Raw genomic sequence first — 57,671 nt, forward strand, 5'->3', positions numbered from 1 at the left:
CTTGCGGCTTCAGGCCCAATCGGAAGAAAAAATCCCGGCGACGTCCTACTCTCCCACACGGCTTCCCGTGCAGTACCATCGGCTCCGAAGAGCTTAACTTCCGAGTTCGGGATGGATCGGGTGTGGCCTCTTCGAAATCATCACCGGAAACTTGTGGGTCCCATCGACGCTGCTCACGCAGCGGATTGTTCTCTGGCTTGCGCCGGACTCGTAACCCGAATCCTGTGCGTTAACTCAATGTTTGCCCTAGAGATATGGTAAAGCCGCACGACCTATTAGTACCGGTTAGCTCTTGGATTGCCCCAAATCCACACCCGGCCTATCAACCTCGTAGTCTACGAGGGGTCTTTAGAAGCTTGCGCTTGGGACACCTTGTCTTGAGGCCGGCTTCCCGCTTAGATGCTTTCAGCGGTTATCCGTTCCGTACATAGCTACCCAGCTGTGCCACTGGCGTGACAACTGGATCACTAGGGGTACGTCCAACCAGGTCCTCTCGTACTATGGTCAGCTCCTCTCAAGTATCCTTCGCCCACGGCAGATAGGGGACCAAACTGTCTCACGACGTTTTAAACCCAGCTCGCGTACCGCTTTAATCGGCGAACAGCCGAACCCTTGGGACCTGCTCCAGCCCCAGGATGCGATGGGCCGACATCGAGGTGCCAAACCGCGCCGCCGATGTGAACTCTCAGGCGCGATCAGCCTGTTATCCCCAGAGTACCTTTTATCCGATAAGCGATGGCCCTTCCATTCGGAACCACCGGATCACTAACGCCTGCTTTCGCACCTGCTCGACCTGTCGGTCTCGCAGTTAAGCTCCCTTGTGCGTTTGCACTCTACGCCTGGTTTCCAATCAGGCTGAGGGAACCTTCGCACGCCTCCGTTACGTTTTAGGAGGCGACCGCCCCAGTCAAACTGCCCACCAGGCAGTGTCCCTCGTCCGGATTACGGACGCAGGTTAGAATCCCAGAACATCCAGAGTGGTATTTCAACGTTGGCTCCATCGAACCCAGAAGCCCGACTTCAAAGCCTCCCACTTATCCTACGCAGAATGTCCCGAAACTCACTGCCAAGTTGCAGTAAAGGTTCATGGGGTCTTTCCGTCTTGCCGCAGGTAGAGGGTATCTTCACCCCCAATACAATTTCGCTGAGTCCCTGGTCGAGACAGCGGGGATGTTGTTATGCCATTCGTGCAGGTCGGAACTTACCCGACAAGGAATTTCGCTACCTTAGGACCGTTATAGTTACGGCCGCCGTTTACTGGGGCTTCGGTTCACTGCTTCGCTTGCGCTGACAATCCCCTTAACCTTCCAGCACCGGGCAGGCATCACACCCTATACGTCGTCTTTCGACTTAGCAGAGTGCTAGGTTTTTAGTAAACAGTCACAACCCCCGATTCTCTGCGACCTCCCGACGCTCTGCTGGGCGAACCAGCTCACGTCAAAAGGCACACCTTCTCCCGAAGTTACGGTGTCAGTTTGCCGAGTTCCTTAACCAGGGTTCTCTCACGCGCCTCGGAATATTCTTCCCGCCCACCTGAGTCGGTTTGTAGTACGGTTACGGAAGAAGCTCAGTACGCGGCTTTTCTTGGAAGTGTGGAATCGCCAAGTTGCTAGACCGAAGTCTAACCTCATCACCTCTCGGCCTTGAAGCTCCGTTTGTCTCTCTCGAGTCCTAGAGCTCCAGCCTACGGGCTTGAACACGGTATCCATGCACCGTGCTTGACCTATCCTACTCCGTCCCCGCTTACGTCAACGCTACCCTCCGTAGCACAGGAATATTAACCTGTTATCCATCACCTACGCCTTTCGGCCTCGGCTTAGGTACCGGCTAACCCATGGGAGGATTATCCTACCCCAGGAAACCTTGGGCTTACGGCGACCGAGTTTCTCACTCGGTTTATCGCTACTCATGCCTGCATAAGCTCTTCTCTGGCCCTGTACCGGTCCTTTCGGTCCGGCGTGTATCTGCCAGAGAATGCTCTCCTACCACTCTTTCAGAGTCCGTAGCTTCGGTGCTGACCTTTAGCCCCGTTACATTTTCGGCGCAGACTCGCTTGACCAGTGAGCTATTACGCTTTCTTTAAAGGATGGCTGCTTCTAAGCCAACCTCCTGGTTGTCAATGCGTTTCCACCTCCTTTACCACTTAGGTTAGACTTTGGGACCTTAGCTGACGGTCTGGGCTCTTTCCCTCTCGACAATGGAACTTATCTCCCACTGTCTGACTCCCGGATACTAGTTACGGGAATTCGGAGTTTGATTGGGTTTGGTAATCTGGTAGGACCCCTAGCCCATTCAGTGCTCTACCTCCGACGGTATTCGTCCGAGGCTATACCTCAATACATTTCGCGGAGAACCAGCTATCTCCCAGCTTGATTAGCCTTTCACTCCTATCCTCAGCTCATCCCCTTAATTTTCAACTTAAGTGAGTTCGGTCCTCCAGACGGTGTTACCCAATCCTTCAACCTGGCCAAGGATAGATCGCTAAGGTTTCGGGTCTACGCCATGCGACTGGACGCCCTGTTAGGACTCGCTTTCGCTCCGGCTACACCTCACGGCTTAACGCTTGCCACACAGCGCAACTCGCAGGCCCATTATGCAAAGGTACGCGGTCACACGTTCCGACCGAGGTCGGCATAGTGCTCCCACCGCTTGTAGGCGTACGGTTTCCAGGTACTATTCACTCCCCTAGCCGGGGTGCTTTTCACCTTTCCCTCGCGGTACTTGTTCACTATCGGTCAGTCAGTAGTATTTAGCCTTACGGGATGGTCCCCGTGGATTCTCGCCGGATTGCACGTGTCCTGCGATACTCGGGTATCTGCTACGGTCTGTCTCGCTTTCGATTACCGGGCTGTCACCGTCTATGGCCGACCTTTCCATGTCGTTCGTCTAGCAATGCTCGCCGATGTCGCAAACCCTTACAACCCCAAAGGACTTTCGTCCTTTGGTTTAGGCTCTTCCCCGTTCGCTCGCCGCTACTTGGAGAATCGATGTCTCTTTCTTTTCCTCCAGGTACTTAGATGTTTCAGTTCCCTGGGTTGGCTACGTACGGCTATGTATTCACCGCACGTTCGAACCATGACGGTCCGGGGTTTCCCATTCGGATATCTCCGGATCAAAGCCCGTTAGCGGCTCCCCGGAGCTTTTCGCAGCTGTCCACGTCCTTCTTCGCCTCTGACTGCCTAGGCATCCACCATACGCCCTTCGTAGCTTTGCCTTATCCCTAAGGCACGCATCGAGCTCACACACAGGATTCGATCCACGAGTTCCGTGAATTTCCTCCCGCCGCTGCTCCAAAGAACATTCAATAAACGACCTATTTCAGTTTCCGATCGGTGCCGTGCCGCGCTGCTATGAGGCGGTCGGTGACCGTTCTGAAGAACGAACCTAAAATCGACCTCGGCTTCGCGCTCGCGCGCTCGCTGAGGGTCGACCCTTGAGAGAGGTCTCGCTCTTCTATTCTGTTTTCAATGAACCGGGGACGGCCAAGCGGTGCGTCTTTAAATCTTGTGGAGCCGAACGGTTTCGAACCGATGACCTCCGGCTTGCAAAGCCAGCGCTCTCCCAGCTGAGCTACGGCCCCGTGAAAAGTCGTGGGCCAGGGCAGACTTGAACTGCCGACCTCACGCTTATCAGGCGTGCGCTCTAACCACCTGAGCTACTGGCCCCTTCCGTGTGATGGGCTGGGCCTCTCGCTTGGCGAGCTCGCGCTCGCCTGTAGAGGCTTGCTACCAGAGGGGCTCGCTCCTCCGGCTTGCGCCGGAGCCTCGCTCCCTGGAAACTGAATCGTACGCTTCTGTCTGACAGGCGCTCCGTTTTACCGGGTGCGCTCGTGGGCCATGACTCTAGTTGCTTCCCGCTTTGCCCGAAGGTTCAGCTGGGAGAGCTCCTTAGAAAGGAGGTGATCCAGCCGCAGGTTCCCCTACGGCTACCTTGTTACGACTTCACCCCAGTTACCGGTCACTCCTTGGGACCCTGCCTCTCTTGCGAGTTGGCTCAGGCACTTCTGGAGCAAACGACTCCCATGGTGTGACGGGCGGTGTGTACAAGGCCCGGGAACGTATTCACCGCTGCCTGCTGATCAGCGATTACTAGCGATTCCAACTTCAAAGAGTCGAGTTGCAGACTCTTATCTGTACTGAGGACGGTTTTTTCCGATTGGCTCCCTCTCGCGAGTTCGCGACGGTTTGTGCCGCCCATTGTAGCACGTGTGTAGCCCTGGACATAAGGGCCATGATGACTTGACGTCATCCCCACCTTCCTCCGATTTAAATATCGGCGGTCTCATTAGAGTTCCCGGCATGACCCGCTGGTAACTAATGATAGGGGTTGCGCTCGTTGCGGGACTTAACCCAACATCTCACGACACGAGCTGACGACAGCCATGCAGCACCTAACTACAGATTCTCCGAAGAGCACCCCGAGACTTCTCCCAGGTTCCTGCATTTTCTAGCCCAGGTAAGGTTCTTCGCGTTGCGTCGAATTAAACCACATGCTCCACCGCTTGTGCGGGCCCCCGTCAATTCCTTTGAGTTTTAGCCTTGCGGCCGTACTTCCCAGGCGGGGTGCTTAATGCGTTGGCTACGGCACCACGGGGAGTCAATGCCCGTGACACCTAGCACCCATCGTTTACGGCGTGGACTACCAGGGTATCTAATCCTGTTTGCTCCCACGCTTTCGTGTCTCAGCGTCAGTATTCGTCCAGTTGGCCGCCTTCGCCACTGGTGTTCCTCTCGATATCTACAGATTTCACCCTTACACCGAGAATTCCACCAACCTCTCCGATACTCAAGCCAAACAGTATTGAGTGCACTTCCGGGGTTGAGCCCCGGGCTTTCACACCCAACTTATCTGGCCGCCTACACACGCTTTACGCCCAGTAATTCCGAACAACGTTTGCACCCTCTGTCTTACCGCGGCTGCTGGCACAGAGTTAGCCGGTGCTTGCTAAGGAGATACCGTCATCGCCGTGGATGTTAGCCACGTCTTATTCGTCTCTCCCCACAGAGCTTTACGACCCGAAGGCCTTCATCACCCACGCGGCGTCGCTGCGTCAGGCTTTCGCCCATTGCGCAAGATTCCCCACTGCTGCCTCCCGTAGGAGTCTGGACCGTGTCTCAGTTCCAGTGTGGCTGATCATCCTCTAAGACCAGCTACCCGTCTTCGGCTTGGTAGGCCATTACCCTACCAACTACCATGATGGGCCGCGGGCTCATCCTCGAGTGTAAGCGTGAATTCAGAGGCCTACTTTACCTCACTCCCTTTCGAGAGCGTGGTCTTATGCGGTATTAGCGCTCCTTTCGGAACGTTATCCCCGCTCGAGGGTAGATTACCCACGTGTTACTCACCCGTGCGCCACTGTACCGGGGCCGAAGCCCTTTCTCGTTCGACTTGCATGTGTTAAGCGCGCCGCTAACGTTCGTTCTGAGCCAGGATCAAACTCTCCAGTTAAATTCTGGTAGAGCTGCTCGACGCCCTCGACTCTGCGACCTCGCGGTCACTTCGTCTCGAGTCGTCGACTCTGACTTGTGTTTGGAGAGTCACTTCGGCTCGACCTCGGACCGGGGTGATCCGAGCGGCCTCGCGCTCTCCGTTGAGCCCACTTCTGTCGAAGTGAGCGTACGATTCAGTTTTCAAGGACCGAGGCAGCTTTCCCGTTTCCAGGACCCGCTGCTTGCGGGGAGGGGCTTTTTACTTCCGCCTCGTTGCGCCGTCAAGAAGTTTTTTCTTCTTTTCTGGCTCCCCGAAGGCCGCTTTCGCTTCCTTCGTTTCGGGAGGGCGACTTCTATCTTCGCCGTCCCGACTCGTCAACGACTTTTTTGGGGTCGTTTTTCGAAGGCTGAGGTGCCCGGGGGCGCCATCAGCGGGAGCGGCAACTTAGGGCCACGGCGGCGCGGCGTCAAGAAATTCGTGGAGGTGCGTCGAGCGCGAGGGCCTTCCCCCCTTTTGTCGTGGCGGCTGGGCGTTCGAGGAGCGCGGGGGTGCTCCTGCTCCGGCGCCGGTGGGAGGATCCTCATGTTTGAGGCGCGCGTTCTCGCGCGGATCCCCGCAGTGACCCCGTCGCACCACCAGGCGAAGCGCCGCCCTTCATCGCGCGGAACGCCGCCGAGTTGGGGAGTGGGGCGTCGGCGGCAGAGGAGCGCGGGGGTGCTCCTTCTCCGGCGCCGGTGGGAGGATCCTCATGTTTGAGGCGCGCGTTCTCGCGCGGATCCCCGCAGTGACCCCGTCGCACCACCAGGCGAAGCGCCGCCCTTCATCGCGCGGAACGCCGCCGAGTTGGGGAGGGGCCCGCCGGCGCCGGAGAAGGAGCGCCCCCGCGCTCCGTTGGCTTTTCGCGCCTATCCGCGGCGGGTGACGAGCATCTTGGGCGCCGTGTACTCGAGGACGGCGTGCGCGACGCCCTCGCGCCCGAGGCCAGAGTCCTTCATGCCTCCGTACGGCATCGCGTCGCTGCGGAAGCTGGGCGTGTCGTTCACGACCAGGCCGCCCACGTCGAGCGCGTCGAACGCGAGATCGATCGCGCGGGCCGAGTCGGTGAAGAGGCCCGCTTGGAGGCCGTAGCGGGAGGCGTTCACCTCCTCGAGCGCCTCGGCGAGCTCGGCGTACCGGCGCACGACCAGCACGGGGCCGAAGGCCTCTTCCTCCACCACGCGGAGGCCGCGAGGTTCTCCTTGGCAGGTCAGCACCGCGGGGCCGAGCCTCGCGCCGTCGCGTCCTGCGCGGTGCGCGGCGCGCACTCCCGCCGAGCTCGAGGCGAGCGCCTCGTCGACCCACGCGTCCACCCGGGCGGCGCTGGCGGCGTCGATCATCGGGCCGAGCACGCCCACGGCGGCGGTGGGCTCCTCCGGGGCGAGCCTCGCGGCGCGCTCGGCGAGCCCGGCGAGCACCTCGTCGAATAGTGTATCATGCACGTAAATTCGCTGGGTCTTGATGCACACCTGACCGGCGTAAGCGAAGGCGCTCGTCGTGAGCGCGTCGAGCGCGCGGCCGAGCTCGGGGGCGTCGTGGTGAACGATCGCCGCGGCGTTTCCGCCGAGCTCGAGGAGGGCGCGCTTTTTCGCGCACCGGGCCTTCAGCGCGTAGCCCACGCGGTCGCTGCCGGTGAAGGTGAACACCGCGAACGCGGGGTCGGCCACGAGCTCGCCGGCGAGGGCGTCGGACGTGGGGAGGACGATCATCGCGTCGGGGTGGAGGCCGGCCTCCCTCACCAGCCGGCCGAGGGCGAGCGCCGACAGCGGCGTGCGCGGCGAAGGCTTCACGAGCACGCTCGCGCCGCAGGCGAGCGCCGGGGCGACCTTGTGCGCGACCAGGTTCAGGGGGAAGTTGAACGGGGAGAACGCGAGGACGGGGCCGAGCGGCACGCGCTCGTAGCGCCCCGCGTAGCGCGCATGCGACGCGACGCGGTCGAGCGAGAGGACCTCGCCCCGAGGCTGCGTGGCGCACTCGGCCGCGAGCTCGAACGTGGTCGCGGCCCGCTCGACCTCGGCCCGCGCGAGGGAGATGGGCTTGCCCGCTTCACGCGCGACGAGCTCGGCGAGCTCGGCGGCCTCGCGGCGCAGCCCCGCCGCGACGCGCGCGCAGGCGTCGCGGCGCGCGTGGCTCGGCGCCCGGCGTAGCTCGCGGAACGCGGCCTCGCTCGCGGCGACGGCGCGCCGACACAGACCCACGTCGGCCTGCGCCACCTCGGCGAACGGCTCGCCGGTCCACCGGTCGTGCACGGGCAGCCGACCACACGCCTCGACCCGCGCGCCGCCGAGCCACATGTCTGTAGTATGCATGTAAGGTTCTCAGACGCCCGCGCCACAAAACAGCCGCGGCGCCTCGGAGTAGACCGAAGCGCCGCCGCCGTGTCACGCGTTCTCAGGTGCGCGTCAGGTGCGCGTTCGCCCGCTCACTGGCCGGAGAGGGGCCCCTGAACGTAGAGCGCGATCTCGCGGACGGTGTCGAGGTTGCCGCCGAAGTAGCGCAGGCGCTTCTTCGCGCGGGTGCAGGTGTCCTCGTCGAGCCCCGGCTTGCAGACCGGCTCGTTCGCGACGCCAGCGCGCTGGTAGGTGTGCTGGCCGGTGACCCCGTCGGTGGCCGTCACGACGAACGTGCTGGCCGCGAAGTCGTTCGCGTACTGGAGCATGCGCGCGCCGGCCGTGCGCTGCACCTGTCGGCCGGTCATGGTCTCCTTGCCATACGAGCGCGCCGCGTACTGGATGCCCGTGAGCGGATCCTGGTAGCGGACCTGCTGGTTGAGGGGGACGCTGAGCGAGCCGTCGCTGTCCGGGTACCAGATGCGCATCTGGTTCGCCCAGTCCATCGTGAGGGTCGTGGACCCGTAGATGTAGTTGAAGATGATGGCGGGGAACTGCTGCTCCCACCCGACGAGCGGGTTGATGCGCACGGCGCCGGCGGGGTAGCCGAGCGACGTGGTGCCGGGGTCGGCCTGCGCGAAGCGGTCGAGCGGGAGCCACTGCACCGGATCGGCGCTCACGGCGAAGCCCGGCTGCTGCGGCATGACGTACGGGGCGTAGAACGTGTTGTCGTTCTGCAGGAGGCTCGCGTTGAGGCGGCGCATCTGCTCGGGGTAGATCGTCGCGTAGTTGATGTTGCGATCGCGGCCGTCGATGTAGTCGTCGCGGCTGTTCTGGAGGAAGTTGTTGTAGGCCTCGTTCAGGTAGAACTGGACGTACACCTTCTCGTAGTAGCTGCCGACCCAGCGCAGGTAGCTGCTCCACTCGTAGCCCTTCGAGTAGTCGTACTCGTTGTGCATGTAGCGCACGCCGCCCTGGCCCACCTTGAGGGTGAAGGCAGGGGGCGTGGTCTCGCTCTCCGACTTGCAGAGGTCGTCCGCGTAGTACTCGGACACCTCGGCGTAGCTCTTGGTGGCGCAGGTGTCGGTGAAATCGCGGCTCTTCGAGTAGCGGTACGCGCCCGGCTCTGGCCGTGTGAGCACCTTGATGAACTCCTCGAAGCCCATCGACGAGGCCAGCGCGTGGGTGAGCAGCAGGTCCTCGTGTTCGAGGTAGACGCCCGCGTCCGAGCCGAGGTCCGGGAGCAGGAGGCCCATGGCCTTCGTGGTCGCGGTCATCTTCTCGAAGTACCTGTAGAGCGTACGGTCGACCGCCCCCTCCACGTTGAACATCACCCGGTTGCGCCGGAAGTTGTCGAAAATGTAGCGATTTTCGTACGAGGCGATGAAGTACTGCGCCTGCTCGTAGAGGTCGGCGCCCGCGTCGTGGCGATACACGAGCACGTTGCCGCCGTCGGCGAACTCGTCGGAGCTGAACATGTACGGGTGTCGCGCGAAGCCGTCGGGCGACTTGTTGAACGTGCCGCCGTAGTCGATTTCGCCGAACTCCTTCGAGCGGGTCGTCCCCGACGCGTCCACCATGTCGTAGATCTTGCGGTAGTCGAGCAGCTGCCCCGTGCACTTGGCGCTGAGCGGATCGCTCGGCGAGCCGCCCTCACAGGTGCCGACCGTGTTGAAGAGATCGTGCAGCTTCCAGTACGAAGGGACGAGGAACGGACCGAGCACGCCGCCGGTGTTCGTCTCGGCGAGCAGCGGGTAGTAGTTCGCCTTGTTCCCCACGTCCGAGTCGACGTCGACGTCGACCAGGTCGGCGTACATGTTCCGCATCCAGGCCTTGTCGTATTTGCCGAGGCCGTTCATGTCCTGTGCGGTGTCGCCCGGGTAGTCCATGACCGTGGACTGGCCCCACTTCGTGAGGAGGCCGTTCTGCTCCTTCTCGGTGACGGGGTCGAACCAGCGGCCGCCCACGCAGTCTTCGCCGTTCGTGTGCGGCTTGTAGGACTTGACCGTGCCGACGCCCTCCTGCTGGCAGAGCTTCTCGGCGCCGTTGCGCGTGCGGAGCTGCCAGTACTGGGTGTGGAAGTTCAGGGCGTCGAAGTTGCCCGCGAAGTTGTGGCGCAGGCCCATCGAGTGGCCCATCTCGTGGAGGATGACCGAGATGTGGAACTGCTCACGGAGCCACTGGAAGAGGTCGCGATCGCGCTTGGCCTTCTTGGCGGCGTAGTCCGGGTCTTCTCGGTCGGGCAGCGGGTAGAGCTTCTGCGCCTGGCGGGCGAGGCCCATCTGCGCGGTCGGCTCGGGCGCCTGCACGCTGCACGACGCGTGCTCGTGCGCGCGCGAGTCCTTCTGCCGCTGGACCCAGCGCCGGAGCTCGGGGTTCATGCCGCGGAGCGGGGACACGCGCGCGAGCATCGCGTCGTTCGCGATGGGGCCCACGTTGCGAGCGTCGACGCCGGCCGCGACCTGCATCTCCTTGGTGGCGAGCAGCGACTCGAACTTCGAGCCGACGAACTGCTTGCGGCGGGCCTCGATCTCGTTGTTGCGGTCGAGAGGCACACCCGAGCGCTTGCGGGTCTCGGCGCGGGCCTTCAGCTTACCCCGCATTTCCTTGGCGCTGAGCTTCTCGTTCGCCCGGAGCTTGCGGCGCGGCAGGAAGTTGCCGTTGCCGTCCGCCGAGGCGATCGAGTCGAGGCGCGACTGCACCTCGGCCTGGCTCAGCACCTTGGGCTGGAACGCGTTCTGGCCAAAGTTCGACGCGCGGGCCCAGTCGAGCATGTACTCGCCCGAGGTGACCTGATCGTCGGTGATCTCGCCGTTCAGCCAGCGGAGGTAGTCGGCCGTGCCCTGCACCGCGAGATCGAGGATGTGGCCCCACTCGTTGACGCTGGTCTGGACCTTCTCGCCGGTGAGGGGATCGTCGCTGTCGACCATGATGCCCCAGGGGGACGGGTCTTGCGGCGTGTTGATGATGTTGACCGAGTTGTAGCGGAGGTCGCCGATGCGCGCCTCCGTGCCCACCTTGCCGCAGGCCTTGTCGTCCGACTCGATGACCGGGCTGTGGCAGAGCACGAAGATGTCTTCGATGTCCTTCGCGGCGCCCTCGCGCTTGGCGATCTGCTCTTCGCTCGTGACGAAGGCGGTCGCGTCCTTGTCGACGCGGAGCGCGTCGGCCCTCTTGCCGGCCTGGATGGCCTGCTTGGCCGAGACGTTCCACTGCTCGAGCGCCACGGCGGTGGAGGGGAACAGGTCGGCGGGGCCGTCCTTCCCGTAGTACCAGGGGATCTTCCTGGTCTTGCGCTCGTTCAGCGGGAGGGTGCAGCGGTGCGCCAGGGTGTCGCAGCGCGAGCCCGGGTGCGCGACCTTGCCGTCGACGAGGAACTCACACTCGTCGTCGGTCTTGTTGTTGTTGCCGTCGAGGATCTTCCAGCGGTTCGACTCGCGGGCCTGACCCTGCGCGATCGAGCTACCGGCGAAGGGCTTGCCGCTCGGATCGGGGATCGGCAGGCCCGTGGTGGCGTCCCGCGCGCCGTCGGCGCGGAACTTCATGACGTCGCCGTTCTCGTCGCGCCAAAAATCGGTGTTGCACTGCGCGAACAGCTCCCGCCCGCCCACGTTCTGGCTGATGTGGCTCCGCTCGAACATGTTGTACTTCGCGGCGAGCCGGTGCCACTTGGTGTCGAGGATGCCGTAGTTGCGCTCGTACCCGTAGCGGTCGGCGTAGAAGGCGCCGAAGGCCTCCATGCGGTTGCCGTCCCAGTCGCTCGGCTCGAAGTCGGTCTCGACGACCTTCCGGAACGAGAGGCGCAGGGTCAGCTCGGTCGGGTTGCAGTTGCCCGCCGGGTGGATGCCGTAGAAGTAGCAGGCGGGGAAGGCGCCCCACGGAGTGTCGATCATCTGCGGCGTGGCGAAGGCCTTCGTCGCGACGTCGAAGTAGCCCTCCTCCGCCGAGAACACGGGCGCGTCGGGGCTGTCCGGGTCTTCGACCTTGTACTCCATCGGCGAGAACTTCACCGCGCCGTACAGGCCGATCTGGGAGAGGGTGTCGACCTCGTAGCCGTCGGTGACCAGGTTCTTCGACCAGTCGACCCGCATGTACTCGCGCTGGTACCAGGGGCGGTCGGTGTTGTTCTCGACGATGACGTTCATCTCCTCGCCGGTGGAGGAGTTGTAGTCGCGCCGAACGTCGAAGTGGCTCTCGATGGTGAACATGCCGACGACCTGGCCGTCGTTCGTGCGCCGCGAGCCCTTGTGGTCGGAGTCCTGGATGCGCTCGAAGGTGGAGCGGGCGATGAGCGCGCGCTCCTGCACCTCCCACTTGATGCGGTTGGTGGGCTGCGCGTAGGTGGCGGTGAAGAGGCCGTCTTGCGCCGCGCCGTAGGGCACGTCGATGACGGTGTTGCGCATGTAGAACTCGGGGTCGTCGTTCGCATCGCCGAGCTTGCCCAGGAAGAAGCTCTTCGGCATGGCGTTCGGCTGAACCCGGTTGATGGGATCACGCTCGCCGGCGCACCCCACGGAGGTCCAGACCAGCCCCCCCACGAGGGCGCTCATCCCGAGTCGTCTCATCCACTTCGCGAACATCCCGGCCTCCTTGACCTGCACGCCCCTGAATCTCGTCAGGCGCACGCGCGGGCTACGCAACATCCGTTCCACAGAAACTACTTGAGCCATTTCAGGCAGATACCCAAGAACTGGGGTGCCCTCGGCGGCCCTCGTCAGGGCGCTAACCGTCGGGGCCGTGCGCCGATCGCCGAGGCCACGCCTGGCCCCGGCCCTCGCGGCGCGGTCACTTAGACCTCCGGCGGTCGGGGCGTCAAGCGGGAGCGCCGCGCGGCGCGCCCGCCTCGCAGCGCTTCTTGTCCGGCGCCGCGGGGGAAACTACGCTATGGCCTCGCCATGCGGCCCGGCTCAGCGCACCTCGCGGCGAAGGCACGCCGCGCCCCTGCGGCGCGCGCGCCAGGGCTGGCTGCGCCACGTGCGCCACGTGCGCCACGTGCGCTGGGCGCGCTCGTCGCGCTCACGGCGGTGGCAGCCCTTCACCACGCCGCCTGCGGCGGGCCGCGAGGCCCGGCAGGGACCGCCGCCACCCCCGAGGGCCGCTGCGACGCGCTCGACCGAGCCGACGTGCGCGTCGGCTGCCCGTGCCCCGCGGGCCTCGAGCCCCTCGGCGGCGGATGCGTCAGCCAAGCGGGGCGCGCCCCCGCGTGTGGGCCGCGGGTCGACCCGGCCGACGTCGCGTGCGCGGCGGTGCGTTGCCCTCGCGGCGCGGCGCTCGATCCCACGCGGGGTGCGTGCGTCACGCCGAGCGAGCTCGGGGCCCTGCCCGACGTGACCTGGCTCGGCCTCCACGAGGGCGAGCGGCTCGAGTGCCCCGACGGCGGGACGCTCGAGCTGGCGCAAGGCCACGTGGCGTGCCGCGTGCGCGGCGCGTGCAGATTCCACACGATCTGGAATGGGAAGGAGTGCGCGAGGCCCACGGCCTGCCCCGCGGGCTCGTTCCGCGAGCTCACCCGCGACGAGGCCCCACGTCCGGCCGCCGGCGACGCGGGCGACGCGGGCGACGCAGGCGACGCGGGCTCACGCCGGCCCGCCGACCTCGCGACAGCGACGACCCGCGAAGGCACGAAGTGCACGTCGCTGCTCGTTGGGCGCGCCGTCGACCTGGGCGCGTGGCTGCGGCACGTGGTGGAGCCGGAGCTCTGCGCGTTGCTCCCGCTCGGTCCGGTCGAGAGCTACCTCGTCGAGGCGAGCGCCGTAGGCAACGAGCTCTCGGCGCTCTCGATCGCGATCGACCCCGCGCGGCCCACGCTGGGGGGGGCGCCGACGGGCCCCGCGCCATCGACCCCAGGCGCCACGCAACAGCTGCTCCGCCGCGCCATCGAGGCCCTCGCGGAGGGCCTCCGCTCGCTTCGCTTGGAGACCAGCACGACCCGGGCGACGCGCACGATCACCTGCCCCGCGCGGCCCGCGCCGGCGCCGCGCATCGAGCCCAAGGAGCCGCCCGACGCCGGGTGGTGAGCGTAGGGGGCGCGCCGCTCGCGTTCGCAAGAATGGGACAGCGGGGCTCTGCGGGACTCAGGTCCAGTGGCCAGCGCGCAGCGCGGCGCCGTCGATGACCTTCACCTTGGGGGCCATCGCCTCGCGGAAGTTCTCTTCGTCTTCGTCGTCCATGATGGCCTCGCCAAAGCCGCTGGCGATCTCCATGCCCGTGGCGAGGATGCGGAGAAACTGCGCGAAGCTGGAGGCGGCCAGGGTGGGCACCCACTTCTCTTGGCCGCTCATCGCCGTGTACACGGGGCAGTCGCCCTCGGGATCGGGCTTGGAGACGTCCAGAAAATAGGGATCGCCAAGGAGGGCGCTCTCGCCCACGACCACCCACGAGCCGCGCCAGTCGGTCGCGGCCCCGCCTTCGCCGGACTTCGCCGCGGCCTGCGCCTGGGCGAGCTCTTCCGCCGGGATGAGCCGCACCTTCTCGACCGGGGTCGCGGTCTCGACGCGCACCGGGTTCGCCTCGAGCAAGAAATGGCGGTAACGCGTGGGAATTTTGAAGCTTTTCTTCAGTTCGTCGACCAGCGGGGCCGCGGCCTTGCCCAGGGTGTAGTCGAGCTTGCGGCGCTTGAAGCTGTCCTTCAGGGCGTCCACGGCTTCTGCAAGATCACTGTCCACGGCGGCCTCTTTGTTGGCTCGATTTCCGCTTGCTTCGAGCCGGCGAACGTAGCACCGATTCGGCGCCAACGGGCCGATTTCGGCCGCTAGCCGGCTAGCCGACGACCTGGCCATTCTCCCAGCGGTAGAACCCCTCGCCGCTCTTCTTGCCGAGCTTGCCCGCGCGGACCATCTGCCGGAGCAGCGGCGGCGGGCGAAACTGGTCGCCGACCTCGCGGTGGAGGTGCTCGAGGATCGCCAGGCGCACGTCGAGGCCGACGAGGTCAGTGAGCTTCAGCGGCCCCATCGGGTGGCGGTAGCCAAGCTCCATGCCGCGGTCGATGTCCGCGACGCTGGCCACGCCCTGCTCGACCATGCGCATCGCCTCGACGCCGAGGATGACGCCCAGGCGGCTCGTCGCGAACCCGGGCACGTCGTTCACCACGATGGGGGTCTTGCCGAGGGACTTGGCGAAGTCGAGCGCGCGCTCGACGGTCTCGGCGCTGGTCTTGAGGCCGCGCACGACCTCGACGAGCTCCATCACGGGCACCGGGTTGAAGAAGTGCAAGCCGACCGTGCGCTCCGCCGCGCCCAACCGACCGCCGAGCTCGGTGATCGAGAGCGACGACGTGTTGGTCGCCACGAGCGCGTTCGCCGAGAGGACGGGGAGCACACCGGAGAGCAGCTCGGCCTTCGCGGCCATGTTCTCGACGATCGCCTCGATGACCACGTCGGCGCCGTCGCACGCGGTGGCCGCGCTTGGCGCGAGCGACAGGTTCGACATCGTGGCGTGGCGCACGTCGCTCGTCAGTTTGCCCTTCTGCACGAGCTTCTCGAGCTGCGCGGCGATGTCGGCCAGCGCCGCGCGCGCGCGCGCCTCGTCGACGTCGGTGAGGCGGGTCGGGTTGCCCTTCGCCGCGGACACCTGCGCGATGCCCCGACCCATCGTCCCTGCCCCCAGCACGGCCACCGTCTTCATCGTCATCGTCGCTCCTCCGGCGCCGGGCGCGCCCGCGCGCGGCTCACCCGTCGTAGACGAGGCCGCGACTCCCGTCGATCGTGATCCACCGCAGACGCTCGAGAGGGGCGCCGTCCGCCACGTTCACGCGCTGCGCGGTGTAGCTGACCCCGAGGGTGCTGCACCCCGCGATGCACGGCTTCCCGAGGCTGCGCGCGATGATGGCGGCGTCGGAGGTGAGGCCGCCGCGTGTGGTGACGATCCCCGCGGCGGCGCGTATGCCCGGCATGTCCTCCGCGCTGGTCTCGATGCGGACGAGGATGACCGAGGCGCCCTCCGCGGCGAGCCGCACCGCCTCCGCGGCGTCGAAGACGATCTGGCCGCGGGCGATGCCCGGGCTCGCCCCCTGCCCGCGGGCCAGCACGGGCTTGCCTTCAGTCTCGCTCATGAGCGAATGAGACCGCAAAAACCGCCGCGGTGGAACCGAAACGATCTCGTGGGGAACGTCTGGGAGCTCACCGTGAGCACCTCCGGGGCCGCGAACCAGTTCATGGTCTGCGGAGGTGCGTGGGGCACCTGGGATTTTCCCGACACTCCGCGCGCGGAGCGCCCTTACTGGATGAACGAGAACGTCCGCAGCAACATCGTGGGCTTCCGCTGCGCGCGCGGCGCGCTCTGAGCTGACGGCGGGCTACGCCTCCGCGCGGACCTTGCCGTCGCTCTCGGGCTCGTCCTGGTCGTCGTCCTGGTCGTCGTCGTCCTCGTCGGGCGCCTCGGACGGCTCGGGGTCGGCCGCGGGCTTGCCGCCGCGCAGGGCCGCGAGGTCGGAGCCGCACGGGCACTTCGCGGGCACCTTGTCCTTGTGGTACACGCGCTCGCACGCGCCGCACACGCGGGCGTCGGGCTCGTAGGCGATGAGCTTCTTGCTCGCGGCGCAGCGGCGCCCGACGACCTGGAGGCCGTCCAGAAGGAGCGTGGTGCCCGCGTGCTCGGACGGCTCCGGGAGCCGCTCGATGATCGCGTCTTTGACATCGATTTTCTTGGGGATTCTGGCGAGCGCTTCGCGCACGATCCACGCGGCGGCCTGCGGCTGGCTGCGGGCCGACACGCGAAAGACGAAGTCGACGTCTTGTTCGTCCTTGCCCGAGAGCACGAGCGACTCGCTGCCGGCCTCGTACGAGATCGCCTTCATCTTCCACCAGGGGATGCGGCGGGGCTCGCCCTTCTCGTAGGCCACGCCCGGATCGCCGACGCGGATGGCCGCCTCGCTGGAGGTGCCGAACCAGATCGCGCCCGCGAGGAGCACCGCACCGCCCGCGAGGACGAAGAGCGGAATGTTGTACTGGTTGCCCGCGCCCTCGGCCGGCACGAAGTGCCCGTAGAGGTACCCCCAGACCCCCGCGCCCACGCCCGCCGAGCCGAGCGCGCCGGGGACGCGCACGAGCCACCGGTTCGACGAGCTCTGCGGGAGAAACCGCCGCTCGAGCCGCTGGCGCTTGTTGCTCTTCTTCGTGGAATTCTTCGACATGTTCGCTCGCTCGTGGGCGCTGATGGGGCGGACGCTACTTCGCGAGGAGGGCGAGCGCCTCCCGGAGGAGGGCGGGGAGCTCGGCTTCTTCGACCCGTGAGCCCAGCGCCGCCACCGCGCGCTCGGCCTCGCCCGCCTTGTAGCCCATTTTCGTGAGCGCGCCGAACAGGAGGTCGCCCTTCGATGCGGGGCTCGAGGCAGGCACGCCGAGCGGCTCCCCCCGCGGACGCGCCGGGCCGCCCGGACCGAGGGGCCCCTCGGGGAGCTTGTCCTTCAGCTCGAGCAGCAGGCGCTCGGCCGTCTTCTTGCCCACCCCCGGAATGGAGGTGAGCGTGTTGAGCTCCTTTCGCGCGATGGCCCGCGCGAGCTCAGGCGCAGGCAGCGCGCTCAAGATCGAGATGGCGGTGCGCGGGCCCACGCTCGCCACGCCGATGAGCACCCGAAAGGCGGCGCGATCGGCGTCGGTCGCGAACCCGAAGAGCTGGAGGGCGTCTTCGCGCACGTGCGTGTGCACGAGGAGCGTGCCGCGCCCGTCGGCGTCGAGCCGCGCTCGGCCGCGCGTGCCGAGCGGCGCGGTGATTTCGTAGCCGACGCCGCCCACGTCGACGAGCAACGAGCCGTCGAGCTCCTCCACGAGGAGACCTGTGAGGCGCGCGATCACCGGCGCCTCCGGCGGCGCGCCCTCTCTGGACGACGCGCGAGCCCCACGACCACCGCGCCCGCGACGGGAAGCGTGGACACCCTCAGCGCTTCGCGCCCTGGGCGATCCAGCGGCGCACGACGTTGCGCTTGTCCTCGGGGAGCGGCACGGCCTTGCCAGAGGCGCTGTTCGGCATCCCGACGCCGCAGCCCTGGCTGCCGCAGTCGAGCGAGCAGATGTCGCCGTCCATCTTCAGCATGAGGAAGCTCGCCTTCGGATCGCCTGGCACCACGAGCGTCTGCTTGGCGTACTTGAGCGATTTCTGGCCCACGAGGCCCTTGTAGACGTCGTCGGGCTTGTCTTTGCCGAGGAAGAGGGTGTTGTTCCCGCCGACCGGGTTGCCGTGGCAGGTGGCGTCGGAGCACGACGTCTCGTAGATGGGCTTCACGTCTTTCGTGAAGTCGACGGGCGGGTTCGTGAGGTCGAGCCCAGCGGTGACCGGCGCGGGCGCACACGCCGCGGCTTCGGGGTCGCTGGAGCAGCCGACGGCGGCGATCGCGACGGCCCCCGCGAAGGCGCCGACGATGGCGAAGGTTGGGCCGACGAGAGAGGCGCGGGAGGCGCGCGTGGCGCGGGAGAGGAGCGTTCGCATCTCGCCTACCCCTACCACAAACCTCGCCTCCTCGCCTCCTCAGCCACTCCTCCTCGACTTTGGCGAACCTCAGGCGGAGCGGCGACGGCGGAGGCGCCCCACCACGAGCCCGAGCGCACCGAGCCCTGCGAGCAGCGCGCCACCGGAGCTGGCGTTGCCGCTCGCGCCCGAGGTGGAGCAGTTGCTGCGGAGTGACCCGTCCGACCCGGAGCCGCCGGCCATCGCCGCCGCCTCGCTGCGCGGCGCCTGGCCGACGACGTCGCAGCCGTCGTACACCGGGCACAGAGGCTCGTTCAGCTCGCGCGTGACCTGGCGCGTGGTGCCGAGCAGGCCCTGGTCCGGCGAGGCGGCGAGGACGAGGTCCTCCGTCAGCGCGGCGTGTGCGAGGTCGGAGCGCATGCGCGTGGTGCGGATCTGCGCGCCCGAGACGACGCGGCCGAGGAGCACTCCGAGGTCCTCGTCGCGCACCTCCGCGGCGGTCTTGCCGGGCTTGCCGTCCACCGGAGGGATCGCGGAGTAGTCGTCGTCGGCGTTGCGCGGCGGACCGCCGGGACCCCCAAAGCCGCCGGGGCTCGGCACGAAGCCGTTGCGGATCGCGCTGTCGAGCTGCTGGGTGCTGACGCCGATGCTAGACTCGAGCTCCCAGCCGCGGCCGGGGGTGGCGGCGGCCTTGGCAGCGCGCACTTCCTTGAAGTTGCTCGCGTTTTTTGTCCAGTCCCACGCGATATCTTCAGCCTTCACGGTGAACATCGGGAAGTTCGTCGACTCGTAGCGGCCCTGGCCGAGGACCCACAGGGAGATGCCGACGACTGCGCCCGTGCCCGCGGCGACCATGCGGAGCGGGAGCGTGACCGTGGACCCCGAGGTGGTGACGCGCACGGGCCGCATCGACTGCACTGTGGCGCCTGGCCGGAGCTTCATCGCGAGGAAGTTGAAGTGCTCGGTCACGTACGCCGCGACGACGGGCTTCACGTCCGCGGGGATGGAGAAGCCGTTGGTGGCGAGCCAGTCGTTCAGGGCCTGGGGGTTCGTGGCCTGGAGCTGCACGGTCTCGTAAGGACCGACGACCTCCTGCTTCGTCACCGTGACGCCGCCTGGCGCCGCGGAGCCGGCGTCGGAGAACCCCGCGGACTGCGGCGCTTCGTTGCGGCGGTCACAAACGGGCGGGGGCGGGCAGTTCCGCGGGGGCGCGACGACGCCGACCTGGGTCATGCCGTCGAGCACCGAGAACACGAGATCGGCGGAGAGCCCCACCTGCGCCTCGCCGGCGATCGGGAGCACCCAGGCGAACGAGGCGGGCGAGCCTTGGTAGCGGATCTGGTCGTAGAGAGTGGACTGCCCTTGGCCTACCGAGAGGATCATCCGGTGGTCGGTCACCACGGTGTTGTTCTCGGGAGGCACGAAGCAGCCGCCGCAGGCCTCCGCCGAGCTCTCGGTGAGCAGGGCAGTGCCGAGGACGAGAGAGGCGAGGCAGGCGAGGTGAAGGCGGGTCATGGCCTTGGCTGTAGCACGGTGCGTACCAAGCGCAAAATACCGAGAAATCTCGGAAGAGGGCCCCTGTGGCCCGCCCAGCGCGGCACAGGCTGACTCGAGTTGACACATTCTTGGCGGCCGCCTTGCTACGGCCCCGCAGCCGCCACCGGCGCCTCCGCCCAGAGCGCGCCGCGCAGATCGCCGACCTTGTATCCCGTGGCGCGATCGTCCGGATACGCCGCCCGCAGGGCCTCCCGGACCTCGGGCGCGAGGGAAGCGGGCTCGCCGTGGCAGGTGAGGCACACGCCCTCGACCGCGATGGGGCGTAGCACGTGGGCGACGCCCCCTTGGACCTCCCTCACGCCCTTCACGTCGCCCGCGCTGCGCTCCCCCTGCGCCTTGAGCCAACCGTCGACCCAGGGCGGGGGCGCGTTCGCGGCGCTCCGAAGGCGGAGCGAGCCGCGGCCCACACGCGTCGTCGACTGGGCTCCGGCGCGCACCGCCAGGGCCTTCGCGTCGGACCGGCACACCTCGACGGCGAGCTTCGGGCCACCTTGCTTCATGGCCTGTTGGAGTCGCTCCCGCAGCGCCGTCGCGTAGAGAGAGGCCGCGGCGTCCGCGCGGGTGAGGGCGGCCTCGTCGCGACGGGAGTCGCGACCGCAGCCGAGCGAGCCGAGCGAGCCGAGCGAGCCGAGCGAGAGCAAGCAGGAGGCGAGGACCCAGCGCTTCATGCTCGTGTGAGCCACCTCGCGGCCCGCGAGGTTCAGGGCGACCCCTCGCCTCCTCCGCTCGCCCTGCGGGGCTCACTTTCAGGTTCGCGCCCGCGGCCTGCTAAGGTCGAGGCGTGATCGACGTCCGCGCCCCCACCCTCGAAGAGCTCCCGGCGGTCGCCGCGCTGGCCGCGAAGCTCGTGCGGCTCCACGAGCGCTTCGATCCGCAGCGGTTCGTTCACCTCGACGATCCCGAGGCGGGCTACGCGAGGTTCCTGCCGCGGGTGCTCGGCGACGCGAAGACGGTGCTGCTCGTGGCGGTCTCCGCGGGGCGGGTGGTCGGCTACGCGTACGCCACGCTCGAGGGGCTCGACTACTTCGCCCTGCTCGGACCGTGCGGAAAGCTGCACGATCTCTACGTCGACGACGACGCGCGCGGGCTCGGCGCCGGGGAGGCGCTCGTGCGGGAGGTGAAGGCGGAGCTGCGCCGTCGCGGCGCCCCGCGGGTGGTGCTGCTCACCGCCACCCAGAACGCGCCGGCCCAGCGGCTGTTCGCGCGCGCGGGGTTCCGCACGACCATGCTCGAGCTCACCGCCGAGATCGAGGAGCCCTGACGCTGCCGGCCGCGGAGGTTCGCGCTCCAGGCAAAACGTCACGCAGGGATGAGTGACTTTTCAGTGGCCGACGGTGAGGGGCATGCTAATCCGGTCTCTCGTGGCGCGCCCCCTCCCTCGATCCCTCTCCGCCCGCGAACTTGTCGCCGTCGCGCCGCTCGCCGCGACGCTGCTCTTCGCGCCGCCGGCCCTCGCGGAAGACGCGCCCGTTCAAGGAGCTAGCGCGCCCGCCTCGCCGGCGGGCGAGGGGCCCACGCTGCGCGGGTCGGCGCCGATCGTCGCGCCACCCGCGAAGGCCGAAGCCCCCGCGAAGCCGACCGCGGCCGTGGCGGGCGGCGACGCGAAGACCTCGTACGGCGCCCCCGCGCCCGCGCCTTCGTCGACCCACGAGGGTCGCTTCGAGTTCGGCTCGTACGGGCGCGTGTGGGCCGCGAGCGATCTGCGCGGGCGCATGGGCCGCGGGTCGAACGTCGTCGCGTTCGGTCCGCGCCTCGTCGACGAGGGCAACTACGCCGAGCTCGAGCTCCGGCGCGAAGACAAGTGGAGCGACAAGGTCCGCGGCCGCGTGGTCTCCACGCTCGCGCTGTTCCCCCCGTTCTTTCACTTCTCGGGCAACCCCGCGAACTCCATCGGAGTGCGCAACCTCTACGCGCAGGGCACCTACGACAAGGTCACGATGTGGGCGGGCTCGCGGATGTACCGCGGCGACGACATCTATCTGCTCAACTGGTGGCCCCTCGACAACCAGAACACCGTGGGCGGCGGCGCGTTCGGCTCGTTCGACTCGAAGATGGGCACGACGTTCCTCGCCGCCCACCTCGGACAGCAGCGCCTGGACAACCCGTACCAGGCGCAGCAAATCCCGGTGGTCGCGCCCTACGGCTTCGGCACGGTGAACATCACGCGGCTCGACCGCCCGCGCACCGTCGCCACGCTGAAGCTCACGCAGTTTCTCCGCAACGGCCCGGAGGCGCACTTCTTCGACGACGACAAGGCGGGCTTCAAGGTCTCGTTCTACGGCGAGGGCCACCAAATCGCCTCCGGCGTGCTCCAGGACCCGCTCACCAAGAAAGACCGCGATCTCCCGTCGGACGGCGGCTTCCTCGTGGGCAGTCAGCTCACGTACTACACGGGCCAGCGCGACACGCACGCGCACCTCTTTTTGCGGCACGCGCGCGGCATCGCGGCGTACGACCCGCTCGAGGCCCCCACCACCTTCGCGCTCGACCGAAGCACGCAGGGCGCGAGCGACACGCGCATCGCCCTCTCCGGCAACGTGGAGAGCGGCGCCTTCGCGCTCGCCTGGGGCGCCTACGTGCGCTTCTTCCGCGACGCCTCTACCGAGCCCACGACCACGCAGAAGTACGACGAGGGCGCCGTCGTCGCGCGCCCCTCGGTGTTCCTCGGCGAGCACTTCGGGCTGTCGGTGGAGGGCAGCTATCAGCAGCGGCGACTCCAGATCGTGAGGCCCGGCGAGGACGCGCCCCTCACCGCCGGCGTCGCCCGCTTCGGCGTGATGCCCTATTTCTCCCCCTCGGGGCGCGGCACGTTCAAGCGCCCTCAGATTCGTCTGCTCTATTCCGTGACCGCGCGCGACGCCGGGGCGAGGGCGCTCTACGCCACCGAGGACGTCGTCGGCCAGCGCAGCACAGACCACTTCCTCGGGCTCGGCGCCGAGTGGTGGTTCAACTCGAGCTCGTACCCATGAGCGCCGCGCTCCGCACACTCTGCCCGCGCCGGCCGCTCCGCTCACTCCGGTCTACGCGCCCACGCCTCCGTGACTCCGCACTGCCCCCGGGACCGAGATGAAGAAAGCCACATCGCTCCTCGCCCTCGCCGTCGTCGCCTGCGCGTTCACGAACCAAGCCGCCTGCGTGGCTATCCCCGAGGAGGGCAAGCCGCCCGTCTTGGGCACGCGCGTGCAGGACTGGCGCGACGAGGTCATCTACCAGGTGCTCGTCGACCGCTTCGCCGACGGCAGCGTGAACAACAACTTCCAGGTGCGCCCCGGCGCGCTCGCGCGCTACCAGGGCGGCGACTGGCAGGGGATGATCGAGCACCTCGACTACATCGAGAAGCTTGGCGTCACCACCTTGTGGATCTCGCCGGTCGTGAAGAACGTCGAGACCGACGCCGACGTGGACGGCTACCACGGCTATTGGGCGCAAGACCTCACGCAGACGAACCCGCACTTTGGCGACATCGCCGATCTGCGCGCGCTCGTGGCCGAGGCCCACAAGCGCAAGCTCAAGGTGGTGCTCGACATCGTCACCAACCACATGGGGCAGGCGTTCTATTACGACATGAACCTGAACGGGAACCCCGACATCTACATCGGGGGCACCGGCAGCACCTCGCCCGTCACCCGCATCTCCGAGTTCGACCCGGACTGGGACCCGCGCGGTGTGCAGGCGTTCACGTCGCTGGGCAACGCCGGGCGCGCGCCCATCATCTTCATCCAAGATCCGAACATCAACCGCGTGCCGCCGGCGCCGGGCGTGCTCGGGCGCCTCGAGGGGTATCACGGGTTCGGTCGAATTCTGAACTACGACGACGACGCGCAGCGCCTCCTCGGCGACTTCCCCGGCGGCCTGAAGGACGTGAACACCGAGAACCCCGAGGTGCGTAAGACGATGATCGACGTCTACGCCAAGTGGGTCGAGGAGACCGACCTCGACGGCTTCCGCATCGACACCGTGAAGCACGTCGAATACGAGTTCTGGGAGACCTTCGCGCCCGAGGTGCGGAAGCGCCTCGCCGCCAAAGGGAAGCAGAAGTTTCTCATGTTCGGCGAGGCGTTCGACGGCAACGACAAGCTCCTCGGGAGCTACACGCTGCCGAAGCGCCTCGACAGCGTGTTCTACTTCTCGCAGCACTTCCAGGTGTTCCGCGACGTGTTCCAATACGCGAACAGCCCCGAGCAGAAGGGCACGAAGCAGATCGCCGATCTGTGGGGCGAGCGGAGCAAGAACTACGGCGCCGAGCCCCAAGAGGGTGGAATTGGCATTCCGCCCACCAAGGCGCTGGTCAACTTTCTTGACAACCACGACGTCGCGCGGTTCCTCTTCTACGCGCGCGGACAAGACGCGGAGAAGAAGGCCTCGATGCGCAACGCGCTCACCCTGCTCATGACCGAAGATGGCATTCCGTGCTTGTACTACGGCACGGAGCAGGACTTCGCGGGCGGCAACGATCCGGCGAACCGCGAGGTGCTCTGGGACACGAAGTTCGCCACCTCGGGCGACACGTTCCTCCACTTTTCGAAGCTCGCGCGGCTCCGCAGGAGCTACGCGGCGCTCCGTCGCGGCGACCTCGCCGTGGTCTACTCGACCCCCCACACGGGCGACGAGGCCGACGCGGGCGTCTTCGCCTTCGAGCGCACCGGCGGCGACGCAGGCAACGCCTACGCGCTCGTGGTGCTGAACACGAATGGCAAGAAGGCGAGCACGACCGAAGACGCGGGCAAGGGCATGAAGACGACCCTCGCGCCGGGCATCACGCTCGTCGACGTGCTCGATCCGGAGCAGCCGCGGTTCACCGTGGAGGGCGACGGCTCGGTCAAGGTGAGCGTGCCGGCGCAGCGGGGTCGAGTCCTGGTGCCCGAGACCCAGGTGGTTCGGTAGGCTGCTAGCGCGGCGATCCGCGGGAGCGGCGCGCGCGAGCCAACCTCACGAGCCACGCGCGATGTCCCCGCTCCGACGCCGTCTGCACGCCGTAGCCGCGCTCCTCGCGGAGAGCCGCGATCTGCTCGAGGCGCGGGGGCGGGACGTCGCGCCGCCGTCGATCGAGGGACGCGGCTGGACCGGGTTCCTCGAGGGGCTCGACGACGTGGAGCTCGACGCGCTCGAGATCGGCGGCAGCGCTGCGCGCTGGCCAGAGCGCACGCCCCCGTCGCTCGTGGCGCTCGCCGCGGCCGCGCGCGAGGTGGAGACGCTCGACGTGCTCGCATCGCCCGGCGCGCGCGTCGAAGCCGACAGCCCGCTTCGGCGCGGAGAGACCCCGAGGAAGCGCGCGCAGGTCGACGCGTTCGTGCGCGCGGTCGCCCCGCTCGTCGAGGCCCGCGCGCGCGGTGGAGCTGGCGACGTCGTGGACGTGGGCGCGGGCCACGGGCACCTCACGCGGGCCCTGTCGGAGCGCCTCGGCGTCCCCGTGCTCGGGCTCGAGCGCGACGCCGCCCGCGTCGCGCGGGCCCGGGCGTTGCCGTCGCTCTCCGCTCCATCGTCGTTCGCGTCATTCGCGCTGAGCGACGTCGTGCGGGACGGCCTCCCGATCGGGAGAGGCGCGCTCGCGCTCGGGCTGCACGCGTGCGGCGAGCTTGGAGATCTCGTGGTCGAGGTGGCCGCGGCGCGCGGCGCCTCGGTCGCGCTCGTAGGCTGCTGCCTGCAGAAGCGGCGCGCGTCGACCAGGCGCACGCTCGAGGGCGCGCCCGACCTGCCTAGCTGCCCGAGCCCGCCGAGCCTGCCGAGCCTGCCGAGCGCCGTGCGCGAGCTGCCGAAGGGGCTGCTCGGCCTCAGCAACCTCAGCGCGCGCGATCAGGGCGTCGAGGCCACGCGGGAAGAGAACCTCGCGGGGCGGCGCAGGCGGCTCGAGCTCGGGTGGCTGCTCGAGCAACGTGGTTGCCCCGCAGGCGAGGAGCTCTTGGGGCTGAACCGTCGCGCGGCGCGCGGCGACCTCGCGACCCTCACGGGGAGGGCGTTCGCGGCGCGGGGGCTCCCTCCCGCCACCCGCGCCGAGCTCGACGCGGCCGAGGCCTTCGGCGCGGCGCGCCACGCGAGGATGCGACGCTGGGCGCTGCCGCGCGCGCTGCTGGCTCGACCGCTGGAGGTGTTCGTCGCGCTCGACCGCGCCTGCCATCTGGAGCGGCACGGCCACACCGTGACGGTCGGGACGCTCTTTCACGCCGACGTGAGCGCGCGCAACGTCATGGTGCTCGCGCAGGCGTGAGGGCTCGCGCCGCGGTCGCGAGGCACCTGCGCAAGCTCGTGCTTTTTCGAACAATTTCAACAAACTAGAGCCGCTCTCGCCTGAGCAAGAACAGGAACGCCGGCCCGCCCAACAGCGCCGTGACCGCGCCCACGGGCGGCACGGTGCCGAGGCCGCGGAAGGCGAGGCGGCTCGCGAGATCGCAGACCACGAGGAGGGCGGCGCCCGCGAAGAACGAGGCAGGCACCAGGGTGCGCGCGTCGGGCCCGAGGACGCGGCGGAGCGCGTGCGGCACCACGAGGCCCACGAAGCCGATGAGCCCCGTGACGCTCACCACCGCACCGACCACGAGCGACGACGCGAGGAGCGTGCGCCGGCTGAGGGCCGTCACGTCGACCCCGAGGCTCTCGGCGGTCTCGTCGCCCAGCGCGAGCAGGTTGAGGCGCGGCGCGTCGCGCAGGATGGCCCCCGCGCCGAGCAGCGTGTAGAGCCACACGAACGCGAGCGCGCCGGGGCGAGGCGCGTCGAGGAAGCCCACGAGCCAGTAGAGCAGCGCCTGCGCCTGCTGCGCCGAGACGAGGCTCTTGAGGAAGGTGATGAGCGCCGACGCGAAGGCGTTCACGACGACGCCCACGAGCAAGAGGGAGGCGGCGCCGCCTCGGCCCGAGCCACTTCGCGCGCCGCCCCGCGCGACGCCGTGCACGAGCGCCATCGCGGCGAGGCCACCGACCAGCGCGAAGAGCGGGAGCACCGACGCGCCGAGCGCCGTGGCGGCCGTGATTCCGAGCACGATCGCCAGCGTGGCGCCGAGCGCGGCCCCCCCGGAGACGCCGAGCACGTAGGGCTCGGCGAGGGGGTTTCGGAGCGCGGCCTGCAGCGCCACGCCCACCACCGAGAGGCCCGCGCCCGCGGCAGCGCCGAGCAGCACCCGCGGCAGGCGGAGGGCCACGGCGGCGCGGTCGAAGCTGTCGGGATCGGTCGCGGCCTTCACGAGGGAGACAGGCTCGGACCCGAACGCCACGCCGAGCCCCACGGCCACGAGGCACGCGCCGGCGCACACGAGCACGGCCCGCGCGGGGCGGCCCCTCCCCGGCGTCACGTCACGCCCGCCCTCACGTCGCGGCTTCGGTGGCGCGCTCACTGGAGCGCTCACTGGCGCGCTCGGTGTTGCGCTCGTACAGGAGCCGGAGCCCCACCAGCGTGAGCTCGTCGTCGACCTCCTCGATGCGGGACGACAGCGGGCCGATGACGCGCGCGAGGCCGCCGGTCGCCAGGGTGCGGCAGGGGTAGCCGAGCTCCTCGACGAGCCGGGCCACGAGGCCATCGACGAGGCCAACGTAGCCGAACACGATGCCCGACTGCATCGAGTGCACGGTGTTGCGGCCGACCACTCTGGGCGGCTTGGCGATCTCGACGCGAGGGAGCTTCGCCGCCCGGGCGAAGAGGGCGTCGGCGCTGATGTGGATGCCTGGCGCGATGACGCCGCCAAGGTACTCGCCCTTCGGCGAGATGCAGTCGAACGTGGTGGCGGTGCCGAAATCGACCACGATACACGCGCCCTTGATGCGCTCGAACGCCGCGACAGCGTTCACGATTCTGTCGGCGCCGACCTCCCTCGGGTTCTCGTAGAGGATGGGCATGCCCGAGCGCAGCTTGGGACCGACGACCAGCGCCTCCAGCCCGAAGGCGCGCTGCACGAGCGCCACCATGGGCTCGGTGAGCGGCGGCACGACGCTGGCGACGATGGCGCCCGTGACCAGCCCCGAGTCGACGCCCGCGAGGTCGAGGAGCTGCCGCAGCACGACCGCGTACTCGTCGGACGTCCGGCCGCGGCTGCTCTCGACCCGGAACTGGTGGGTGAGGCGCTCGCCGTCGAAGAGCCCGTAGACGATGTTGGTGTTGCCGACGTCGATGGTGAGCAGCATGCGGTCCGCCCGTTATACGCGCTCGGTCCTCGGCGCGTCGAGGTTCGGCGAGCGACACCAGCCGACGACGAGCGGCGCTGTCGGTGCCGTGATTCAGAAGGCGCCGGTCCACGCGAGACCGGAGAACGCAGGTCCGAGCGCGGGCGAGACGCGCATCGCGGCCGCCTTCGGCTGCGCGGGCGAGTCGAGGAGCCACCAGACGAGACCGCCGACGAGCAGCGCGCCGCCGCCGGCGACGATCCCGAGCCCGATGTTTCGCTGGTTGACCGCGCTCACCGCCGCGTCGGTCGACGCCGCGCCGGTGGGGTCCTCGGGGGTCTTCGCGCAGGTGCCGCCGCGCTCGCTCGTCGCGGTGTCGGTGCGGCAGTTGTCGGGGAACGCGCCCGCACCCGCGAAGAAGACCCCGAGCCCGACGCCGGTGGCCACCACGCCCGCGCCGAGCACCAGGAACGGCCCGATCGAGCGGCCCGGCGGCGACGACGCGGACGGCGCCGCCAGGGCGGACGGCGAGACCTCCGGCGTAGGCTCCGCGCCGAGCGGGACACGCACGGTGATCGCGCGGGCCTTCTCCCCTTCCTTCACGAGCACGTGCTCTTCGTAGAGCTTCCCGTTCACCTCCGCGCGCACCACGTGCGACCCCGGATCGAGGGGAAACGAGCGCCCCGCGTCGTGGTCGGGCGGCGGGCGGCCGTCGACGAGGACGCGCGCGTCGAGCAGATCGCGCCCGCGCGCGTCTTGCACACCCACGCTGATCGTGGGCATGGCCCGCTCGACCTCGTCGAGCCAGCCGGTGCAGGCGTTCCGCACGATCGGAGGGCACACGGGGCGCGCGCAGGTGACGAACTGCACGCGCGCCTCGATGAGGCGACCGGCCACGCGCGCGCGCTGCCCGTCTTCGGAGGCCTGGAGGCACAGCTCCTTGTCGCCCGCCCTCGCGCGCCCAGCGTGAGTGAGCGAGGCGACGAGCGCAACGAGGACGAGCGAGGCGCTCACGCGGCGAGGCATGCGTCACGAAGCATGGCCTCGAAGGCCGGCGCACTGGAAGCGCTATCCGCGATCGATGCCACACGAAGATCGCAGAACCATGACATTGCAGGTTATTTTCGCACAACAGCCAGGCCCCTCTCGCGGGAGGCGGCGTCGCTGGGGTGCGCGGGTCTCCCAGCGTGGGCGAGCTCGAGGACCGTCGGCCAAGTTCGGCCGCGAGCCGAGGAGGCTCTACACGCAGCCGGGCTTGAAGTGCCGAATCCCCTCGGCGTCGGTGGTGTACGGCGGCGAGCAATCGAGCTTGGGTGGCGCCGCCGCGGGGGCGTGGTGGACCGGCTTCGCGACCGCGGGCGGCGCGGCCTTCGGGGCCGTGGCCACGCTGGGCGCAGGGAGCCCGGCGGACGCGGCGGACGAGGCCGACGCGAGCGGCGAGGCCGACGCGAGCGGCGCGGGCACGCCCGGGGGCGCGCCCGCTGGGGGAGGCGCGGTCGCGGCTCCCGCGCCCTTCTCGACGAGGGGCGCGGGGGTCCGGCCCTCCGTGGCGGCGGACCCGTGTGTGTGCACGCCGCGCCAGATGACGGCGAGCGCGACGAGAAAGAAGCCGACGCCCGCGCCGACCAGGGCGGCGAGCACCGGGTTGTCCCGCGTGATGGGCGCCGCGGGCGCGCTGCGTGTGACCACCGAGAGGCTCGAGGGGTGCGCGCGGAGATCGCTTCCGGTGGTGGGGACCCCCGAGAACAGACCGCTCGACGCGGGCGGCGGGGGCGCCGACGCCGACACGCTCATCGGGGAGACGCCGGAAGAGGGGGCGCGCTCCAGGGCCTCCACCGCTTGGGCGCGACGCGCCAGTGCGTCGTGCGCGAGCAGCTCGACCCACTGGGCGACCTCCGCCGAGTGGGCGGGAGGCACGGCCTGCTCCAGCGCGATGGCCATCTCGCGCGCGGTGGCGTGGCGCTGCCCGGGCACCGGCGCGAGGGCTCGCGCGACGAGCTGCTCGAGCTCGCCGAGGTTCGCGTGGGCGTCGTCGGGCCGGAGTTGGAGCCCGCTCTGCTGGAGCACGGCGAAGGGCGAAGCGATCTCGCCGCGGAGCACCTTCACCACGATGATGCCCTCGTTGTCGCCGTGGAAGAGGCGCTCGCCCGTGATGAGCTCCCACAGCACCACACCTACCGCGTAGATGTCGGCGGCGCGCGTGACCGGCTCACCGCGGAGCTGCTCGGGCGGCATGTAGCCGAGCTTGCCTTTGAGCTGCCCCTCGCGCGTGAACTGGGCCCGGCCCGCGGCCTTGGCCACGCCGAAGTCGAGCAGCTTCGCGACACCGTCGGTGCCGACGAGCACGTTCTGCGGCGACACGTCCCGGTGCACGATGTTGAGCGGCGCGCCGCGCTCGTCGCGCGCCTCGTGCGCCGCGTGGAGGCCGTGGAGGATGCCCACCAGGATCGACGACACGACCCGCAGCGGAAGGCGCGCGTGGCGCTCGCTGATGGCCCGCGCGAGCCGCCAGAGCGACTCGCCCGGCGCGTACTCCATGACGAGGAACACCTCCTCGCCCTCGGTCACGACGTCGAGCGTGGGGATGACGTTCGCGTGGCGAATGCGCGCCGCGAGCCTCGCTTCGTCGAGGAACATCGCCACGAACTCGGGGTCCTTCGCGTACTGCGCGTGCAGCCGCTTGATGGCTACGGTGCGCGAGAACCCCACGTCCCCGAGGAGCCGCCCGAGGTGCACGGTGGCCATGCCGCCGGACGCCAGCGGGGCGTGCATCGCGTAGCGCCCGACGGTGCGGGCGTCCTCGGAGCCTGGGGCCACTCATGGACCATAGCCGATCGGCGGTCGACGCGCGTCATCGCGGAGGCGAAAGGATCGAGGGCGGCCCCAATCCTCTCGCGTCAGGTCCGGCCGGCGGCGTCGTGCCTGCTCCAGAAGTGCTACGCGACTCCTGCGGAGCGGGCACGCCCACCCCACTGGCTCGCTCCGGGGCTGCTTCAGTCGGGCAAGGACGCCTGCTGCTGCGCGAGCATCTGCTTGATGGCCTGCGCGCGCTCGATCGCGAACTGCTTCACCTCGCGGTTGGGCGACGTGGCGAGCTTGTTCAGCAGCTGGGTGACCTTGCCGAGATCCTTCTGCTGGAAGAGGGCCTCGAAGTAGTTGTGCGCGAGGCGCACGTCTTGAACCATGGAGGCCTCGTGCGGCTGGAGCAGCTTGACCACCTCGTCGAGCTTGTTCGCCTGGCCGTAGAGGGCCGAGAGGCAGAGCAGCGCGATGGGGTCCTGCGGTGCGCGCGCGACGCCCTTCTTGGCGTAGCCGATGGCCTTGTCGCGCGTGGCGTCTTCGCCCGCGTAGAAGCCCTGGAGCGCCACGTACGGCGCGGCGGACTTTGCGTTGACGGGGGTGCCGGCGAGCTCCTCGACCGCGGCGAGCGCCTTGTCTTCGCTCTCGTTCTCGCGCACGCAGTTGAAGAGGTACGCCCAGGCGTCGACCGCCATGGGCTGGATCTGGATGGCGCGCTCGGCCGCCTCGCGCTCCGCGGCGGTGTCCTTCTTCGCCTTGAAGAGCTTCGCGAGGTGGAGCGACGGGTAGGGGTTGTCCTTCATGAGGTTCTGCGCGCCCTTCAGGGTGCGCTCGGCCTTGTCGAACTTCTCCTGCGCGAGCTGCGCGACGCCGAGGCCGAGCCAGTCGTCGCCGTTGTCCATGCTCTTCGCGACGATCTTCGCGAGCACGCCCTCGGCCTTCGCGTGGAAGGCGTATTTCATGAGCTCTTGCGCGTAGATACGACCGCGCATGAGGTCCTCGGCGTCCTCGGTCCAGTGCTTCTCGAGGCCGGCGAGGAGGTCGTCGCGGCCGATGGCGATGGGGCGGCCCTGCTCGTCTTGGACCTGCACCGCGGGGCCGTTGAAGCCGAGGAGCTTCCACACCTCGTCCATCGTGATGGCGACCGGGCCGTCGACGATCTTCTTCTCGACCGGCTGGCCGTTCGGGGCGAGCGGGATGAGCACGAGGGCGTTCGAGGGGACGCCGTTCGGGAACGCGGAGATGGGGGCGAGGATGGCGGCTCCGCCGGTGAGGGTGAGGGAGCCTTCGGGGGTCTGTTGCGTCATGGGGCGTCGGACGCTAGCGCGACATGCGGGTCACGGGAAGAACCTCCGAGGCCCGGCGCGCGAGGAGCCGGGCGGGCGGGACCGGGACTACTGCGCACGCGAATAGCCCTCTCGCGACCGGCCCCCGCGGTGAAGCGGGCGGAGAGCAAGAACGCGCGGCCCGGCAGCGGGTACTCGTAGAGATCGCCGATGGGCTCCTCCACCGGGCCGAGCACGCCGGCGTAGGACGCGGTGCGGAGATCGGCGAGGTTCGAGACGTCGAGCGCGAGGGTGAGCCCATCGAGGCCAGGGCGCCCCGTGGCGTCGCCCACGAGCAGCCGCGCGCCGACGCTCTGCAGCGCGCGCGGCGGCACGCGCACCGCGCCGGTGAGATCGGCGGCGAGGTCGGCCACCACGTCGAGCCCGTACCGCAGCCTCACAGCGCCCACGCGGAGGCCGACGTCGAGCACGAGATCGTGCCCGGGTCGCCCGGGCAGCGGCGGCGCGGCGCACCCCATCGCCGTGGAGGGCGCGGTGACGTCGCAGGCCGAGTCGTTCGCGGTGCGCAACCATGTGTAGGATGCACGCAAAAGGAGGCGGTCGTACTCGAGTCGCGCGTCGACCTCCCCGCCGAGCACCCGCGCCCGGCCGATGTTGGTGGCCTTGGCCCGCCCGTAGAAGCCTTGCGGCACGAACACGATGAGATCGGTCGCCCAGGTGGAGAACCCCACGACCTCGAGGCTTGTGGTGAGGTCCCGGAAGCGGCCCCCGAGCGACGCGCCAAGATCGAGTGTGGTGGCGGCCTCGGGGCGCAGCCCAGGCGAGCCCAAGAACGCGCCCCGGTTGCCGTAGCGCTCGACGAAGCCCGGGGCCCGCGCGAGGTGACCTCCGTGCGCCGCGAGGGTGAGCGCCCCGAGCTCGGCCTGCGCGCCGAGGTGGCCCGTGCCTCGCGCCGCGTCCTCGCCCGCGCCCTCGGCCGCCGCGTCGTGCCACAGATCCGCGCGGCCGCTCGCGGTGAGCGTGAGGCGCTCGGCGGGGCGCCCCTCGACGTCGGCCCCGAGGCCGGCGCTCGCCCGCGTCGCGCCGCCTGGCGCGAGCGCGCCCACCCAGGTGCCAGGGGAGAAGCGCTCGCCGGCGCCGTCGAGGCGCGCCTCCGCCGACACGCCGCGTGTGGGCCTGCCACGGAGGCCGGCCGAGCCGCCGAGGGCGACGATCGTGTCGGAGGTGGAGAGCGGGGTGCCGCTGAGCTGCGCCTCGTCGGGGCGGCTCCGGAGGGCGAGGTGGTTGTGGCGACCCCACCCGCGCGCGAACAGCGTGGAGCCCGCGGACGCGGGCGCCGCCAGCTCGACCGAGGCGAGCGCGCGGGTCGAGGTGAGCGCCTCGGTGGTGGTGGGCGCCTTGATGGTGCCTGCGAGGCCTTGGCGACGCGCCTGGAGCAGCGTGAGGACCGTGAGGCGCGCGGTCCTCGCCGCGGTGGGCGAGAGGCGAAAGGGCAGAGACCACTGCACGAGCCCGTTCGCGGCGGCCACGCCGGCGTTGGTGCGCGTGCGCTCCGCCCGCGTGGAGCTCGCGAGCGAGAGCGCGTCGACGTAGGTGAAGTCGCCGTCCGTGCGGTTCGCGGAGAGCGCGGCGGTCACGCGCGGGGCGTCGGGCCCGTCGCCGAGCGTGCGTGAGTCGCCCACGCGCAGGCGGAGCGCCCCGAACGAGCCCACCGCCGACCACACCTCGGTGCGCGGTGGGCCGCTGACGGGCGGCGCGCGCAGCTCGAGGGTCCCGCCCAGCGAGCCAGGCCCGAGCGCGGCGGGCGCAAAGCTGCGGTATACACGCATTTGGACGCCGGGCCAGAGCGGCAGGGACCCGAGATCGAGGGTGGGGTCGGAGCCGCCGCTGAGCGGCACGCCGCCGAGCACGATCGCCACCTGAGACGAGCTCGAGCCCCGAACGGACAGGGTCGCGAGCGAGTCGTCGCCGCCGAAGCGCCGGACGTGCACGCCGGGCAGCGGAGCGAGCAGGCTCGCGACGTCGGTGACTTCGCGGGGCGTGTCGCCCTCGGTCGCGCGGGACTCGAAGCCCCCAGGGCGCGCGCCGCGGACGCGCACCGACGCGGGCTCGGACGTCGCGTCGGCCGCGGGCTCGAGGGGCTCCGCGGCCACGGCGAGCCGCGCGGTCAGCGCGAGCGCCAACGCGGGCGCGACACGCGGGGCGCCGCCGAGGTGGCCACGGGCAGGCGCATGGACACGTCCGGGCGGCACCTTTCGCGCTTCGAGCGCCGATTGGGTAGACTGGCACCCATGAGGATCGGCTCGTACATCTTGACGATACTCGGGCTCGCCCTCCTGATGGTCGTGCACGAGGCCGGACATTACTTCGTCGCGCGGTACTTCGGCATGCGGGTCGAGAAGTTCTCGATCGGGTTCGGGCCCACGTTGTGGAAGCACAAGCCGAAGGGCAGCCCCACCACCTTTCAGATCGGCCTCATCCCATTCCTCGCCTACGTGAAGATCGCGGGCATGAACCCGTACGAGGAGATCGATCCCGACGACGCCACGAGCTACGCGAACGCGAAGCTCCGCGCCCGCTTCGCGACCATTTCCGCGGGCTCGATCGCCAACTACCTGTTCGCCTCGGTGTTTCTCTTTTGTGGGTACATGCTCGGAGGCCAGCGCGTGATCGACGAGTCGAGCATGCGCGTCAGCGTCCACGAGGACGGCCCCGCGGCGAAGGTGGGCATCCGCAACGGCGACAAGATCATCGCCGTGAACGGCGAGCTCATCAAAGACTGGAAGGACCTCACCCGTCACATCGGCCCGCACCCCGGCGAGGAGATCGACGTCGAGATCGAGCGCGCGGGCGCCCGCCTCCACATGCGCCCGACGCCCAACAAGGACGGCGAGAACCCGGGGAAGATCATGGTTGGCCCGGAGACACGCGTCGTGCCGGTCTCGGTCGGTGAGGCCGCGGTCCTCAGCGTGAAGGGCCCGCCGAAGGTGGTGGTCGGCTTCGTCCAGGGGATGGCGCGCATGCTCACCTTCAAGGAGAAGCCGCAGGTGAGCAGCGTGGTGGGCATCGTGAAGGACATGAGCGCCACGGTGCGCGAGAGCATCGACGAGGGCCTGCGGCAGTTCGGCGCGCTCTCCGCCTACATCGGCGCGTTCAACCTGCTGCCCTTCCCCGCGCTCGACGGGGGCCGGATGATCTTCCTCGCCTACGAGGGCATCTCGCGCCGCAAGGCCGACGCGAAGATGGAGGCCAAGGTCCACGTCGTGGGCCTCGTCATGTTCTTCATGCTGTTCTTGTTCGCGACCTACAGCGACATCTTCGTGAAGAAGTAGGCGGCGCTGGCCCTAGCTTGCTCCGCGCGCCCTACTCGCGGGGCGGCACGCCCATCTTGCGCGACATCTGCTCACCGAGCTGGGCGGCCCGCGCCGTGGCGGTCTCGACCGCGTCGATGAGGGTCTTGCGGAGGGCGCCGGACTCGAGCGTGTGGAGCCCGGCGATCGCCGTGCCGCCCGGGCTCGTGACCATGTCCTTCAGGCGGCCCGGGTGCTCGCCGGTCTCGAGCAGCAGCTTGGCCGAGCCGTACACGGTCTGCGCGGCGAGGAGCAGCGCGGTGTCGCGGTGGAGCCCCACCTTCACGCCGCCGTCGGCGAGGGCCTCGATGATGAGCATCACGTAGGCCGGGCCGCTGCCCGAGAGCCCCGTCACCGCGTCGAGCTGGGCCTCGTCGAGCACCACCACCCGGCCGACCGCCTCGAACAGCGCGCGGGCGGTGGCCACGTCGTCGTCCGTGGAGAGCGTGCCCGCGGCGACCGCGGTGGCGCCCGCGAGCGCCGTGGCGGGAGTGTTCGGCATGGTGCGCACGACGCGCGCGCCGGGGAGACGCGCCTCGATCGCGGCGATCGGCACGCCGGCCGCGACGGAGACGATGAGGGTCTCGGGCCCGACGTCGGGCGCGATCGCGGCGAGCACCTTGTCGACGACCTGAGGCTTCACGGACACCACGACGACGCCGCAGGCGCGCACGAGGGCGTGGTTGTCGACGGTGGTGTGCACCCCGTGATCGGCCTCGAGGTGCGCGAGCCGCTCGGGCTTCACGTCGCTCACCCAGATGTCGTCAGGCACCTTTACTTTCGAATGCAACAGCCCTCGCACGAGCGCCTCGGCCATGTTGCCGCCGCCGATGAAACCCACCTTATTTTCACGCATGCCTGGCTCCAGTCGCGCGGGGTTCGCGCTGAGTTCGCGCGCCGTCGCGCGGGGTCGCGCCGTCGCGCGGATCTTGCTGTGGCGTGGCGCGGGGCGGCGCGGGGGCTCGCGGCCCGCTCACCCCATCGGGAAGGCCGCGGGGGCCAGCGTGTCGGCGAGCCACGACTCGATGGCGCTCCGGGCGCGCGCGCCGTCGTCGCCGAGATCGTTCGCGATCTTGTCGTGGCGCGCGCGGAGGAGCGCCCGCCGCGACTGGCTCGGATCCTCCCACATGGCGGCCGCCCACAGCACGCCGAGCGCGGTCTGCTTCTCGTCGGACGAGAGGGCGGTGTAGCGGCGCCCCAGGGTGGCGGCCACCTTGTGGTGAACGGGCCCCGTGGCTTCGTCGCGGAAGCGGCGCGGGAGGAGCAGCTCGGCGGTGCGAAGGATGAGCTCCTTCCCGTGCGTCGCCACGCGATCGGAGAGCAGGTAGCGGAGGCCGTCGGTGGTCGCGAGGCCGAGCAGCCGGCGCGCGTCGATCTGCGCGATCGCTCGGTTTCGCAGCTCCTCCACGATCTCCACGCGGAGGGAGAGCTTCCCCGCCAGGGTGCGGACCACGGTCTCCTCGCGGGGGTCGAGCTCGTCCCACGCGGCGGCGAGCCACGCGCCGAGCACGAGCGACTCGCCAAAGTCTTTCTCGAGCTCGCCGTAGAGATCCAGCTGCGCGATGGGGATGGGGGCCTCGGTGTAGAGCGGGTTGGTCTCGCCCTCGGGGAGGCCGAGCGACCCGAGGAACGCGGCGACCGTGCGGACCTCCTCGGGGTCGAGCGGACCGTCGGCGACGAGCACTGCGCGGAGGGCGCGGACCGCGAGGGTGCCCAGGCGCTTCACGCGCTGCACGTCCTTGTCGCTCGGCTTCGACGAGAAGAGCGAGCGGAGCCCCCGAGCCCCGGACTCGAGGGTAAGCCCGTCACGCACGAGCGCCGCCATGGGCAGGTTGGCTGGCGGCGCGACCGGCGCCATCGCCCGCGTGAGGGTGAGGAGCCACACGTCGAACGAGTTGGTCATGGCGTGGATCGGGTGCCCCGCGAGCACGGTGGCGTACGCCTCGCCGCGGCGCTTGGCGAGCGCCTCGAGCGACGCCACACCGCCGCCGCCGGCGAGAGCGAAGAGCCCGTCCTCCGCGACCACGCTCACGAGCCGCGAGAGCGCGGCGGTCTTTTCGTCAAGCACCGGGGCGTAGGCGTCCGTCGTCATGACTGGCAGGCTAGCCGTGAAGGTCGGCGCGTGGAAGTTGGCCTTTTCACGGATCCTTCCGCTAGGGTTGGCGCATGCTCGCGCGCGCGCCTCGACCGCACACCTTCGCCTCGGCTGCGCCGTATTTTTTCATACTTTCAAGATGTTGCAGGCTCGCCGCGCTCGCCGCGCTCGCCGCGTGTCGGGAACACCTCTGTCGGCACGGGCAGCGGGTCGGGTGCGGCCGGCGACGGCGGCAGCGGCGCGGCGAGCGCCAGCGTCAAGGGGCTTGGGTGCGGCGTCGAGCGCGAGACCGGCGCCCTGTTGTGCGCGGGCGTCAGCGTGTGCCCGGGGCTGCTCGTGGATCAGGCCATTTACCCAGGCTGCGGCTTCCGCGCGAACGGCTCCACGTTCGACCTTCAGTGCGCCTGCCAGGACGTGCTGTGCCCCATCGGCACACCCAACACGTGCACCCAGGCGAAGGCGCTGCTCGAGAACCAGAACCGCATCATCGTGTGCGGGCAGGTGAACGAGGGACGGTGCATCTCGGGCACGAAGGCGCCGAAGCCGAGCGCTTCGTCGGGCACGAACACGCGCGGCTGCGACGCGCAGTGCATGGCCGACTGCGCCCGGGCGGGCGTGGGGAGCTGCGAGCTGCTCTGCGGTTGCTGAGCGACTCGGCGACGGGCCCCGGAGCCCGCGCGCGGCGCTGCGGCGGGTGGAGGGCGAGCTGTCAGGCCTGCTCGCGTAGCCCGCGCTCGAACGCGTCGAGGCCGCGGTTCGCCTGAGCCCGGACCTTGTTCGAGAGGATCGGCGTCCAACCCAAGAGGAGCCCCGCCGGGCCGAGCGCCATGCGTGACCACCGCCAGAAGTCGAAGACGTCGGCGTGGCGCGCGACGAGCCCGCCCTCGAAGGCGAAGGTCGCGTCGATCACGTTGTGGACCTTCCGGCCCGTCGCGGAGAACGTGTAGGTCGCCTCCCAGTGGGCGCGGCCCGCGCGCTCGTCGGCCTCGACGTCCCGGAACGTGACGACGAGATCGGCGGCGCGGCCCGTGAGCATCCGCCACATGTTCCCCGCACGCGCCCCACGCAGCTCGCCAAACGCGGGGTCGGTGAAGACCACCTCGGGGGCGTAGCACGCGGCCATCGCCTCGGCGTCGCGACGCTGGAAACCCTCGTAGAAGCGGTGGAGCAGCGCGGCGTTGGGGTGCATCGTCGCGACAGCTGACCCGCGTTCGAGGCGCGTGGCAAGACCCGAGTCGCGCGCGGGAGCGCCCGCGCTCCGCGACCGGCACCACCCGGTCAGGTGGTCAGGGTCAGAAGCGCCCCCCGAAGCTGAAGCCAGCCTCCCTGCCCACGGCGAGCGCGCCGGCCCCCTGCGGCGTCGTGAGTGAGGGGCTCTCCTTCCGCGCGATCGCGGCCGCGTCGATCACCATCGCGGCGAGCACCCCCACGCCGAACCCCACGAGCCCGCCGATGAGGGGGGTCCCCCAATTTCGTCTGTCGCCGAACCCCGCGCCCGCGGCGATCCCGAGGAGACCGAGCGAGACGGGCGCGAACACGCGGAGGCCCAGCGCGCCGACCGCCGGTCCCCCGCGCCCGTTCGCTGCGTGGATGACCGGGGAGGCGAGGACGTACGTGGCCGCCGAGGCGACGAAGAGCGGCTTCGAGACACCTGCGCTGTCCCCAAGGGCGGCCCCCACGAGGAGGGACGTCGCGACCCCGTCCGCGGCCATGGTCTGGTACCCGTACCACTCGTCGGCCCGCGCAGGCCGTGACGCAAGGAGCACGACCCCGAGCGAGACCGCCGACACACGCCGTGCGAGGTTCGAGCACATCCGCGGAGCCTACCGCGGCGGCGGCGTGCACACGAGAGCGCCGCGCGCCGCGGCGTGGGCTACTTCTTTTGTGTGGGCAGCGGGGCGGGCTGCGCCGGGAAGTTCAACGGCATTCCAGGGCTCCCGGGGATGGGCATGTCCTCGAGGCCCGTGAGCCCGGGCGGCAAGAGCCCCGGCATCGCCGCCGGGCCCCCGGGGGCGCCGACCTTGAGCATCTGCTGGACGTCGATCGAGGTGAACCCCGCGGGCACTTGGAAATCGGTGTCGGGGACCGCGCGCTGCAGGAGCTTAGTGACCTCGATGCGGCTCGCCTCTCGCGTGCCCTCGTAGGCAATCACGCGCAGCGGGAAGTGCTTGCCGTCGAGCAGCTCGGACGCGAACGCGATGTCGTCAGGGAGGGCCTTCGAGGGCAGCTTGAGCCACGACGCGCTCTCGTCGGCCACGCACACGAGCGCGCGCTCACCGTCGTGGTGCAGCTCCCAGTCCTCGCAGGGCACGCCCGCGACGGTGCTCTTCTGGCCCGTGCGCTTCACGTTCGACGCTCCCCGCGGGGTGCGGGGCAGCCCGGGGAGCCCCCCGCGGGCGGCCGGGACCGCCTTCTTGAGGTCGTCGCCCGCCGCCTCGAGGTCGAGCACGTACGCCTGCTTCGTCGCCGCGATCGCGACGAACCCTCTCTTCTCGCCCGCGCGGAACACCCCCCACGCCTTGCCGCCGCCGAGCGCGCCCGCGGTGAGCGAGCTCGGCAGCTCGACGCGCACGTTGTCCCTCTTCAGCGTGATGTCGAGGTCGAGCGGCGGCTCTCCGGACTTGGAGTCGAAGCGCACGCTGAGCGTCCCTTCGAACACCCCGCTGAGGGGAGACGGAGTATCGGTCTTCTTCTTGCACCCCGCCGCCTGCACGACGAGCGCGAGGCCGAGCAGCGCGGCGAAGCGCGCGAGGCGCGCGGCCCTCATTGGCCACCGCCCTTCGCGCCGGGCGCGGGACCGGCGACCTTCGCCCACGAGTCCTTCAGCCCAATCGTGCGATTGTACACGGGCGCTCCTGCTTTGGAGTCTGGGTCTTTGCAGAAATACCCGACGCGCTCGAACTGCACACGATCGCCGGCGTCCCGCTCGGCGAGCGAGGGCTCGAGCTTGGCATCGGCGACCACCTCGAGCGACGCTGGGTTCACGTGGTCGAGGAACGACTTGTCCTTGTCGCCGAGCGGGTTTTCCACCGAAAACAATCGATCGTAGAGGCGCACCTCGGCCGTGAGCGCGTGCGCGGCGCTCACCCAGTGGAGCGTGCTCTTCACCTTTCGGCCGTCGGCCGGAGTGCCGCCCTTCGACTCCGGATCCCACTCGCAGAGCACCTCGACGACCTCGCCGTTCGCGTCCTTCTTCACGCCTACACACTTGATGATGCACGCGTAGCGGAGGCGCACCTCGGTGCCGGGGGAGAGGCGAAAGAACTTCTTCGGCGGGGTCTCCATGAAGTCGTCGCGCTCGATGAAGAGCTCGCGCGTGAGCGGCAGCGGGCGGCGGGGGCCGTCGGGATCGTCCGGGTTGAACGGCGCGTCGAACGTGAGGGTCTCCCCTTCGGGGAAGTTCACGAGCGTGATCTTGAGCGGCCGCAGCACGGCCATCACCCTACGCGAGCGCGCGTTCAGGTCCTCGCGGAGCGCGTGCTCGAAGAGCGCCACGTCGACGAGCGAGTCGCTCTTGGCCACCCCCACGCGATCGCAGAGCGCGCGGAGCGCCTCGGGCGTGACCCCACGGCGGCGCATCCCCGCGAGCGTTGGCATGCGCGGATCGTCCCACCCCCTCACGACGTTCTTCGCGACGAGCTCCTGGAGCTTGCGCTTCGACAGCACCGTGTAAGTGAGGTTCAGGCGAGCGAACTCGAGCTGCTGCGGACGCTCGTCGCCGGCGCCCACTTGGTCGAGGAACCAGTGGTAGAGCGGCCGGTGGTTGATGAACTCGAGCGTGCACACCGAGTGCGTGATGCCCTCGAGGTAGTCCGACTGCCCGTGCGCCCAGTCGTACATGGGATAGATGCACCATACATCTTTCGTGCGGTGATGGTGAGCGCGGCGAATGCGGTACATCACCGGATCGCGCATCTTCACGTCGGGGGAGGCCATGTCGCCCTTGGCGCGCAGCACGTGGGCGCCGTCGGCGAACTCGCCCGCGCGCATGCGCGCGAAGAGGTCCTTGTTCTCGGCGACCGAGCGCGCCCGAAAGGGGCTATCGACGCCCACCTTGTGGAAGTCGCCCCGGGTCTCTCGGATCTCCTCGAGGGAGCGGCTGTCGACGTACGCCGTCCCGGCCTCGATCATCTTCACGGCGAAGCCGTAGAGCTGTTCGAAGTAGTCGGAGGCGTACTTGGGCTCGCCTTCCCACGAGAAGCCGAGCCACTTCACGTCGGCGAGGATCGACTCGACGTACTCCACGTCCTCGGCCTCGGGGTTCGTGTCGTCGAAGCGCATGTTGCACGTGCCGCGGAACGACTCCGCGAGCCCGAAGTTCAGGCAGATCGACTTCGCGTGGCCGACGTGGAGATAACCGTTCGGCTCGGGGGGGAAGCGCGTGAGGACGCGGCCCTGGTGCTTGCCCGCGGCGACGTCGGCCTGGACGAGCTCGTGGATGAAGTTTCCAGGGTTGTCGCTCGGGCGGTCAGCCTGCGCGCTCGCCGCGCTGGGCGGGCTGGGCAGGCTGGGCAGGCTGGGCAGGCTCGGCGTGGCCTCGGGGGGAAGGGGCTCGGACATGGCGCGGGAACATAGCGCGAAAGTGTGGGCACCGCCGCTCCGCACCGACCGTCGCCGTCGCCCTCGTGGCGGTTGCCCACCTCGCGGGCCGACGCTATGCCGATGCGATGCTCGCCCCCTCCGACGACCTCGTCGCCCTCCTCGTCCCGCGGGTGGCCACCCCGCGCCTGCTGCTACGAGGCTTTCGGAAAGGCGACCTCGACGTGCTCGCCGCGAGCTTCGGCGATCCCGAGTCGGCGCAGTTCGTCGGCGGCGTGGTCGATCGGCGCGGCGCGTGGCGCCTACTCGCGATCGGCGTGGGGCTCTGGACCCTGACGGGCACCGGCTGGTGGGCGGTCGAGGAGGTCGCGACGGGCGAGCTCGTGGGCACCGTCGGCGCGTTCGTCCGTGAGACGCCCTCCGAGTGGATAGAGCTCGGCTGGACGGTCGTGCGGAGCCGCTGGGGCCAAGGCATCGCCAGCGAGGCGGCGCGGGCCGCCGCTTCGTTCGCGTTCGAGCGGCACGCGATACCCCGGGTGGTTGCCCACATCGACGCACGCAACACCGCGTCGGTGCGGGTGAGCGAGCACCTCGGAATGCAATACGAGGGCGAGGTCGACCTCTACGACCAGCCGACGGGCCGGTACTCGCTCGCGCGCAGCGCGCACGGCGCCTGAGCCGACGGCCCGACGTTGCGGGCCGGCGCGGCGCTACACGAGCTGGTTTCGCGCCGAGCGGTTCGGGTCGTTGAGGGCCTCGAGGATGATGACCGCGGTCTCTTCGATGGCGCGCCCCGTGACGTCGACGACCGGCCACGAGGGGTGCTTCGCGAACACCTTCTGGGCGTACTCGAGCTCTTCTTTGACCTGCTCTTTCAGGCCATAGCTCGCGTCGACGCTCATCCCGAGCTGCCGCAGGCGGGCCTTGCGGATCTCGACGAGCGGCTCGAGCCCGATCGTGAGGCCGACGATGCGGTCCTGCTTGCTCTCGTCGAGCTCGGGCGGGGGTTCGACGCCGAGGACCAGCGGGAGGTTCGCGACCTTGAGGCCCTTCTGCGCCAGCAGCGTGGAGAGCGGCGTCTTCGAGGTGCGGCTCACGCCGACGAGCACGAGATCGGCCTTCTTGAAGTTGCGGGGCTCCTTGCCGTCGTCGCTCTTCACGGTGAACTCGACCGCCTCGATGCGGCGGAAGTACTCGTCGGAGAGCGGGAGCATTCCGCGCGGCGTGTTGATCGGCTGACGATCGAGGTAAACTTGGAGCTTGCCGATGAGCGAGCCGATGAGGTCGAGCGCCTCGACGCGCAGCTCGTAGCTCGCCGCGTGGATGAACTCGCGGAGCTCAGGGCTCACGACCGTGAAGACCACGAGCGCGCCCTCTTGGGCGGCCCGCTCCAGGATGGGTCGGGCCGCGTCGGGGGTGCGGATTCGCGTGTGGATGCGGATCTGCGCTCCGGAGTGGGGAAACTGGAGCATCGCGGCCCGGACGACCTTTTCGGCCGTCTCGCCCGTCGAGTCCGAGAGCACGTCGATGCGCTTCGCGTCCAAGATAGAACCTCGCGTTGCAGGGTACCGAGTCTTGCCCGTTACAGGAAGCCCGGGGTTGCTCGGAGCGGCAACGCGACGTGGGCGACCTCCGTCGGCGTGAATGACGCGGCGAGACGGCGCTTTTTACTTGAATGTGGACCGAGGGGCTCGAATGCTTGAAGCCGGCGCGACTCGCGCAGTCGCAGCTCCGCTCCTCCCCTTCCTCCGCTCGTGCCCGCGTCCTTTCTTCGACTTCCTTCAGCTGGCTCTACGGCGACGCGGCCTCACGCCGCCCGCCGCTCTCGGGGTGCCCGATCTGAACGGAGAACTCATGGACAAGAAGCCGCCCTCCTCCCGACGAAACCGCGCGCGCAACGCGGCGCTGTGGCCGAGCACGCTGACCGCGTCGTGCCCCTTCTGCGGCGAGACCACCGAGGTGTCGGTGGACGTCTCGGGGGGACAGCGACAGAGCTACGTGGAGGACTGCATCGTGTGCTGCCGGCCCTCGGTGGTGCACCTCGACACGAACGAGCGGGGCGACCCGTCCCTATGGCTCGAGCGAGCCGACGGGTGAGCCCCCGCCGCGCGCGGCGGTCGTTCTCCCTGCTCGGCGCCACCAGGCCGCGGGCGGGACGCGACGCGCGCGCCAGTCGCTCGCGTCGCTGCGCGCGCACATGGACCCCCTTGCGCCCACCCCATGGATCTCCGGAGTCCCAGCAGCGCCGGCCGCGAGCGGTATTTTGAAGAAGATCCCTGAGAGCCCCGCGCGCACGGTTCGTGCACGGCCTGAAGAGGACATGCTCCCTTCCGTCGCCCCCTCCGACGTGCCGCCGGCCCGGCGACCGGAGATACGTCTGCGCAAGGCGCCCACCCTGCCGCCGGTCGCTCCGCCGCCGCGGCGGAGCGATCCGCCGCCGGCGCGGCTCGCGATGTCGGCAGCCAACCTGCCCCTGCTGAACGCGACGCCGGATCCCGACTGGCTGGATGAGACGCAGGTCCGTGAGGAGCCCGCGCCGGCCCCGCGCCCGCCCGCCGAAGACGGCGACATCAGCGTGCCTGGCATCACCGAGGTGAAGTCGGTGCTCACGTTCAACCGGCGGCGTCGGACGGGCGCGCGGCTCGACGCGACCACGCAGCAGCTGGACCGGCGGCGGTTGCTGCGCGACGCCGGATTTCTCCCGAGCGTCACCGACGAGGACAGCCCCACCGCACCCGGCGGAGGCCCCCCCTCCTCCGGCCCCCTGCCCTCCTTCCCTTCGGCGCCTAGCATCACCCTCCAGATCCTCCCGACCGGGAGCACCCCCGTGCTCGGCGACGCGTTCGCGCAGCGCGCGCCCGTGCTGGAGCTGATCCCCGACTCGTTCGATCCGGCGGTCGCGCCCGAGCCCGAGACCGTCACGGACCTGGGCCAACACGCGCGCTTCCCTGCGCGAGCGGCCGTCGATGTGCGGCCCGGCCGCGTCGGCACCACGGAGACCTCGGACCCGGGGCTCCAGACCTTCGCGCGCAACGAGGACTGGGGGCGCGAGGCGTACCCCTCCGAGTCGCCCGCCGCGCGCCTGGTGGCGCTCGAGACCTCGGGCGCGCACCCCGCGGAGAGCTCCGACTCGGCCGACGGCCCGGTGTGGAACCTCACGGGGCGGGAGCTCGCCCCTGCCGCCGAGCCCCGGCTCCCGCCGCTCATTCGCTTCGCCGACTCGGCCGACGTCCAGGTCGTCCCTCGCGATTTCAGCGACATCAGCTTCTCCGACGACATCTCGCTCCACCCCGACATGAGCGGCTCGGCGCCCCACGCGCCGCCCGCGCAGGCGACCCCCGGCTTCGCACCCGTGAGCCCGGCCACGCGGCTCGTCGGCGCCGAGGGCGCCGCGCGGACCGCGCCCATCGGCGCGCAGCCCTATTTGGCCCCCGTACCGGCGCCCGCCCAGCCGCAGCAGGGCTTCCCGCCGCCAACGTTCCCACCTCCGGGCGCCTTCGTTCCGCGGGTCGAGTCCCCGCGCGCCTACCCGACCGTGGGCTCCTCCCTCCCGGTGCTTCCGAGCTCCTCGGCGAACACGTTCTCGCCCCGCTTCGGGTTCCCGGGCGCCCCCGGCTCCGAGTCCGGGCAGGTCTCGACCAGCTCCGACGTGTCGCGACACCGGGGCCGTGAGCGCACAGGCTGGACCGCTCCACTCTTGTTCTTGGCCGCGCTGGTCGCCGCGCTCGCCGGGGGATTCTTCTTCCTCCTGCGGGAGCCCGCGCCTGCCACGCCCGCCGCGCCCGCCGCGCCCGCCACGCCAGTCGCAACGGTCGCGATGGCGCCTGCCCCGACGGTCACGACGCCCACTCCTGTCGCGACCGCCGTTCCTGTCACGACCGCCGTTCCTGTCACGACCGCTGCTCCCATCGCGACCGCCGCTCCCGCCGCCGCCACCGCGGCTCCCGCCACGGCAGCGGCTACGCCGACCGCGGCGGCCGCGCGCGCCACACCGGCACCGGCCGCCGCGCCTCGTAAGGCCGCGCCCAGACCCGCGCCGCCCGCGCCGCGTGGGGCCACACCGGCCGCGGCGCCGGCGGCCCCGACGCCCGACGAGGGGCCGAAGGCCCTACCTGCGCCCCCTGCCCCCGCGGCGGCGGAGTCGCCGGCGGCGCCCGCCATGCAGGGCCTCGGCGATCTGCTGAACGGAGCGCTCTGAGCGCCAGCTAGCGGCGCGTCCGCTGATTCGTCGCGGAGCCTCGCGCCTCGCGGAGCCTCGCGCCCCGTATTGCACGGGACGTCGTCGTCGGCTCGCTCGCAGGCTCAGGCCCAGCCGAGCATGCGGTGCAGCACGGGCGCGCCCCACGCGAGCCCTACGACGACCGACACTCCGCTCGCGAGGGTGCCCAAGACGGCAAGCACGCGCGCGCCGGTGGCCTTCTGGCGGCGCAGCGGGAGGGTCGCCACGCCCGCGAGGGCGACCATGCCCACGGCCGCGCCGATGCCGTAGAGGCCCATCGTGAGGAGGCCGCGGGCGAGCGAGGGCTGTTCGGCCGCCACGACGGCCGTGAGCCCGCCGCTGCCGGCGAGCCCGTGGAGGGTGCCCACGAGGAACGGCAGCGCCGTGACCGACGCGGCGGGCGCAGGCGGCTCGATCGCCGGCTCATGCGAGAGGGGCTCGGCGCGCGCGCGGCGAATCCCCCGCACTCCGAGGACCACGAGCATGAAGGCGACGAGGAGCTCCAAGCCGTCGGCCACGCGGCTGGGCATCTCGGCGCGCAGCGCGAAGAGGAGCCCCCCCACGGCGAGCAAGACGGCGCCGTGCCCCGCCCCCCAAGCCGCCGCGAAGCGCAGCGCGGCCCGCCCAGGGCGCGCCCCCGTGACGAGCGTGGAGACCGCCGCGAGGTGATCCGGCTCGAACGCGTGCCGGACGCCGGCGGCGAGCCCCAAGGCGCAGGCGGTGAGTGTCATCCACATCCCGGGCGAGCGTAGCACGGAAGCACCAATGCGTGCTACCTCGCGGGCGCGTTGCTTCGCTGCGCGACTTGCACTACGTGTCGCGCCGGCTAAAAAAGCCAGTAAGGACGCGGGTCGTGTCGACCTCAGGTCCCCCACGAACCCACGCGGAGACGTGTCAGCCATGAAGTTCGGAACGCGCGGGCGAACGCGCCACCTCGCCGGTCTCTGCTGCGCGCTGTCGCTGGCCGGGCTCGGCCTCGCTGCGACCCCCGCCGAGGCCGCGCCACGGCTGCGCCGGCAGTTCAACCTGCACGGCGACTTCGTGATGATCGGCAACACCCTAGGCCAGGAGTGCCGCACGGGCGCGCAGGCCGCGCCCGCGCCGGTCGTGGGCACGGTGGGGGCGTGCGGGACGAACACCACCGACTCGGCGTACGACGTCTTCTGGCGCGCGGACGAGCCCGCCGCCGGGCAGGCGCTCGCGTCCACCGCGATCACTCTGGCGAACGCGCGAAGCACCGCCGTGCTCGGCACCGGCGCACGCGTGGGCGCGCAGCTCCCGGCGGGCGCGAACGTGGTGCACGCCCAGCTCTATTGGGCGGCGACGCTCGTGGCCGGCCCGCCGCGCCCCACCGTGACGCTGGAGCGGCCCGGCGCGTTCGTGGCGACGGTGACCGCACAGGACTCGCTGACGGTGGCGGCCGGCGGAAACGTGTATTATCAGAATACAGCGAACGTCACGTCCGTGGTGCGCCAGTTCGGCACCGGCGCGTACCGCGTGGCGGGGTTCGACTCGCAGCCCGTCGTCGACCAGACCATCAACGACGCCTTCGCGGCGTGGACGCTGGTCGTCGTCTACGACCGCCCCGCCGACCCCGTCCGCAACGTCACCCTGTTCGACGGCCTCGACTTCGTGGAGCTCGGGGGGTCGGCGCAGGTGAACATCTCGGGGTTCCTGGTGCCCACGATGGGCTTTGACGCGAAGCTCGGCGTCGTGGCTTACGAGGGAGACGACGGCGGGCTCGGCGACTCCCTCGCTTTCAAGGCGCGCAGCGCCCCGCTGCCCACCCTGCTCGGGAACGCCCTGAACCCGACGACGAACTTCTTCAACGGCACCCGCTCCGTGTTCGGCCTGCCCGTGAGCCTCGCGGGTGACCTGCCCCAGCAGACCGGCACCGCGCGCAGCATGAGCGGGTACGATCTCGACATCGTCGACATCACGTCGCTCGTACGCGCGGGCGACGACGCGGCCACGATCACCGCGACCTCGACGAACGACAAGTACGCCATCGGCGCGCTCGTCACGTCGGTCTCCACGCTCGCCCCGGACCTCACGACCTCGGTGAAGACCGCGCGGCCGATCTTGGCGAGGCCGGGCGGCGCGATCTTCGTGGGCGACACGATCGAGTTCACCCTCTCGGTGACCAACAGCGGAAACGACGACGCGGTCGGCGTCGTGCTCACCGACGTCGTGCCTGCCGGCTTTACCTACGTGCCAGGGTCCAGCGAGGTGGTGAGCGGCCCGAACCTGGGCGTGAAGACTGACCGAAAAGACCTCGATTCGATCGACTTCGACGACGCGACCCGCACTCTCACGGCCTACCTCGGCGTGGGCGCCGACGGCACGCGCGGCGGCACCCTCGCCGCGGGCGCCGAGACGCGGATCCGCTTTCGCGCCACGATCGGCGCCGGCGCGGGCGGCACCATCCTCGTGAACCAGGGGTCGGTCTCGGCCGCCGGCGGGCGCGGCTCGCCGCGCGACACGTGGGCGACCGACTCGGGCGACGGCGGCTTCCCCGAGCCCACCCCCGTGCCCGTCGACACGTGCGCCGTCGACGCCGACTGCCCCGGCACGCGCTGCGGCCGCGTTCATCCGTACGCGTGCGAGGTGTGCAACGGCGAGCTCGGCTCCGGCGCGTCGCAGGCCTGCATCGACGCGACGAGGCCCGCCTGCAACACCGCGGGCCCGGCGACGGGCAAGTGCACCGAGTGCACGCAGGTGAACGTGACCCGGTGCAACACGCCGGCCGCGCCGACCTGCAATACGGTGGCCGGGACCTGCGCTGGCTGCCTCGTCGACTACGGCGCCGGCGCGAGCCGCGCGTGCCCCACCCCCGCGCTCCCCGTGTGCCTCGTCGGCGGCGCCGACGCGGGGCGCTGCGTGGAATGTGCATCCTACACACAGTGCCCGGGCGCGAAGCCGGTGTGCGCCGGCAACGCCTGCGCGACCTGCACGGTCGACTTCGGGGCGGTCGGCGCGCGCCCCTGCCCGACGACGAACCAGCCCTATTGCACCGCGGCGGGTGCCTGCGCGAAGTGCACGAGCAACGCCGACTGCGTCGGGCGGCCGGGCGGGATCTGCAACCTCACCACCGGCGCGTGCGGCGCGGTCTGCACGACCGACGCCGACTGCACCTCGGCCGAGTGGTGCGCCGCGGGTACGTGCACGCCGAAGACCCCGAACGACCAGCCACTGCCGAACGTCGCGCCGATCTCGGGCGACTGCACGCCGCAGAACGGCCGGCGTGCGTGCGTCTCCGCTGCGTGCTTCGAACCCGACGATCGCTGCGGCCTCCCCAATGGAGAGCTCTGCGGTCCGCCCGCCGCCGACGCGGTGTGCCGGAGCGCAGTGTGCTTCCAGCCGGATCAGCGCTGCGGCCTGCCGAAGGGCGAGCCGTGCACGAAGGCTGTCGTGTGCCGGAGCGCCATCTGCGCGGCCGACGGGCGGTGCGGCGAGTGCAAGAGCGACGCCGACTGCGGCGCCGAGACGAGCGGCCGCGTCTGCGACGACGGCACCTCGCTCTGCCGAGCGGGGTGCCGCGGCCGCGGTGGGAACCGCTGCGCCGGGGCGCTGATCTGCACGTCCACGACGGAGGCCATCGGCTCGTGCGGGGAGGCCCCGCGCGACGCCGGCCCGCCGGACGCCGCCGACGCGGCCCCAGCCCCCGTCGACGCGGCCCCCCCGCCCGCGCCGTCCGCGCCGCCGCCTCGCGCCACCCCCGAGCCCGAGCCCGACGGTGTGGCGCTCGAGGGCGGCGGGTGCACCTGCGACACCTCGCACGCCAGCACCTCTTCGGCGGGCGCGCTCGCATCTCTCGCCCTCGGGGTGATGCTGCTCGCGTCGCGTCGCAAGCGAAGCTGACCGCGAGATGGACCAAGCCGACGAGCCCACGTCCGCGCAGCGCCCCTCGTCCGCGCCGCCCCCGCGGCCCGGTCACCGGCACGCGCTGCTCGTGATCCACAGCCCGACCGGCGAGACGCTCGGCCAGCGGCTGGAGGTGAACGGCTCGGTCGTGCTCGGGCGCCACGGGGGAGGCCCCACCGACGCGTGCGACGACCGCACGCTCTCGCGCGCGCACGCGCGGCTCGTGGCCGACGAAAGCGGTCTCGTGGCCCACGATCTGGGCAGCGCGAACGGCACCTTCGTGAACGGCGAGCGCATCGACCGGTCGATCTCAGCCGCGCTCTGCCCGGGAGACGTGCTCGAGCTCGGGGAGCTGGCGCTCCTCGTCGACCCCGCAGCGGCGCCGGCGGAGGCCACCCCACGGAAGGGCCTGATCGTGCGCTCCGCGGCGACGGCCGCGCACCTCGAGGCCCTGGATCGGGCTGCGGCCGGCCAGCAGCACGTCTTCGTGTACGGACCGGCCGGCGCCGGGAAGACCGCGGCCGCCCTGGAGCTCCACCGAGCGTCGCAGCGCCAGCGGCGCGGCGCGCCCGTGTTCGCCTACTGCGACCGGCCCGGTGAGCTCGCGGGCCTCCTCGCCGAGCTCGTCGCCGGCGAGGGGCGCTTCAACGAGGCGTCCACGCTGGTGCTCGAGTCGCTCGATTCGACCGCCCCGGACGAGCTGCAGAGGCTCCCCGCGGTGTGCGGCCTGTCTCGCGAGCGCGGAGTGCGCGTGGTGATGTGCTCGCGCACTTCTCCCATCGACCTCGTCACGGAGCACGAAGGCCTCTCGCGCGTGGTGGCGGGGGCGTTCGCGCTCGAGGTGCCCGGCCTGGAGGCGCGCCGCGAGGAGATCCCGTGGCTCGTGCGGCATTTCTTCGAGCCGTTCGGGGCGAGCGCGCCTGACCTGCCGCGGGCGTTCGTCTCCGAGCTCGTGCGCGGCGCGCCGGCGGCCGTCGACCCCGCGTCGTTCGAGCAGTCGCTACTTGCCCACGCCATGGGCCGCGCAGACTTCCCCGGCGAAATACGTGGACTCTACACGCAACTGGACGCCGGCGTCGGGCTGGTCGCCGTGGGCCAGGAGCTCCGCGACTCCCGACGCGCGGCCGCCGACGAGGCGGAGTCGATGCCGCCGCGTCGAGCGGTCCTCGTGGCGCGCGACGGCACCTTCGTCCAGGCGGGCCGCGAGCGCGCGCACCTGCGGGGTCGGCGGGCGCTGCGCAGCGCGCTCGAGCGCCTGGTCGCCAACGCCGAGACGACGCCGTGGGAGTCCGTGCCCGTGCAGGAGCTGTTCGACCTTGGCTGGTCGACCCCGAGCCCAGATCCGGTCGCCGCGGCTTCCCGCGTGTACCTCGCGCTCGCCACCTTGCGGCGCGTAGGCCTGGCGGGGCACGTCGAGCGCACCGCGGCGGGGTACCGCCTCATGCACTCGCGCGAGCTGCGCGTGGTCGACGGCGCCGCGAGCGAGCCCCCGGCGGCCGGATGAACGCGCCGTCCCCCCGAGCGCGTCACGGCCCCGACACGCGCGCGTCGATCACGACGTCGCCCTCCGCGACACCGTCCACCGCGCCCGCCGCGCGCCCAATCCTCGTGTACTCGCCGTCGAGGTGCGGCGTTCGCGACAGCGTGATGAAGAGCTGGCTCGAGCCCGTGTCTCGTCCCGCCAGCGCCATGCCGACGTCAAGCGCGGCGAACGGCGCTGGGGAGGTCTCGCAGCGCAGCGGCACACCGGCGCCGCCGTAGCCGTCTCCGTCGGGATCGCCGAACTGCAGGACGAAGCCTGGCACGACGCGGTGGGCCACGATGCCCTTGTAGAACCCGGCCCGCGCGAGGGCGGCGACATGCGCCACCGTCACCGGAGAGAGCTCCGGCTCGAGGCGCAGGACGATCTCGCCCGCTTCGAACACCAGGGTCACGGTGACCCCCTCGGCGGCTACGGCCACGTGCCCGCCAGCCTCACCGGCCTCACCGGCGGCGCCGGCGGCCGATCTCACGGCGCTCACGGTGGCGCCCGCGACGCCCGCATCACCGGCCGACGCGCCCGGCCGCCCGGGGCATGCCCGTGCTTGCCCGAGCGAGCGGAGCGCCTTCTCCGCACGCTCGCGCATGGTCACGTTCGGCGACGCGCACGCCTCGGTCGCGACCTTCGCCGCGAGAGGGTGGCCGACGGCCACGGCGGCCTCCATCAGTGAGAGGCGCGTCTCGAAGCGATCGGCAGGCCAAGCCCGCGCGAGTGCGCCCTCGATCGCCTTGGCGAGCGCGGGATCCAGCTCCTTCGCCGGAGTCGCGCTGGGAGGTGGGGCGCGGGGATCGAGCGCCGCGTGACGCTCGCGCGCGGCGAGGACCATGGTGCGCTCGGGGTGCGCGACCACGACGTCGGCGGCGGTGGCGACGAGACCGGCCTTGTCGCTGGCGAGCGCTTCGCCGAGCAGCTCACGCCCCGCGTCGCCGACCTCCGGGTGCGTGCCGAGGGCCTCGATGGCGGCCTCGCGCACACGGAGGTGCGGTGAGCGCGCCAGGGCCATGAACGCCACCTTGCGCCCGCCGTGGAGGGGGCGCCGCAGCACGGCCCTTTCAGGGTGGCCCGCTGCTGGACGAACGATCCCGGCTCGGCACACCTGACGAGGCCGGAGACGTCGTAGCCCGCGAGCGCGAGGGTGAGCGCGGAGGCGCAGCGCAGCTCGTCGATGCGCCTCGACAACAGCGGATCGCTCTTCGACCCCGCTGGGCGCTCGAGCCGCATCAGCGCGCTGAGCACCGGATGGGCCCGGGCGGGTGAGACCTCCCCGAGCGCGTCGATGAGCGCGAGCAGCACGCCTATCTGTGGCCCGCGCAGGCTGGCGATGAACGCCGCATCTTGATCGGGCACGAGGTTCAGCAGCGCGGCCGCCGCCGCGCCCTGTCCCGCGTCGTCGAGCCGCGCGAGGCCGCGAGCCGCCTCCGCGCGCTCCGCGGCGGTGTAGCGGGTGGTGGCCGAGGCCACCGCGCCGAGCTCGCTCGCGCCCGCCGGCCCGAGCTTCGCGAGCGTCTTCACGACGAGCACCCGCTCGTCGGACGGCCTCGCGAGCGCGGCGCGCGCAGCGGTCAGCACAGCCGGGGCCTCCTTCGGGCCGTGGGTCACGCGTGAGAGCGGATGAAACACGACGTCCATCCCGGGGAGGGGCGCCGCCGCAACCAGCGCCGCGACCGTCGCCGGGCGCAGAGACTTGCGCCGGACCGCGAGGTCTCCAAGGCCGAGCGCTGCAGGTGTACTATACACACTTCTGGCGCTGAGCCACGAGACCAGCGCGTCCTCGGCGAGGGGCGTCGCGCACCGCCCCACCGCGCGCGCGAGGGCGATCGGAGGCGCGAACACGCCCCGCGGCGAGAGCCCCGCCGAGCTCGACGCGGCCCCTGCCGCCTCGAGCGACGCCGCGCGCGCGACGAGAGCCTTCACGTGAGCGTCCTCGTGGCCCTTGCACGTGTAGCCAAGGCCGTAGGCGGCCCAGCTCACGACCTCGGGGTCGGCGTCGGCGAGGAGCTTCACGAGCTCGGCCTCCGCGCCCTCGTCCGCGATGCGCGCGTAGCTGCGCGCGGCGAGCCGACGCTCGGCGTCGCTGCGGCTCGCGAGCGCGGAGGCCGGCACGCGCGCGCTGTCGCGGAGGTCGGCGGCGACCACGAAGACGGCGGTGTCGAGCGCTGGAGTGGCCGCGCGCGCCGCGCCCGCTTCAGCCGGCTCGGGGGGCGCCCCACGGCTGCAGCCGGCGAGCCCGAGCGCCACGACGAGCGCCAAGGCGCGACCGCGCGGGAGAGCCCGGACGCCGTAGGCGGTCCCCACCAGCCGCGCGCCCGTGTGTGAGCGTCTGCGGCGCCCGCGACCGACCTGGTGACGGGTCATGCGAGCCGCCCGTCGAGCCACACGGCCGCGCGCTCGCGGGCGTCGCGCGCCGCCCGGAGCAGCGCTCCGCCGGGCGCGGCCGCGGGCTCCTCGACGACCGTCAGGCCCTGGCGCCAGAAATGTCCTGCGGCGCGGGGCATGTGCCACGCGCACGTGACGAGCCGGACGCGCGTGATGCCGCGACGGGCGAGCAGCCCGGCCACGAAGCGCGCGTTCTCACCGGTGGTCATGGAGCAGCGCTCGCGGACGACGCGCGCGCGAGGGATTCCGCGCGCCACGAGCTCCTCCGCGAAGGCGTCGGCCTCGACCCGCTCGCTCCACGCACGGCCGCCCGCGCACACGACGAAATCGTCGAGCCCGGCGCTCGCGAGGAACGCCCGCGCGCACGCCTCCACCCGCCGGAGCGCAGCGCCCGCGAGGACCGGGGTCTCGGGCCTGCAGCCGAGCACGACAAAGGCGGTCGCCGGCGACGGCGAGGAGGCGGAGACGGACGTGCCCACGGGGCGATTGTGTGGGGATTCCGAGCGCCAAGCAACCGTTCCCCCGACGGCCGATGGCGGTCCCCCAGGCGCTTCCGACATTGACGAGGCCGACGCGGTGGCCCTATTTGTGGAGCCGCCCGTGTCGCCTCGACGGTCGCGAAGGGTGGCGAAGCTGGAGCCGCGAATGTTAGTGACGTTCTGGGGCGTTCGAGGCAGCGTTCCCGTCCCTGGTGCCGACACGCTCGCGTTCGGTGGAAACACGAGCTGCCTCGAGGTCCGCGCGGGCCGCGCCCTGCTCATTTTTGACGCCGGGACGGGCCTTCGCATGCTGGGCCGGAAGCTCGTCCACGAGGGGCCGATCGACGCCCACCTGTTCTTCAGCCACGTCCACTGGGACCACATTCAAGGGTTTCCGTTCTTCGAGCCGGCCTTCATCGCGGGCAACACCATCACCCTCTACGGCGGCAGCCACGTGAGCCGCACCCTGGAGGAGACCCTGGCCGGTCAGATGCACCGCCCGCACTTCCCCGTTCACCTGGAGGACCTCGACGCGACCATGCGGTTCGTCGAGATCGCAGACGACCGGGTGGTCATGCTCGACGACGGCGCCGGCGGCCACGTGGAGGTGCGCGCGACCCGCGGCAACCACCCGGACGGGGTGTGGGCGTTCCGCGTCGATCACGGCGGCGCGAGCGTGATGTACGCGACCGACACCGAGCCCGACGCGAGCATCGACGCCGACCTCGTCCGCCTCGCAGGCGGGGTCGACGTCCTCGTGTGCGACGCGCAATACACCCCCGAGGAGTACGCCGGGACGGTCGGCCATGGGGGCTCGAAGGTCGGCTGGGGCCACAGCACGTTCGTCGCAGCGACCGAGCTCGCGCGGGTGGCGGGAGCCAAGCGGCTCCTCCTGTTTCACCACGATCCGGCCCAGAGCGACGCCGACGTGCGCGAGAAGGAGCGCCGCGCGCGCGAGCTCTTCGCGGCCGCCCACGCGGCGTACGAAGGGCTCACCATCGACCTGGCGCGCGACCTGGCGCGGGAGCCCGAGCCCCCGGGATAGGTGCACACGGGGGACGGGTCCCCGTCGCGTTCTCCGAGCGAGAGCGGGAGCTCACCAGGCCTACGGCGCCGCGCTGACAGCGCCGCAGCCACGCTGAGCGACCTCGTGATATCCTACGGAGACGTATGTTGCATCGCCTCGCTTTGGTGTCTCCCCGTCGGCCTCGTCCTCGCGTGCACCGGAGACACCCCGCTCCCGCCCTGCACCCAGGGAGGAGACTGCGCCTCCGGGGCGTGTGAGGCCGGCGTCTGCGTCGACCCGCCCACGTGCACGGACGGCCGGAAGAACGGCGACGAGTCCGACCTCGACTGCGGCGGCTCTTGCGCGGCTGGCGGCGGCTCCACCTGCGCGACGGGCAAGGCGTGCACCAATGGGGACGACTGCCAGTCGGGTCAGTGCGAGGCGAAGGTGTGTGCCCCCGTGCTCTGCAAGAACGGCCGTCTCGACCCCGGCGAGTCCGACGTCGACTGCGGGCAGGCGTGCGGGCCGTGTGCCAACGGCAAGAAGTGCCAGGCCGCATCCGACTGCACGAGCCTCTCGTGCGACGCGACCGTCTGCGGGATCCCCGACTGCACGAACGGCGTACAGGACGGAAGGGAGACGGGAAACGACTGCGGCGGTCCGTGCACGGACACTCCGCGCCCGGCGGAGTGCAAGAACACCTGCAAGGCGTGCGAGGTAGGCAGCGCGTGCACCTTGCCGCGCGACTGCGCTTCGCGCCGCTGCATCAACAACACCTGCGCCCCCTGAGCGCGGCGCCGCTTGCGCTGCACGACCTCGCGCTGAGCTGGCGCCCAGGGCTCATCGGGCGCGTATCCGCGCTCCGACATCGGCTGCGCCGGGCGCGTTCCCTGATTGGCAATCACGGGTGGTCGACGCGGGCCTCGTCGCGCGACCCGCGAGGCTGGGCGAGGGCAGCGGCAGGGCATCGGGAGGTCGCCTGCGTGGACTCGCAGCGCCCCCCGAAGGCCGTCGAACGCGCCCGTTCACCGTGCCCGGCGCTCAGCCCTCGGGGCGCTTCACGTGGCGTGGCCGCATGGTGCCGTGGACCTCCCCTGCGGCCGCGTAGACGAGCTCGCCGCGCGCGCCGGGGTCGATCTCGGCGGCGTTCGCCTCGTCGGTGTCGATGTGCATCTCGAGCACGAACTTCGGGCTCACGCGCACGAGCACGTCTCCGAACGTGAGCCGCCGCGGACCGCCGGTGACCTCGACCTCCACCTCGTCGCCGTCGGCCACTCCGCGGAGCTCAGCGTCGGCCGGCGACATGTGGATGTGGCGCTTCGCGCAGATGAGACCCTCGGCGAGCGTGACCTTCCCCTTCGGTCCCTCGACGGTGATCTGGGCGGAGCCCTCGGTCTTGCCGGAGTCGCGGATCGGCGCGTCGACGCCGAGCTTGAACTCGTCGGTGCGTGAGATCTCGATCTGGTTTCGCGAGCGGAGCGGCCCGAGCAGCCGCACGGCGTCGATGCGCCCGCGAGGCCCGTGAAGGTTCACGGTCTCCTCGCAGGCGTACTGCCCAGGCTGCGAGATGTCGCGCTTCTTGGTGGGCGTGGCGTCGGCGCCGAAGAGCTCGGCGAAGGTCGCGGCGTCGAGGTGGAGGTGCCGGGCGCTCACGGCGATGGGGATGGGCGGGGCCGGCGCGCGCTCCACGAGAGCGCGAAGGAGCTGGGCGGCCTGCCGCGCCATTGAGAGCTCCTCGTCGGTCTTCACGGCGAGCGCGGCGACCCGCGAGTTGGCGGCGGTGATGAGCGCGGTGGGCGCGGCAGAGGTGGGCCGCGCCTCGGCGTTCCGGTCCTCGTCGAGCACGAGCCCCAGAAACTCGAACCGCTGAAGGATGCGCTGGCGCATGCTCGCGCTGTTCTCGCCAATGCCCCCCGTGAGCACGACCGCGTCGAGCCCACCCATCGACGCCGCGTAGGCGCCTACGTACTTGCGCACGCGGTGCGAGAACACGGTGATCGCGAGGCGGCAGCGGTCGTTTCCCGCGTCCGCAAGGCGCTCGATGTCCCTAAGATCATTCGATATTCCAGACAGTCCCGCGAGCCCGCTCTCGCGGTTCAGGCAGCGCTCGAGGCGCCCGTGGTCCCACCCGGCCGCGAGGAGCGCCAGGATCGCGCCGGGGTCGAGATCGCCGCAGCGCGTGCCCATGACGAGGCCCTCGAGCGGGGTCATGCCCATGCTCGTCTCGGTCGAGTGGCCGAGCTCGACGGCGCACGCGCTCGCGCCGTTGCCGAGGT

Annotated in this window: 43 protein-coding genes, 2 tRNA genes and 3 rRNA genes (1 of these 48 running past the window's edge); 15 read left to right on the forward strand and 33 right to left on the reverse strand. The window is 70.4% G+C overall.

The window, feature by feature from the left end; translation table 11 throughout:
- Positions 1 to 32: 32 nt before the first annotated feature.
- The 7 genes from rrf to IPQ09_16995 form a co-directional block, all read right to left on the reverse strand.
- Positions 33 to 148: ribosomal RNA gene (rrf, locus tag IPQ09_16965) — 5S ribosomal RNA — on the reverse strand.
- A gap of 106 nt (positions 149 to 254) precedes the next feature.
- Positions 255 to 3,214, reverse strand: a 23S ribosomal RNA gene (locus tag IPQ09_16970).
- A gap of 293 nt (positions 3,215 to 3,507) precedes the next feature.
- Positions 3,508 to 3,580, reverse strand: a tRNA-Ala gene (locus IPQ09_16975).
- A gap of 11 nt (positions 3,581 to 3,591) precedes the next feature.
- Positions 3,592 to 3,665, reverse strand: a tRNA-Ile gene (locus IPQ09_16980).
- Between the two features lie 226 nt (positions 3,666 to 3,891).
- Positions 3,892 to 5,448 (reverse strand): 16S ribosomal RNA (locus tag IPQ09_16985).
- Together the 16S, 23S and 5S rRNA genes with 2 tRNA genes alongside form the textbook arrangement of a ribosomal RNA operon.
- Positions 5,449 to 6,335: 887 nt before the next feature.
- Positions 6,336 to 7,775, reverse strand: coding sequence for an aldehyde dehydrogenase family protein (locus IPQ09_16990; GenBank protein MBL0195882.1), 1,440 nt, complete (start codon positions 7,773 to 7,775; stop codon positions 6,336 to 6,338).
- Positions 7,776 to 7,888: 113 nt separating this feature from the next.
- Positions 7,889 to 12,397, reverse strand: a complete 4,509-nt coding sequence (locus tag IPQ09_16995) for a hypothetical protein (protein ID MBL0195883.1) — start codon at positions 12,395 to 12,397, stop codon at positions 7,889 to 7,891.
- A gap of 294 nt (positions 12,398 to 12,691) precedes the next feature.
- Between IPQ09_16995 and IPQ09_17000 the strand changes: the two genes are divergently transcribed.
- Positions 12,692 to 13,813 (forward strand): hypothetical protein, encoded by a 1,122-nt coding sequence (locus tag IPQ09_17000; protein ID MBL0195884.1) that lies wholly within the window; start codon positions 12,692 to 12,694, stop codon positions 13,811 to 13,813.
- A 57-nt stretch (positions 13,814 to 13,870) separates the two neighbouring features.
- Here IPQ09_17000 and IPQ09_17005 read toward each other — a convergent pair whose 3' ends face one another.
- The 3 genes from IPQ09_17005 to IPQ09_17015 all read right to left on the reverse strand — a co-directional run bounded on the left by IPQ09_17005 (position 13,871) and on the right by IPQ09_17015 (position 15,846).
- Positions 13,871 to 14,368 carry an SMI1/KNR4 family protein gene (locus IPQ09_17005; protein ID MBL0195885.1) on the reverse strand — a complete coding sequence of 166 codons (498 nt, stop codon included), beginning with the start codon at positions 14,366 to 14,368 and terminating at the stop codon, positions 13,871 to 13,873.
- 187 nt (positions 14,369 to 14,555) lie between these two features.
- The gene (locus tag IPQ09_17010; protein MBL0195886.1) at positions 14,556 to 15,419 is read right to left on the reverse strand and encodes a 3-hydroxyacyl-CoA dehydrogenase family protein; all 864 of its coding nucleotides are present in this window, start codon (positions 15,417 to 15,419) and stop codon (positions 14,556 to 14,558) included.
- Between the two features lie 43 nt (positions 15,420 to 15,462).
- Positions 15,463 to 15,846, reverse strand: a complete 384-nt coding sequence (locus IPQ09_17015) for a hypothetical protein (GenBank protein ID MBL0195887.1) — start codon at positions 15,844 to 15,846, stop codon at positions 15,463 to 15,465.
- 6 nt (positions 15,847 to 15,852) lie between these two features.
- Here IPQ09_17015 and IPQ09_17020 point away from each other — a divergent pair, with 6 nt between their 5' ends.
- The gene (locus IPQ09_17020) at positions 15,853 to 16,077 is read left to right on the forward strand and encodes a hypothetical protein (GenBank protein MBL0195888.1); all 225 of its coding nucleotides are present in this window, start codon (positions 15,853 to 15,855) and stop codon (positions 16,075 to 16,077) included.
- Between the two features lie 12 nt (positions 16,078 to 16,089).
- On the opposite strand, the gene IPQ09_17025 is transcribed toward IPQ09_17020, so the two are convergent.
- The 5 genes from IPQ09_17025 to IPQ09_17045 form a co-directional block, all read right to left on the reverse strand.
- Positions 16,090 to 16,926 carry a hypothetical protein gene (locus tag IPQ09_17025; GenBank protein ID MBL0195889.1) on the reverse strand — a complete coding sequence of 279 codons (837 nt, stop codon included), beginning with the start codon at positions 16,924 to 16,926 and terminating at the stop codon, positions 16,090 to 16,092.
- 34 nt (positions 16,927 to 16,960) lie between these two features.
- Positions 16,961 to 17,587, reverse strand: coding sequence for a Holliday junction branch migration protein RuvA (gene ruvA / locus IPQ09_17030; protein ID MBL0195890.1), 627 nt, complete (start codon positions 17,585 to 17,587; stop codon positions 16,961 to 16,963).
- An 82-nt stretch (positions 17,588 to 17,669) separates the two neighbouring features.
- Positions 17,670 to 18,218, reverse strand: a complete 549-nt coding sequence (locus IPQ09_17035; protein ID MBL0195891.1) for a hypothetical protein — start codon at positions 18,216 to 18,218, stop codon at positions 17,670 to 17,672.
- 69 nt (positions 18,219 to 18,287) lie between these two features.
- On the reverse strand, positions 18,288 to 19,712 hold the full coding sequence (locus IPQ09_17040; protein MBL0195892.1) for a DUF2330 domain-containing protein: 1,425 nt from the start codon (positions 19,710 to 19,712) through the stop codon (positions 18,288 to 18,290).
- Between the two features lie 125 nt (positions 19,713 to 19,837).
- Complete coding sequence (locus tag IPQ09_17045; GenBank protein MBL0195893.1) at positions 19,838 to 20,422, reverse strand: DUF3365 domain-containing protein; 585 nt, start codon at positions 20,420 to 20,422, stop codon at positions 19,838 to 19,840.
- 113 nt (positions 20,423 to 20,535) lie between these two features.
- On the opposite strand from IPQ09_17045, the gene IPQ09_17050 reads away from it, so the two are divergent.
- The 4 genes from IPQ09_17050 (at position 20,536) to IPQ09_17065 (ending at position 25,959) form a co-directional block, all read left to right on the forward strand.
- A complete protein-coding gene (locus IPQ09_17050) occupies positions 20,536 to 21,015 on the forward strand; it encodes a GNAT family N-acetyltransferase (GenBank protein MBL0195894.1) in 480 nt (159 codons plus the stop codon).
- 82 nt (positions 21,016 to 21,097) lie between these two features.
- Complete coding sequence (locus tag IPQ09_17055) at positions 21,098 to 22,723, forward strand: carbohydrate porin (protein ID MBL0195895.1); 1,626 nt, start codon at positions 21,098 to 21,100, stop codon at positions 22,721 to 22,723.
- A 97-nt stretch (positions 22,724 to 22,820) separates the two neighbouring features.
- Complete coding sequence (locus tag IPQ09_17060; protein MBL0195896.1) at positions 22,821 to 24,638, forward strand: alpha-amylase; 1,818 nt, start codon at positions 22,821 to 22,823, stop codon at positions 24,636 to 24,638.
- Between the two features lie 61 nt (positions 24,639 to 24,699).
- On the forward strand, positions 24,700 to 25,959 hold the full coding sequence (locus IPQ09_17065; protein ID MBL0195897.1) for a methyltransferase: 1,260 nt from the start codon (positions 24,700 to 24,702) through the stop codon (positions 25,957 to 25,959).
- 64 nt (positions 25,960 to 26,023) lie between these two features.
- Here IPQ09_17065 and IPQ09_17070 read toward each other — a convergent pair whose 3' ends face one another.
- From IPQ09_17070 to IPQ09_17095, 6 genes are all read right to left on the reverse strand, one after another.
- The gene (locus IPQ09_17070; GenBank protein ID MBL0195898.1) at positions 26,024 to 27,037 is read right to left on the reverse strand and encodes an iron ABC transporter permease; all 1,014 of its coding nucleotides are present in this window, start codon (positions 27,035 to 27,037) and stop codon (positions 26,024 to 26,026) included.
- Positions 27,038 to 27,050: 13 nt separating this feature from the next.
- Positions 27,051 to 27,863, reverse strand: coding sequence for a type III pantothenate kinase (locus tag IPQ09_17075; GenBank protein MBL0195899.1), 813 nt, complete (start codon positions 27,861 to 27,863; stop codon positions 27,051 to 27,053).
- 93 nt (positions 27,864 to 27,956) lie between these two features.
- Entirely contained in the window at positions 27,957 to 28,868 is a 912-nt protein-coding gene (locus tag IPQ09_17080) for a hypothetical protein (protein MBL0195900.1), read from the reverse strand.
- Positions 28,869 to 29,081: 213 nt separating this feature from the next.
- Complete coding sequence (locus IPQ09_17085; protein MBL0195901.1) at positions 29,082 to 30,659, reverse strand: serine/threonine protein kinase; 1,578 nt, start codon at positions 30,657 to 30,659, stop codon at positions 29,082 to 29,084.
- Between the two features lie 176 nt (positions 30,660 to 30,835).
- Positions 30,836 to 31,948 carry a hypothetical protein gene (locus IPQ09_17090; GenBank protein ID MBL0195902.1) on the reverse strand — a complete coding sequence of 371 codons (1,113 nt, stop codon included), beginning with the start codon at positions 31,946 to 31,948 and terminating at the stop codon, positions 30,836 to 30,838.
- Complete coding sequence (locus tag IPQ09_17095; protein MBL0195903.1) at positions 31,945 to 34,179, reverse strand: TonB-dependent receptor; 2,235 nt, start codon at positions 34,177 to 34,179, stop codon at positions 31,945 to 31,947. The genes IPQ09_17090 and IPQ09_17095 overlap by 4 nt, the downstream gene beginning before the upstream one ends.
- A 39-nt stretch (positions 34,180 to 34,218) precedes the next feature.
- Between IPQ09_17095 and IPQ09_17100 the strand changes: the two genes are divergently transcribed.
- Positions 34,219 to 35,259, forward strand: a complete 1,041-nt coding sequence (locus IPQ09_17100; protein ID MBL0195904.1) for a site-2 protease family protein — start codon at positions 34,219 to 34,221, stop codon at positions 35,257 to 35,259.
- Positions 35,260 to 35,290: 31 nt separating this feature from the next.
- On the opposite strand, the gene proC is transcribed toward IPQ09_17100, so the two are convergent.
- Positions 35,291 to 36,133 (reverse strand): pyrroline-5-carboxylate reductase, encoded by an 843-nt coding sequence (proC, locus tag IPQ09_17105; GenBank protein ID MBL0195905.1) that lies wholly within the window; start codon positions 36,131 to 36,133, stop codon positions 35,291 to 35,293.
- A 117-nt stretch (positions 36,134 to 36,250) separates the two neighbouring features.
- Complete coding sequence (locus IPQ09_17110) at positions 36,251 to 37,369, reverse strand: hypothetical protein (protein MBL0195906.1); 1,119 nt, start codon at positions 37,367 to 37,369, stop codon at positions 36,251 to 36,253.
- A gap of 30 nt (positions 37,370 to 37,399) precedes the next feature.
- Here IPQ09_17110 and IPQ09_17115 point away from each other — a divergent pair, with 30 nt between their 5' ends.
- Positions 37,400 to 38,020, forward strand: a complete 621-nt coding sequence (locus tag IPQ09_17115; protein ID MBL0195907.1) for a hypothetical protein — start codon at positions 37,400 to 37,402, stop codon at positions 38,018 to 38,020.
- A 61-nt stretch (positions 38,021 to 38,081) separates the two neighbouring features.
- Here IPQ09_17115 and IPQ09_17120 read toward each other — a convergent pair whose 3' ends face one another.
- From IPQ09_17120 to IPQ09_17135, 4 genes are all read right to left on the reverse strand, one after another.
- The gene (locus IPQ09_17120; GenBank protein MBL0195908.1) at positions 38,082 to 38,561 is read right to left on the reverse strand and encodes a nuclear transport factor 2 family protein; all 480 of its coding nucleotides are present in this window, start codon (positions 38,559 to 38,561) and stop codon (positions 38,082 to 38,084) included.
- A gap of 103 nt (positions 38,562 to 38,664) precedes the next feature.
- The gene (locus tag IPQ09_17125) at positions 38,665 to 39,186 is read right to left on the reverse strand and encodes a hypothetical protein (GenBank protein MBL0195909.1); all 522 of its coding nucleotides are present in this window, start codon (positions 39,184 to 39,186) and stop codon (positions 38,665 to 38,667) included.
- Between the two features lie 59 nt (positions 39,187 to 39,245).
- On the reverse strand, positions 39,246 to 40,139 hold the full coding sequence (locus IPQ09_17130; protein MBL0195910.1) for a DUF4412 domain-containing protein: 894 nt from the start codon (positions 40,137 to 40,139) through the stop codon (positions 39,246 to 39,248).
- Positions 40,136 to 41,932, reverse strand: coding sequence for a glutamine--tRNA ligase/YqeY domain fusion protein (locus IPQ09_17135; GenBank protein ID MBL0195911.1), 1,797 nt, complete (start codon positions 41,930 to 41,932; stop codon positions 40,136 to 40,138). Before IPQ09_17135 ends, IPQ09_17130 begins: the two co-directional genes overlap by 4 nt.
- A gap of 107 nt (positions 41,933 to 42,039) precedes the next feature.
- Here IPQ09_17135 and IPQ09_17140 point away from each other — a divergent pair, with 107 nt between their 5' ends.
- A complete protein-coding gene (locus IPQ09_17140) occupies positions 42,040 to 42,588 on the forward strand; it encodes a GNAT family N-acetyltransferase (GenBank protein MBL0195912.1) in 549 nt (182 codons plus the stop codon).
- A gap of 33 nt (positions 42,589 to 42,621) precedes the next feature.
- On the opposite strand, the gene IPQ09_17145 is transcribed toward IPQ09_17140, so the two are convergent.
- On the reverse strand, positions 42,622 to 43,455 hold the full coding sequence (locus IPQ09_17145; protein ID MBL0195913.1) for a kinase/pyrophosphorylase: 834 nt from the start codon (positions 43,453 to 43,455) through the stop codon (positions 42,622 to 42,624).
- A gap of 310 nt (positions 43,456 to 43,765) precedes the next feature.
- On the opposite strand from IPQ09_17145, the gene IPQ09_17150 reads away from it, so the two are divergent.
- The gene (locus tag IPQ09_17150) at positions 43,766 to 44,008 is read left to right on the forward strand and encodes a CPXCG motif-containing cysteine-rich protein (GenBank protein MBL0195914.1); all 243 of its coding nucleotides are present in this window, start codon (positions 43,766 to 43,768) and stop codon (positions 44,006 to 44,008) included.
- Positions 44,009 to 44,231: 223 nt separating this feature from the next.
- Positions 44,232 to 46,109, forward strand: coding sequence for a hypothetical protein (locus IPQ09_17155; GenBank protein MBL0195915.1), 1,878 nt, complete (start codon positions 44,232 to 44,234; stop codon positions 46,107 to 46,109).
- Positions 46,110 to 46,213: 104 nt separating this feature from the next.
- Here the strand turns inward: IPQ09_17155 and IPQ09_17160 are convergent, their stop codons facing one another.
- Complete coding sequence (locus IPQ09_17160; protein MBL0195916.1) at positions 46,214 to 46,867, reverse strand: hypothetical protein; 654 nt, start codon at positions 46,865 to 46,867, stop codon at positions 46,214 to 46,216.
- Positions 46,868 to 47,030: 163 nt separating this feature from the next.
- On the opposite strand from IPQ09_17160, the gene IPQ09_17165 reads away from it, so the two are divergent.
- The gene (locus tag IPQ09_17165; GenBank protein ID MBL0195917.1) at positions 47,031 to 49,991 is read left to right on the forward strand and encodes a DUF11 domain-containing protein; all 2,961 of its coding nucleotides are present in this window, start codon (positions 47,031 to 47,033) and stop codon (positions 49,989 to 49,991) included.
- Between the two features lie 7 nt (positions 49,992 to 49,998).
- Positions 49,999 to 51,498: an FHA domain-containing protein gene (locus IPQ09_17170; GenBank protein MBL0195918.1), complete on the forward strand. Its 1,500-nt coding sequence runs from the start codon at positions 49,999 to 50,001 to the stop codon at positions 51,496 to 51,498.
- 22 nt (positions 51,499 to 51,520) lie between these two features.
- Here the strand turns inward: IPQ09_17170 and IPQ09_17175 are convergent, their stop codons facing one another.
- The 3 genes from IPQ09_17175 to IPQ09_17185 form a co-directional block, all read right to left on the reverse strand.
- Entirely contained in the window at positions 51,521 to 52,186 is a 666-nt protein-coding gene (locus IPQ09_17175; protein ID MBL0195919.1) for a peptidylprolyl isomerase, read from the reverse strand.
- Positions 52,187 to 52,197: 11 nt separating this feature from the next.
- Positions 52,198 to 53,784: a hypothetical protein gene (locus tag IPQ09_17180; protein MBL0195920.1), complete on the reverse strand. Its 1,587-nt coding sequence runs from the start codon at positions 53,782 to 53,784 to the stop codon at positions 52,198 to 52,200.
- Positions 53,785 to 53,885: 101 nt separating this feature from the next.
- A complete protein-coding gene (locus tag IPQ09_17185; GenBank protein ID MBL0195921.1) occupies positions 53,886 to 54,389 on the reverse strand; it encodes a YdcF family protein in 504 nt (167 codons plus the stop codon).
- Positions 54,390 to 54,555: 166 nt separating this feature from the next.
- Here IPQ09_17185 and IPQ09_17190 point away from each other — a divergent pair, with 166 nt between their 5' ends.
- Both IPQ09_17190 and IPQ09_17195 read left to right on the forward strand, forming a co-directional pair.
- Positions 54,556 to 55,434 (forward strand): MBL fold metallo-hydrolase, encoded by an 879-nt coding sequence (locus IPQ09_17190; protein MBL0195922.1) that lies wholly within the window; start codon positions 54,556 to 54,558, stop codon positions 55,432 to 55,434.
- A 105-nt stretch (positions 55,435 to 55,539) separates the two neighbouring features.
- Complete coding sequence (locus IPQ09_17195) at positions 55,540 to 56,184, forward strand: hypothetical protein (GenBank protein ID MBL0195923.1); 645 nt, start codon at positions 55,540 to 55,542, stop codon at positions 56,182 to 56,184.
- A gap of 252 nt (positions 56,185 to 56,436) precedes the next feature.
- Here IPQ09_17195 and IPQ09_17200 read toward each other — a convergent pair whose 3' ends face one another.
- On the reverse strand, positions 56,437 to 57,671 hold the 3' portion of the coding sequence (locus IPQ09_17200) for an acetate/propionate family kinase (protein ID MBL0195924.1). The gene runs 550 nt beyond the window's last position; 1,235 of the gene's 1,785 nt are visible here — the last part of the coding sequence; its start codon lies beyond the right edge, outside the window; the stop codon is at positions 56,437 to 56,439.

The organism is Myxococcales bacterium (genome assembly GCA_016720545.1).
GTDB lineage: Bacteria > Myxococcota_A > Polyangia > Polyangiales > Polyangiaceae > JAAFHV01.

Coding starts and splice junctions, on each gene's coding strand:
- IPQ09_17165 (MBL0195917.1), top strand. CDS start 47,031: ATGAAGTTCGGAACGCGCGGGCGAACGCGCCACCTCGCCGGTCTCTGC.
- IPQ09_16990 (MBL0195882.1), bottom strand. CDS start 7,775: ATGCATACTACAGACATGTGGCTCGGCGGCGCGCGGGTCGAGGCGTGT.
- IPQ09_17150 (MBL0195914.1), top strand. CDS start 43,766: ATGGACAAGAAGCCGCCCTCCTCCCGACGAAACCGCGCGCGCAACGCG.
- IPQ09_17110 (MBL0195906.1), bottom strand. CDS start 37,369: ATGACGACGGACGCCTACGCCCCGGTGCTTGACGAAAAGACCGCCGCG.
- IPQ09_17000 (MBL0195884.1), top strand. CDS start 12,692: ATGCGGCCCGGCTCAGCGCACCTCGCGGCGAAGGCACGCCGCGCCCCT.
- IPQ09_17155 (MBL0195915.1), top strand. CDS start 44,232: ATGCTCCCTTCCGTCGCCCCCTCCGACGTGCCGCCGGCCCGGCGACCG.
- IPQ09_17020 (MBL0195888.1), top strand. CDS start 15,853: ATGAGACCGCAAAAACCGCCGCGGTGGAACCGAAACGATCTCGTGGGG.
- IPQ09_17035 (MBL0195891.1), bottom strand. CDS start 18,218: ATGCGAACGCTCCTCTCCCGCGCCACGCGCGCCTCCCGCGCCTCTCTC.
- proC (MBL0195905.1), bottom strand. CDS start 36,133: ATGCGTGAAAATAAGGTGGGTTTCATCGGCGGCGGCAACATGGCCGAG.
- IPQ09_17065 (MBL0195897.1), top strand. CDS start 24,700: ATGTCCCCGCTCCGACGCCGTCTGCACGCCGTAGCCGCGCTCCTCGCG.
- IPQ09_17025 (MBL0195889.1), bottom strand. CDS start 16,926: ATGTCGAAGAATTCCACGAAGAAGAGCAACAAGCGCCAGCGGCTCGAG.
- IPQ09_17080 (MBL0195900.1), bottom strand. CDS start 28,868: ATGCCTCGCCGCGTGAGCGCCTCGCTCGTCCTCGTTGCGCTCGTCGCC.
- IPQ09_17140 (MBL0195912.1), top strand. CDS start 42,040: ATGCTCGCCCCCTCCGACGACCTCGTCGCCCTCCTCGTCCCGCGGGTG.
- IPQ09_17100 (MBL0195904.1), top strand. CDS start 34,219: ATGAGGATCGGCTCGTACATCTTGACGATACTCGGGCTCGCCCTCCTG.
- IPQ09_17075 (MBL0195899.1), bottom strand. CDS start 27,863: ATGCTGCTCACCATCGACGTCGGCAACACCAACATCGTCTACGGGCTC.
- IPQ09_17160 (MBL0195916.1), bottom strand. CDS start 46,867: ATGTGGATGACACTCACCGCCTGCGCCTTGGGGCTCGCCGCCGGCGTC.
- IPQ09_17190 (MBL0195922.1), top strand. CDS start 54,556: ATGTTAGTGACGTTCTGGGGCGTTCGAGGCAGCGTTCCCGTCCCTGGT.
- IPQ09_17170 (MBL0195918.1), top strand. CDS start 49,999: ATGGACCAAGCCGACGAGCCCACGTCCGCGCAGCGCCCCTCGTCCGCG.
- IPQ09_17055 (MBL0195895.1), top strand. CDS start 21,098: ATGCTAATCCGGTCTCTCGTGGCGCGCCCCCTCCCTCGATCCCTCTCC.
- IPQ09_17060 (MBL0195896.1), top strand. CDS start 22,821: ATGAAGAAAGCCACATCGCTCCTCGCCCTCGCCGTCGTCGCCTGCGCG.
- IPQ09_17040 (MBL0195892.1), bottom strand. CDS start 19,712: ATGACCCGCCTTCACCTCGCCTGCCTCGCCTCTCTCGTCCTCGGCACT.
- IPQ09_17010 (MBL0195886.1), bottom strand. CDS start 15,419: ATGAAGACGGTGGCCGTGCTGGGGGCAGGGACGATGGGTCGGGGCATC.
- IPQ09_17135 (MBL0195911.1), bottom strand. CDS start 41,932: ATGTCCGAGCCCCTTCCCCCCGAGGCCACGCCGAGCCTGCCCAGCCTG.
- IPQ09_17125 (MBL0195909.1), bottom strand. CDS start 39,186: ATGTGCTCGAACCTCGCACGGCGTGTGTCGGCGGTCTCGCTCGGGGTC.
- IPQ09_17130 (MBL0195910.1), bottom strand. CDS start 40,139: ATGAGGGCCGCGCGCCTCGCGCGCTTCGCCGCGCTGCTCGGCCTCGCG.
- IPQ09_17120 (MBL0195908.1), bottom strand. CDS start 38,561: ATGCACCCCAACGCCGCGCTGCTCCACCGCTTCTACGAGGGTTTCCAG.
- IPQ09_17090 (MBL0195902.1), bottom strand. CDS start 31,948: ATGACGCAACAGACCCCCGAAGGCTCCCTCACCCTCACCGGCGGAGCC.
- IPQ09_17045 (MBL0195893.1), bottom strand. CDS start 20,422: ATGAAGCGCTGGGTCCTCGCCTCCTGCTTGCTCTCGCTCGGCTCGCTC.
- IPQ09_17015 (MBL0195887.1), bottom strand. CDS start 15,846: ATGAGCGAGACTGAAGGCAAGCCCGTGCTGGCCCGCGGGCAGGGGGCG.